Source organism: Paraburkholderia largidicola (assembly GCF_013426895.1).
In the GTDB taxonomy this organism is placed as follows: domain Bacteria; phylum Pseudomonadota; class Gammaproteobacteria; order Burkholderiales; family Burkholderiaceae; genus Paraburkholderia; species Paraburkholderia largidicola.
Genome location: NZ_AP023177.1, coordinates 508,062 through 562,943 on the forward strand (window position 1 = coordinate 508,062; position 54,882 = coordinate 562,943).

Genomic DNA, 54,882 nt, shown 5'->3' on the forward strand with positions numbered 1-54,882 from the left:
GCAGTCGGCAGGACCGTCCTCGTGCTTGCCCACGAACTCGGTATCCTGAACGCTGACGGAGAGCTGCGCCCGCGTTCCGTCGACCACAACGGGGTCGATGAATATCGCGAGCCCGACAAAGACGCTGTCGCTCGCGAGGCTGGTTGCGTTTCCGACTTTGGTGCACCTGCCGTAGCCGATCTCGGTGCCGCTGCGCATCGCGTAGGGCGCTTTTCCGACAATTTCATCCTTGATGATGGAGGTGCCCATCGCGATCTGATGACCGTCCTTGTACAGAGCGACGTCGAGCTGTTGTTGCACCGGCGTTGCTTCAGCGTGCGCACAGGTGATTGCCGCACCCGTGATGATGAGCGGGGAGAGAGCTTTGACCAAGCGGTTCATGAGACTCCTTGAGTGTCGTGTGGATGCAGATTTCGAGGGGTCAAACACTTGACGTCGTGCGCGATAGTTGCTGCACATTGCTGCCGGCGTTCTCGATGGTCAGGTCGCTCTTGCGTTTAACCTGGCCCTCGAGCGATGCACGCGGTCCGAGACGGATCGTCCCGTAGTAATAGACGTTTCCGATGACCCGGCCATTGATTTCAAGAACCCCCCGCGCGTGCACATCGCCCTCGACCGTGCCATCCACGCGAACGTGTTCGCCTTCCACCTGTCCTTTCACCATGCCGCCCTGTCCGATATGCAGGAGGCCAGCATTCGACACAATGTTGCCGTCCACGATGGCAAAGCTGCTGATCCCGTGATCGAGAAAGACGTCGCCATGAATTGAAAGACCTGCAGACAGGAGCGTGACATTAAGCGGTTGTGGCTTCATCAGAATGCCTCATCAAAAGAGCTGTACGTCGCCAGACCTGGCGGGCTGGGCTTTGGGTTGCGCGGGCGCGGCTGAATCAGGCGCTGCGTCGCTGCTTGCGGCTGCCGTCGCGTGATGGGTAGCCCGATGGAGCGGGCGCAATGCCGCACGCGGCTCTGGCTTGGGCGCTTCCGGCGCCGTGGTCGCCGATGACTTGATCGGTGTTGTCGATGGGGCCGCGCCGGTCGGCTGCGCTGGTAGGCTTCGCGGCTGTGGCTCTGCCGTGGCGGGCGGATTTGTCGGCGCGGCCGGCGAGGGCGTTGCAACAGCACTCACCGGTGCAACTGGCGTCGACTGTCGCGGCGCACGAATGGGGGACGCAGCAGCAGCCACGTTTTCGGTGGCGGGCCGACTTGTCGGCAGAGTCTGTGCGACTACCGGAGTGGAATTGGCTGCAACGAGCGAATGGGCGTCGACATTCGCGAGTGCCGATTGAGTGCCGGGCCTGTGCGTGTCGAAATCGCTCGACGTCAGCGGTCGTGCGGGGTTGGCGTCGATCGGCATCTCCCCATCCGGGCCACTCGCCGGAATCGAACCGGCTGCCTGCTTCGCAGCACTGGCGACAGCGGCGGTTGGAGCAACCACCGTCTCATGCATCGCGCGCCAGATACGCGCGACGCTCATACCGCCGCCCGCCGCTACGGCGGCTATGGCAAGCGCGATGAGGGCAGGCTTGCCTGCCTTGCGCACCCCCCAGCGAGATGGAGAACGCGAACACGCGCGCTCGGTCCGGCATCGGGAGCCGGTAGCGCGGGCATGGCCGCCGTATGACTTGCAATGTCGATGATCACCGGCTGCGCGGTGTACTGCGCGTGCAGTGCCTGAATTTCCCTTAGGTCCATCATTTCTCTCCTGTGGCAGAGTTCGAGCGTAGCCACCCCGCTGCGAAGTCAAGTTCGCGCAGGACGCTGTCCTGGTCTGCAAAGAAAAGCGAAGCGCTATTACCCGCGACGCTCGCCATCGGCGTCGTACTGATCGTTGTCCGGCATGCAGATCTGCACGATCTGTTTGAGCCTGCGCTCAGCGTTGTTGAGAATGCGCGCGCGGTCGTCGCCAGTGATCTTGCCTTGCGCGACGCGCTCGGTTGCACGCGCATATACCCGGTCGTATTGCGTGAGGCACCGGACGAGCAGTCCCGCGAGCGGGCGCGTGATCGTCAGCTCGATCAGATCGTGCGGCAGTTCGATCGGGCGCACGTTATGGCGCAGTAGCCACTGCTCGGTCTTGCGTAGCCACTCGGAGGTATCGCGCAGTGCCGCCTCAAGCGCCCGCACTTTTCCACCGCGCGCGACGGCAATCTTCGCAGCGCAGAAGTTGTAGTCTGAACGAATGTAGTTCCGGGCAAACAGCGACGAGTAGCGCAGAACCGTTTTGGCATCTGACTCCGGATTGATACGCGCGATCCGTGAATCGCTAGTCAGGCGTTCAATCGGTTTCAGGCCACTATTCGCCGCTACCGCGACGGGGGACTGCGAAGGTTGCGGAAGCGTGCCCGGCGCTCGTTGACCGGGTGCAAGGTCGGGGCGCGGGTCAGGCTCCGGCGTCTGTTCAAGAACTGCGGCCATGTGAATTCTTCGGGTGGTCTCTCTCACCGGCCATTTTGCGCGAGCACGTCAGACGATATACGGCCAAAAGCTGTGCTGTTTTCGTGATCTTTCGGGGCTTTGCAAGCTGAATTTTGCGCAATACTGACTCTACTTCTCGCGTCTCCGACGCATCGACATGACCCGGCTAGCCCGGAGTCCATCTTCTGTACAAGCCGTGCCTCGTGCATGCTCCGACCAGACGGCAACTGGTGTGGAATTTTCTTCTGATGAGCGCCTCGCCAGCGCTCCCCATTCATTCAGTCATAAGACTCGTCACCGGCCGCATTCATTTGCGCCGTGACATCGTTCGGACCCGGACATCGGGTGTTCTCTCTCCAGAGCCTGGTCTGGGTAGAACGATCGAAGTGGACTGAACCGTGATCCTGCGGCGGAATGAATTTTCCGAAAATGGGCTGTTGCGCAGCGTGACCATGCTGCGCGAGGGCGACTTACGCCCTCGTATATGAGCCTTACGGCTCCCTGAGCGCCACGACCCCGGAAGGGTTGTGGCGCTCGGGTCATTTCCATCGAATCCAGAAACGCGTTCCTCACACCGAGGGACGCGTTTTTTTTCGTCCGTTGTTTCTGTCCCGTTGGAGGTCTTCATTGCTTCCTGACCGTCTTGACCAGCGCATAGCCGAAGCGATCAGCCACACGATCGACGAGGAGCGCGCAAATGCCGATACCACGTCGCCGGCATGGCGACAGCGTTGCGAGGTTGCCCAGGTCGCGAAATACAGCGATCCGGAACGCCGCGTCTTTCTTTCCCATGTAGCCGAACGCCGCGGAGAGGCGGCAGCACACGAACTGGAGCGGTCAGCCGGTCAGTTGCGCACAACGGCCATTTTCTTTCTAGCGAGGAAACTCTCATGAACGCAGTAGTCAATCTGGTCAACGGCCCTGTTCGCAGCGTCGTTGAGGAGCGAGCTTTGCGTCCGCCCGTGATCGGGCACATTCGCCCGGGCATCAAGGTTCTCACGTCGAAGGCACGCGGTAATGCACGTGCAGTTGAGCTTTACGAGAACATGGTTTCAGCAGGAGAGTCTTTCGACGCGATCGCGATGGCGCTCGAATCGAAATGCAACCTGAAAAATGCGCTCGCACCGAAAAACACGCCGTATTTCACGTGTCGCCGGTCGGACTTCACCAATCCCGACGTTGCCGACGAGATCCTGAAACTCTACGGCGAAGATCGCGGCGAGGGGCTCAAGCTCTATCGCTTCCCCGTGCTGTTCGCGTTCAATGACTGGATGCAGAATCTGCCGAACCAGATGACCGTGTACGGTTCGAACGGTCGCAAGTTCTGGTCTCAGTATGAGCGCGACGGCATCCGGTACTGCATGACGTATGCGAAGGTCGCCCGTGACCAACGCGCGCAACGTGCCGTTCGGCACTTCGGTGGCCGCACCGTCATCCGCCGTCAGGACGAGGCGATTGCCGATGGCATCTGCGACCCCGAACAGTGTCCCCAGTATCAGGCGCGTCAATGCAACCTGTCGGCGAGTTTCATCTTCGCCGTGCCGGACATCAAGGGCCTAGGTCTCATCGAACTGCCGACCAACTCGATCTACGTGCTTCAGAAAGCTTACTCGGCGATGCAAACCGTACAGCTTGCGCGAGGCAAGCTAACCGGTACGCGATTCTGGATCACGAAGAGGGAGTTCGATATCACCCGGATCAACGAGCAAGGCGAGGCAGTACGCACGCCGCAGATGCTTACGGTGCTCGATGCCGATATTGATATCGGTGCTCTGCTCGACGCAGCCGAGGACGCGGCCCCGGCGCTCGACGCCGCAAATCAGGCGGTTGCCCTGATCGAAGCCAGCGGCAATGTGGTTCCGATCGGCAACGTCGATCGGGCGATTACCACGCTGACGCCAATGACCGAGGTCGCTGGAGCTGGAGGCGCATCGAGTCCGGTGGTTGCTTTGACAGAACCTGCGTCGTCGTCGGTACCTGCAACTGGGAATCCGACCGATGCGCAACCGGTTCCGGGGCCGCTCCTGCAGCACGTCCTCGCGGGACAATACCCGGGCGGCGCAGAGGCGCCTGAGTCGCTGTCCTGCAAGCGTGACCGCATGTCCGATCTGCTTCAACGACTTGGGTTGAGCGCGGATGACCGGAAGCAGGCTTTTCGTATCTACGCTCACACGACATTCGGGCGTGGCTGGGCTGAGCGTGCAACTGACGTTGACAGGATGAACGAAAGGCTGGCCAAAGCATTGACTGATCCCGCCGGGCTCGATCGCGAGATCGACGCAGCGACGCAGCCAACGCTTCTGGACTGACGACGTTCGCGACTTCTAACGCAATGCCGGCCCTTCGGGGCTGGTTTTCTTCTCCTCCCGATCGAGACCATTTCAGCAAGCCGGCGTTTGCTCAAATCGTTTCGACAGCGCATCCCGCGCATCGAAATGCCGCGCAAGTGGCCGTCCGTGCCGTAGAGGCACTACTTTCACAAGAGGAACCATGAAGAAGCTTGCAAAGACCCTGCTCGTCGCTGCTATTGCTGGTTTGTCGGCGGCGCCGGCGTTTTCCTGTTCGTTGCAGGACATCACGACGGAGCCGCTGCGCAACATCATCAACCAGCAAGGCGGCTACCCTATCAGCGACGAACAATGCGCCATGTTGAACGCGCACCATCTGCGCATTCGCGTCGACGGTGATGCGGTCGTCCTCGACGGCGTGAATATGGCGTGGGCGGACGTCTCGGTGATGAACGCGGACCACCGAACAGCGGAGTGAGCACCCGGGTCAACCGGAAGGCAACGCCCAGTCAGACCGTCGCAAACCAGTTGTTCTTCGAAGCGTTGCAGCACGCGGTGAGCTCGCTCGACTGGAACGCTGCCACCGGGCAGTTCTCGTCATCGGGCAAGTCGCTGCTGAACTGACGCTCTACTGTGTATAGCCAACCTTGGGGCTGGCTATACCCATCTACTACGAAAGCGCTTTAGCAAGCGAACCGTCGTTTGCTCAAACGCTTTCGACAGCGCATCCCACGCATCGAAAACCACGCCGTGATCACGGCCATCTCTTTTCAGGCGTCCTCCGGGACGTTATTTCCATTCAGGCTGCCCGCGGGCGGCCATTTTTTATTTCTGGAGGCGAAATTGCAACTCGCACATTTTTCTGACCTGCATTACGCGCCGGACAATCTGGTTGAATCGGATCGTTGTTTCAGCTTCGCAATCACCGACGCAATCGGGCGCGGCGCCGAAGTTGGCGTGATCTCGGGCGACTCGACCGATCATCGTCTCGATGCGCACGCGCCGTCGCTGAATGCGCTGGCCACGCAGGTTCACCGGTTGGCCAATGCAATGCCTGTTCTTATGCTTCAGGGCACGTTTTCGCACGAGCCTCCGGGCACGCTCGACAACTTCGCGCTGATGGGCGGCACGCATCAGATCTTCGTTGCGGATCGCGTTTCCCAGGTCGCCCTGATCGATGGTCGATTCTGGGCATCGAAAGGACCCGTGTTTTCCGATGACGAGTTGCGCCAGTTCATCGACCTGAACCCCGAAGTGGTGTTCACCTGCCTCCCCACGGTCAACAAGGGCCAGCTTGCCGCGAGCGTTGGCGCGCTCGAGGCAGGTACGGGACTGGGCGATGTGCTTGCCGCGTTTCTGGCGGCGGCAGGCCGGGTGAACAGACAGTTTCGTGCTTCGGGTATCCGGACGGTGGGCGTATCGCATGGCACGGTCAACGGCTGCACGACCGAGCACGGCGTTGTGATGGCTGGTTTCGACCACGAGTTCTCGCTGACGGCGCTGTTTGAAGCTGAATGCGATGGATTCATGCTCGGTCATATCCACAAGGAGCAGCAGTGGGAGCGCGATAGCAGGCTCGTCGCTTACCCGGGGTCGATCGGGCGGTTCCACTACGGCGAGGAAGGCGATAAGGGCTATCTCGCCTGGAATGTGGAGCCGGGCAACGCGACGGCAACGCTGGTTCCGACTCCATCGCGTCAGATGATCTGCGTCGATTTCGATGGGCCGCCCGACATGGCGCGGCTCCAAGAGATTGCTGCGGCCGCCGGCGACAAGTTCGTGCGGGTGCGCTGGCAGATCGACGAGGAACATCGGCAGGCGGTCGACCGCGAAGCCATTAAGGCGCTGTTTGCTGGTGCAGCGGATCTCAAGGTGCAAGCGCGGATTTTGCCCGTCGTGCGCAGCCGTGCCCAGGGCATCAGCCTGGAGACGACTGTCGAAGGCAAGCTCGCTCGCTGGTGTGATCTGGCCAATGTCGAAGCCGACCCGCTGCAGGAGCGATTGCAGCTGCTCGCCTCGGGCGACGCGGAAGCGATCGCTGCCAGTGTGCTGGAACGCATTGACTCGCTGGCGCAGTCGCCGTCCCTCGCCGTAGTGCTGCCTCATCCGGCGGCATCGACACCGGCACGGGAAGACGCTGCACCTGCGGCCGAGCCTCAACCTACAAAGTCGACACCAGCAGGATCGACGCTCGACTGGCTCAACGATGATCTGTTTGGGGCCTAGCCGCCATAGCGAGAGTGGCCATTACGGCACTCTCGCGCGGAACACAGCCGTGTTCCGGTAGCGCGCCGCGCCGTGCGCTACCGAAACAAGGTTCACCCGCGTCTTCGACGCATCGATCGCAGTTCGCTGCATCCATCTTTTTCTCTTAACCCTGGCGGGGATTCATCCCTTCCGGGATGCACTCCGCCCATCATCTGTGGAGTGTCATCATGTTTGGTCTTTATCCTGCTGGCGCCCAATGGGTCAGGCATTTCAGCGCAAACCGCGCGCCGCGCGATATCGGCAAGGTCCTCACGGTCCACGGCGGATTTAATGCTGGCATTTTTCACACCCCGTTTGGCGAGCATCGCGGTGCGGTGATTGCCCAGTCCGGGCGATTCCTGATCCTCGCTGCGGTTGTCAACGTTGCCAACGCCGAACTGGCCGTGGTGCCGGATGTCCAGATGCAGAACCTGCTCTGGTCGTTCGAGACGGGCTACGCCAATCAGTGGGGGCCGCGTGAGCTGCTCGCGCTGACGGGCGTCGACAACTGGGACGGTCTGATCCGGCGCACCAGTGCCGAATACGCTGCGGTCTGCAAGACCGTCGAAGGCGCCGTTGATGGCGCGCTTGAAAAGCGCGCGGTCGAGGCTGCGGCAGCGGCTGAAGTGGCTAAAGCGGAAGCTTTGACGCGCGCGGCAACGCCCGACCCCGTCGTTGGCAGGATGTTCCCCAGCGACGACGACGCGCCGTGGTTGCCCTCCGACTATCTGTTTGACGCGCCGGAGGTGCAGCCATGCGCCCACTGACGCTGACGCTTACCGGCTTTATCGGTGTCCGTGACGGGATGAAGCGTGACAGCGTCACGCTCGATCTCGAATCGCTGCCGAACGGTCTGATTGCGCTCACGGGTCCGAACGGGGCTGGGAAGTCTACCCTCATGGACAACCTCCATCCGTACCGGATCATGCCCTCACACGCAACGAAGCTGTCCGTGGATGGCTTCTCTTATTGGGATCACCTCTACGGTGCGCAGGCGCTCAAGGAGTTCGAATGGGAGCACGGCGGGGTTCGTTACCGGTCGTCGTTCGCTTTCCGCAAGCCGGGCAAGACTGGCAAGGCCGAGTATTTTCTCGCCTGGCGCGACGCGGACGGCAAATGGCAACCCATGCAGACGGGCGGCGGCAATGTCTCTGACGGCAAGGCTGAAACCTATGATCTGTGTGTGGAATCGGTGTGCGGATCGCTGGAGTCGTTTTTCACCAGCGTTTTTTCGGCGCAGAACCGACGTCCGCTTGCCTCCTATGGAGCGAGCGAGATCAAGGCGCTGCTGGCCGAACTCCTGCATATCGACGACCTTCGTACGCTGTCGGCGCAAGCCAGCGAGGTCGTGAAGGTGCTTGGCCGCACGCTGGACGCCACGCAACAGCAACTTGTTGCGCTCGGCGCGAAACGTGACCGGCTTGCACAGATCGATCAGGCAATCTCTTCCGATGTTCAGTCAGTCGCGTCAACTCGCGAGAGTCGCGAAGCGCTGAACGTCAAGGTTGTCGCCCTGACCGACCAGCGCGCATTGCTTGTGGCGAAACAGACAGCGAATGCGAGCGCACAGGCCCGGTTACGCGAACTGGCAACGCGGCGCAGTCAAATCGCCACGGCACTGCAAACGTTCGCTACTGACGCGACCGCCGACGATCGCCGTTTTGGTCAGCGGCGCACTTCGTTGCGCGCTGCGGTCACGGAGCACAACGCTGTGATCGCGCAGCGAGAAGCGATTCTCGGAGCCGCTGCGGCGCGCGACGCCGCACAGGCACGCATCGCTGCGGAGGAAGCCCGTGTTGCGCCGATTCAGGCGGTTATCGATGTGCTCGAAGCAAAGCAGCTTGAACTGACGTCGGCTTCATCCCGGTTGAAAGGGCTGGAGTCGGAAGGGTCATCACGGGCAACGCTTCTGAAAGCCCTTGAGCAGCAGGCGAGTGTGATCGGAACCGTGCCCTGTGCCGGCCACGAGATGCACAACACCTGCCCGCTGCTTGCGCAGGCGCGCGAGTCCGATACGAAAGTGCACGAGCAACGCATTTCGCTCACGAACCTTCGTACCGAGTTCCGCGCGAAACGCGAGTCTGTCGAAAAGCTCACGCCCGAGGTCCAGCAGCTTGCCGGAAAACGCGCCGAACTGAAGGCGGTCACCGAACAGATCGCGGCCGCGCGCCGTGATCTGCAGAAGGCGGTCGACCTCGCTGCGCGCAAGCCGCTGCTCGATGCCGCAACCGAGGGACTGAGCAAGGCCACAGCAGAACTGGCCGCGCTCGACTCTGAGGAAGCGACGGTGCGTGCTCGCCGGGAGGCGCAGCAATCGCAGTTGACGGCAGAGGCGAAGGAACTGGACACGGAAGTCGCACGCCTCGGCGTCGACGACGTGACCGGCGCCATCGCTGACATTGACCGGCAGGCAGCGCAGTGTCGCGAAGCCATCACCGCGGCCGAGGCACGGATCGAATCCCTGATCCGTTCCCAGGCCACACGTGAGGTCGAGCGGCAGACGATCTCAACTGAGCTTGGGGGCTTCGACGCAACGCAATCGCGTGCCCAGAGCATTTCGGATGAGATCGCGCGCTGGAAGCTGCTTGCCAAAGGACTCGGCAACGAAGGCGTGATCGCGTTGACGATTGACGATGCGGGACCTGCGTTGACGAAGATGGTGAACGACCTGCTGCTCGCATGCTACGGCATGCGCTTCACGGTCGAGATCCGGACTCAACGCGCGCTGGCCAGCGGCGAACTGCGTGAGGGGTTCGAAATCCTCGTGCACGACGCCGATCACGACAGCACCAAGGCAGTCACGGTGATGTCGGGTGGCCAGAAGGTCTGGATCAACGAGTGTCTGACGCGAGGTATCGCGCTGTACCTGGCCAGCAACGCGGGTCAGCCGTATCAGTCCCTGTTCAGCGACGAGTCCGATGGTCCCCTCGATCCGCAGCGCAAGCTGCAGTTCATGCGGATGAAGCGGGAAGTATTGCGGCAGGGCGGGTACGAGCGGGAGTTCTTCATCTCGCAAACGCCCGATCTTGTCGCAGAAGCCGATGCCGTGATTGATGTTGCCGCCCTGGCCGCTGCCTGAACCATGTTTTTTTCAACCCTGTGGGGATCGCTCCCCACGGGGCGTTCCCTCGCTTTTTATTAACGAGGAACGCCATGAAATCGAAGCAGGACATGTATGCACGTACCGAAGCCATCACGGTGTCGGTCCGCGCCTCAACGCCGCGTGCTGGCAACACCCACACCTACGTCCTGAACGGCACGCTCATGCGTGACGTTCTCGTCGACGGCAAGTGGGTGACGTTGCACGCGAGCATCCCCCTGGAATCGCGAGCCGCGTGAGCGGTCGCTTTACGAGGTTTCCCCAATGAACAACCTTTTGATGCTGCTCATTGCAGCAGGCAGTTCGTCGCTGTGCGCCTGCTCGTCCCAGCCCCAGGCGAGGGTCGAGACGGCGAAGCCTGTCCCCACAATTGTCGTCCACCAGACGAAAGGCGAGCCCGGCGACTTCGTTCTCTGCAAGGATGGCCGCGTGCTGGTATTCCCGGCAGCGCATCCGAAAACCTGCTCCTGAAGCTAATGTCTCAACCCTCGACAGGGCGTTGGAACTTTCGCTTAAACTTCGAGGCGATCATGAAAAAGCAGATTGCGACTGCGACTCTGATCGGAGCATTACTGGCTCTGGCCTGTCTGCTCTGGGAACAGCAGTCCGTTGCAGCACTTGGCAATCACGGCGCGGGCACGCGCGCTACACGCGCGAATCCGTCACCGTTCGACCGGCATTTGAGGTATAGCAATGTTTAAGGACCCGAAGCAGGGCTGGCGTCCTGATTTCGCGCGGCTGCGCGGGCGCGTCTATCTTGCGATTGCTGCCCAGATTGAAGAAGCAATCACCCTGGGCATTTTCGCTCCCGGCGATCGGCTGCCATCACAGCGGGCGATTGCCGAGGATCTTGGCTTCCACCTGAACACCGTGAATGCGGCCTTTCGCGAGGCTGCGCGCCGCGGTCTGATTCGAAGCAACGTCGGTCGCGGCGGAACGGTCGTCCTCGGCCAGCAGGCTGCTTAGCTGACCTGATTCCGCAGCACTATCCTTCTCCCTCAGTTACGTTCCCAACCGGGCAAATCGCCCGGTTGGTGCGGTTTGCTCAACCCACTTGCTGGAGGCAATCGATGACGTACTCATGCAGTGATTTTTTTGACGACGTGATGCGTTGCCTGGTCGAATCAAAGGCAATCGACAGTACGGACATTCCTGACGATGATCCCGGCGCCGGCGCAGATATCGCGGTCAACGCGATTGTGACCGTGCGTCGCGCAGACCTCTCGTCGCAGTTCGTGCGCGAACTGCTCGACGAAGTCGAATCGCTTGGGGCGGTTGCCGAAGTGCATGGACCAGACGATGTCGCATTCCTGTTTTATCTACAGGCGGCGATCCTGAACGGTTCCAGCGTTGAAGCACATGGCACCGAAGACTCGGAGCTGTTGGCCTCCTGCCATCAGCATCCGCATGGACGACACACATAGTCGTAGCCGAACCTGCATAGGCGGCTTTCGACAACCTGCAGCCGCACGTCGACGCTTCGCGGGCGTGCGAATTCGTGACGTGCACCTTCGACCACGCGTGGTACGCACGTGTTCAGGGCCATGCGGCAATCGAATCGGCGCGCTTCTGGCTCAACGAAACGATGCTGACGCTACCGAAGGGCGCGTCACAGCGCTATCAGGACATGGCGACGCGCGGGCAGTATTTCGCGCACCTCGCTGAGCGTCTGAATCTCACGCCTGCCGAGTTGGACCGGCATCTCATTGAAAACGCCATCAGCGATTCGCGGATGCGCGGGATCGAAGGACAACAGATGCATCTCTTCCCGTTGGCCGCGTAAGCGGTCGTCTTCCTCACCCATGCGGGGCGGCCCGCATGGGCTGCTCCGCGTTTGTCTTGGAGCAATGCTATGCAAATTAAATGGGAACGCGGCCGCATGCCGATGTCGCAACTCAATGCGCACGTCGATGATGGTCTTGTGATACGAGGCGGCATTCCTCATAGCGGCGGCAAGCTGGCGTTTCACGCTTTCAATGAAGGCTTCGCCGCAATGGTCTCCGCGTCTGCTTTCTGGAACCCGAAGAGGGGGCGTTTCCGCATCCCAGAAGCAACCGATCTGACGGAGATCGATTTCGCACTGGACAGCGCCGGGTTCACCGCCATGAAGCTGTTCCAGTCGAAGGGGCGGCAGCCGGGTATAGCCGGTGTTTATCCGTGGACAATGGAACAGTTTGTTGAACTGGCGTCATTTTCCGGAGCGGCATGGGTCGCGCAGCCCGACCTCTGCTGCGAGCCGGAGTTGGCCGTCGATCAACAGGCGATCGACTATAGGGTGAATGCGACGGCGACGCTGCTCGAAGGCATGCTTCGGGTGGTGTATGCGTGGCAGGATCAGCTAGCGCGGACGCTGAGCGCGAACGCGGTGCAGAACATGGTTCGCATTCCCGTACCCGTGGCGCAGGGCTGGTCGGTCGACGACTACCGCCGTAGCATCGACCTCATGATGCAGGTGTGGGAGCGCTGGATGCCGTGGATTGCGCCGCCGGCGCTGATAGGACTTGGTTCTGTTTGTAGGCGGCATCTTACAGATCCGCACCATGGCCTGTTCGCGATTCTCGAAGGCCTCGAAGGGCATCTTCCTCCCGGCACTCGCTGTCATCTCTTCGGAGTGAAAGGGCAGGCGTTGGATAGGGTGAAGATGTACGACTGGGTGGCAAGCGTTGACTCCATGGCGGCCGACTTTGCTGCGCGCGTGAAGGCCCGAAAGGCCGGGGTGTCAAATACGATCGCTCACCGTATCGCTGAGGTCGACCGTTGGATGGAGTCTGCGATTCGGCGCGTCGCGCCTGCCGCCGGCGACCAGTTTCGGCTTTCCTTTGTCGCCTGAAGGTATCAGATCTCCTGCCACAGCCCGCGCGTTCTTCGGAACCGCGGGCTTTTTTCTTTTCCGAGTTATCGAACAAACAAGCCGTGATACGCTTGAAAAAGACACTCAGCAAATCTCTCTCTGAATACGTCATTAACTGATCCCATTCAGAGGGGCGCATGGCTCAAGCTGCAACACTTCGACCGGCTCAAATCCGGCACCTACTCGTCGTTACGTCTGCGACATCGCGCCATCCCGAGCGCGATTGTCTCGTTCTCCTGCTAGGCATTACGTGCGGAATGCGCGTCAGCGAAATAGCTCAAATCGAGGTTCAAGACGTGATGTTCCCTCCGGGCGCGATCCGTTCAGAGGTCAGTCTTCGCGCTGCAATCACGAAGGGCTGTCGGCAGCGCTGCATCTATCTCACGCATCCGAAAACGGTTTCGGCTCTGGAGTGCTATCTGAGCCATCGCATTGCGCGAGGCATCGGAACCGAGCTAACCGCAGAGCGCTATCGCGGACTCGCTGCGTCAAGTTGCCTGGTCCTTGCTGGCAAGGGTCGTAAGTTTGCGATGAACACCAAGCGCCGCATCAACGAGGCCGGGGAACAGGTTGATTACTCTGCGTGTGACAGCTTGCAATCACACGTCACAAAGCTCTACAGAGATGCGGGGATACGCGATGGATCATCCCATTCGGGCCGACGCTCGTTTGCCAGTAACCTCGTTGAGCAAGGGCACGATCTTCAGACGGTGCAGCAGCTTCAAGGTCATGCGGAGCTGGAGCATGTTCGGCCCTATCTGGCCGTCTCCGATAAGAAGTTACGGCAGATGTTTTGCGAAGTGTTATGAGAGCCATTTGACGCTTGCCGGGCATTGATTTTCGGCGCGGGATGCCGATAAATCGGGTAGCCAGGCACGGTGCTAGACGTTCCGGTATGGCCGCTGCCGAGCCGTCCGAATCTGCCCGCATCGCCCGACTGGAAGCGAAACAATACGCTTGCATTAGTCCCAATATGGGACTATCATGTTTCTCATGAAAGTTATTGCGAAAAGAGTCCTCCTGGCATTCTGCGACAGGCACCCAACGGCTCGGCAGTCGCTGCTGGCATGGCATGAGGAAGCGGTAAGGGCCGTCTGGATGACGCCGCAGGACATCAAGGCCAGATACGCCTCCGCGAGCTTTGTCGGGCGAAACCGGGTGGTATTCAACATCAAGGGGAACGATTACCGGCTGATCGTCGCAGTGGCTTACCGCATCGGTGTCGTCTATATCAAGTTCATCGGAACGCATGGCGAGTACGACCGGATCGATGCTGAAACCGTTGAACTGGAGTAGCCAACATGGAAATTCGTCCAATCCACAACGAACGCGACTATAAGGAAGCGTTGCAAACCGTATCCCGTCTTGTTGACGTTGACCCGGAACCTGGCACACCGGACGGGGATCGTCTCGAAATCCTCGCTACGCTAGTGGAGCGTTACGAGACAGAGCATTTTCCGCTCGATCTTCCCGATCCTGTCGAAGCCATCAAATTCCGCATGGAACAGGCAGGACTGTCGGCCAGCGACATGCAACCGTATATCGGCAACTTGAATCGGGTGTACGAAGTCCTCAATCGAAAGCGCGGTCTTAGCCTCTCAATGATTCGCCGTTTGAACCGCGAATTGAAAATACCCGCTGAAGTGCTAATCGGATAATCAACGGAAAATTAGCGGAGGGTGACGATGGACAAGAGCAACCGGGATTTCAAGAGCATGCTCAACAAGATTACCGAGGTAGTGATCGACACAAGCAGTCCAGATTTCAAACACATGCTCAGCAAGGCGCGCGACGCCGCAGCCGGCGGCATCAATGCCATGTCTAAGGGCGAATCCCTCGCGGCCGCGCTCGTTCTCAACAGGCCTGACTGACTAGATGCGATGAACCACACGATTGCCGAGGCAATCGACAGCATTGGCCCGGAGTGGGCGATCCTCGTACCGGCCGTTGCGAAGGAGTTTGAACGCGACGCACAGACCGCCGCTTACGCGTCCGCCGAGCGCACGCGACTGGCGCGGCATGACGAGTTCGCCAATCGGCAGCAGGCCGATGACGAACTGGACTTCAGTGCCAAGCTCAAAACCTACGGCGACGCTCCCGGCTACCGTGACGTGACTTTCACGTTCGACCTTGAACCGGTAGGCGAAAACCAGCGGCCGACCGTTCGCGCGAGCATTCGCATCCGGCCTGAAGATGGTGAACGGATTGTCGAACACATCACAGGTGTTCATCGTTTGGCGTGGAATCGCAGCAACGGCGGCCGACCGATCGACGCGAAGCCCGACGAGAAACGCCCGCGCTGGATCGACAAGTCTTAACCACGCACGACCACGGAAAACAAAGAGGCGCCTAGGGCTAAAATCTGGGCCTTTTCCCATGTCTGTTGGCTAATAGAGGTTTGAATGATTAAACGGCTGATTCCATTGGTCGCAGTAGCTGGCGTTGCATACGTGCTGGGCTTATTCACGCCTGTATGGGTTTCGAAATATGAACAGCATCAATTCCTTGTGGAGACTGGTCGGCATTGTAGCGAGCTTGCGAAGCAGACGATCAAACCTGATACGGATAACAAGTTCTACCATGCGTGCTTTCGTGAGAACTTGGATGCCCATGTCGAAACTGCTGTGAGCCAAGCGCGCAGTAAAGCGCAAGAAGAAGCGGCCAAACTAGACTAGCGCCACAACAACCGAGATCGACCTCGACAAGAGCTGTACCGATAACATACTTGTTGATCACGGTTCATCATTCGGTAAAGGAAACACCATGATTAAGAAAACGATCATCGTAGACGAGTTTCACGAAGGCGCATCGGCGCAGGAATATCGCGATGGTGTGCAGCGGATGCGCGATGCCGTCTCTGATATCCACACGAAGGACGACGTTATCGCGCCGATTCGAGCTAACGGAATCGTGCTTCCGACCGGGCATACGGTTCATGTCCGCAGGACGGGCCAACCGACGAAAATCTACATGATTCACGGCAGCGACAAGTTCGAAGATTCGGCGGGCAACGTCTACAACCAGCAAGAAGTGTTTGGTGAGACTTGCGACAGCGTAGCGGTGGTCGATCCCGCAACCGGCGATATCACAACGTACTAGCGACGACGGAAAACATACATAGGACCGTTGATATGGACGACCTCGACTTGATTAAGGCCATTCCGACAGAGGTCGCCAAGGCGGCCTATGACGACACGATCTCACCTGCTTTGAAGGAAACGGGAAAAATAGGCCAGGACCTCGTCAAGACGCTTCGCCTGGTGCTTTTCCCGCTCCAGTACGCGGCAACCTTGCAAGACCGGTTGGCTGGGCATCTCCGCAAGTCCATTGAGCGAGTGCCTGAAGATCGAAGGATTGCGCCGGTGGAGTCGTTGGCATTGCCGATTGCCGAACAGCTAAGATTCCATGACGATAAGAGCGTGGTCGGCAATATGTTCGTGAGCCTCTTGTCTCGGGCGATTGACCGGGAACGAGTAGGCGAAGCGCATCCAGCATTTGTGCAGATTATTAGCCAGCTTGCTCCCGACGAAGCCGCATTGATACAGCAGATCGCCGCTGCCAAACCAGCAGCCTATATGCGCCCGCCAAAGAAAGATGTGGCGGTCTTGCTCAACGATCAACGAGAAGCGCTGATTAACACTTCTGGCATGGCCGACGAACAAAAGCGACACCTACAGCGCATTGCTGTTCGCCCGGAAGAACTAGCGCAACCCGAATTGGTGTACACGTACATTGAGCATCTAGTTTCGTTGGGTGTCGTCTCTTACTTTAACGCGCCCTGGAATGACGTATTCAAAGGTGCGAAGGGTGCGAGCTTCGATTTCTGGTTTGTCGGGCTCAACGGTCTCGGCGAATTGTTCCATCGTGCATGCCTTTCTGACGAATAGGAAAACGGTTTTTGCAGGCTGACGAACATGCCGATATCGAGCGCGGCAAGATCGTCGTGAAAAAACTCAACTGACACCGGAAGACATTTTGCATAGGGAAAGGACGATGCAGAAGCGATTAGGATTCGCACTTGGGGCGCTTTGCGGGATCATCGCTGTTCAGCCGGCGAGTGCAGAAACTCTCTACCAAAATAGTCGCGATGTCGACGGCCCGACAGGCCGAATGGCAGGGACGCTTCTGTTTTACGATATCCCGTCTGCAAAACCAGGGTGCGATGGAAGTGTAGCGGTTTCCGTGATCGCCTATCGCGACGGCGCTCACGTACATGTTGGCTGCTGGAAGAAGGATTCCCGAGGCATCACCCTTACATATAAAGATGAGGGAACGAATGTCCACATTCCGGCGAGTGAGGTTCGTATCCTTGAAGTCACTCGAAAGTAATGTGTCGCGATTCAGACCGGGTGCCATCCTAACCATAGTCTTCACGATTCGTCACGGAAAACGGGGAAAGAATGAAGGCAAGCGTAGGTGTGCATCCGCTGGATTCCAAGACGGGTCGATTCGTGAGAGGGAGTGTTTTAGCGCTCGGGTCGGTAATCATGATTGCTGGCTTGGTGATCGGCTTTTCGGGTGCGGCGCTTCGGGCGCATGGGGAGCTTGATCGGGCGAGCACGGCGTTACTTCTGGTCGTCGTCTGCGCGCTTGGAGCGGGCGGTTACGCGCTAGTCCGATTTGCAAGACCGTAGAAAGAAAAACGGAAAAGGCGATGAGATTCGTTCCTACGGTTTATTCAGCATCGGGCAGCTCCCTTCCGCGCACAGATCCTCGTGCGAAAGCCGACTTCATCGGCCAGCATCTAAAGCATGGGTGGACTGAAGCCGATGCTACGGCGCGATACGAAATGTGGATCGCGCACGCCATCGACACCAATCCGGAACTCGACACGAATTCGCACAGACACTTGGCCGATCAGGCGATCACGAAGGCCCGCAACTCGACGCGGGCGCAGGACTAGGAAAAAGGCGCTCGCGCCGGTCGCGCGGGCCACAGCGAGGAATCAGCTATGGTTACGTATCCAGTTCATGTTCGTCGCAACGGTTATCGCGGGTCCGACGCAAGAAAAAGGGCTAAGGCAAACAGTGAAAATCGGGATGCTTCGGTGCTTGAGGATTACGCGAACCAGTTACTTCTGGCGCAAACGCGACCTATACAGGCGTACTTTTGGATGGAGTTGGCTCAAGGCACCGGCCTGCCGTATGAAACCGTTGCTCGACTCGGCGCATCCATCGACGGGGGGAGCGGCGGGTTTACCGCGGGCGGCATGACATGACATACCAAGCGGCGATGGCCGCGAACAGTCAGGCGCGTACTGCTTCCGATAAAAGCGGTGACGATTCAAGGTCAAGGAAAACGTATGCCAGTGACCGTAGAACCAGCAGCCAGCATTAATTGGGTGACAGTTGTGGCGTCGAGCGCTCTTGTTAGCGCAGTCGTCAACGTTGGCTGGAATGCAATCTCGAAGTTACTAGACCGAAGGCACGAGAACGCAAAGGACAAACAGCGCATCGATCACGTCAAGCTGGAAATCATGGACCAACTCGAATCGTTCGCGAACCGCTGCGCCAGCTTGGTGTACGACATTCACGAAGGGCTGGCCGAGTATTACCGGCATGAACCGAATCCATTCTCTGATGCGCAACGCAGTGTCGAGCTGAAGTTCGACCCGGAGCCGCGGTGGGTGGAACTACCCATTCGGTTCGTCGCGCCGCTTCGCGCATTAATGCGCGAATATACGGACGCGGCTGAGTGGATCACCCGCAGCGGTGTATGGGCTGATACGGCGGATCAGTATGAATCCGAGCTGGAGCGCCTAGCCTTCTACGGTTTGGAAGTGCTCACCATCGCCGAGAAGATACGGACGGAAATCGACGCCGGAGAACGCGGAACCGCGCAGCTCGAAGCGTCGCGAGCGGAGTTCAACGGCCTGATTGAGCAACGAAGAGACGCTTATAAGAAAAGACCTTTGGACGTAACGTTCATACCCGAGCTGGAAGCGCAGTTCGAGCGGGAAATGCCCGATCACAAATCGCTCCATGCTCGCATCAGGAAAGCAGAGATTGAAAAGCGGAAGGCGGAAGAGAAGACGGTCGAGTGACCGGCTTGCGTGCCGCGGTTATGGATGCGTGCTGCCTCGACTATAAGCAATTGCGCGCGAAATTCGACGCGCAATGATCGGAAGCGATGAAATTGAACACTACCTACAGCGATGTTACAGAAGCGAGTGAAAACCTGATTCGTGGGCCTTTCGCAAATGATGTTCCGTTACCGGTAGCGGAGATCAAGATCCGTAGCGCGATAGCACAAGCTGCTTTGCAAGGATGGTATGAAAATGCTCGACCGCTAGCTGCGGAAGAAGACCACGAGGCAGAGTTCGCACGACTCAACGAACTTGCGTATGAGCTCCCAGCCGGTGCCCGGGCTATTCCATAGGAAAACGGGGAGAAGGATGACGAAATGCAAATACCCTTTAGTGCTTCAAAGCAGGGATCGGGAGACTTGAAAAGCCAGACGAATATGAAGGCGCTCATTCTTGAAGACGGAGTTCGGACCACAATTGCGAGAGAAGGACAGCGCATCCTCCACTCTGTCATCCATACGCTAGGCCCTAACGTGCGAATGCCCGCGCGTCTGCGGCCGGGGCAGATGCCTTCGAGCGATGACGCCTGGCATCGACTCGTAACGCAGGTCTGCGTTATGGGCTGGTCGGGAGGTATGGGAACCATCGCTGACAATGGCCCCATGCGAGATGACTTTCGCGCGGCAACATCCCTGCATGCCTGGCGGCGGCATCACTACGACAAGGCATATATGGCCGGGGTACTCGAGTCATACAGGGCCACCCGGTTTCCCAAGAAGGCGGCTGACACGCTTGGGAAGATGGCGGAGACACCAACTATTGTGCATATGGGCGAAGTCGTCCTGCCGAATGGACTATCAGCCAAAATGGCGCGCGACGAACTCCGTGACACGCTTATCGAGCGGCGCCGGTTCTTCAGAATGAAGAGTGCCTCGGACTTCATGATATCGACGGGGCTGTCTGACGACGTCATCGCGCTTGATGTCCGAATCGTTGGAGTGCTCTACAAGTACCTTGGTTACGAACGCACCGCCGCTCAGGTCCAGTCGAGTCGTAAGGATTATCTTTCTTTGGAGACAGCTCTTCGCGTTGTATGCCAAGAAGCGGAGATATCACTGGCTAAATTCGACCGCATCCTTTTCCAGTTCTCCGCCATGAGCGCCTTGGAATACGTCCTGCGTCACGCGAAAGCGGATTGAGGACGCCCATGTGCACGGACTGTTGGAGAAGTTCTTCGTACAATGAAAAACAACAGCAAGCAGGCGGGACGATGGAGTACAGAAATCGACGTGAACTGCATCGTCAGGGTGGAAAATTTGCAAAAGGCCCCTACGCTCGCGCAACAGGGTTACGCGACCAACACGCAGCGCCGCAAGTGCGCGCATTGCGGCAACGGTGGACGCCCATTGTTGCGACTGGCAAATGCCCCTCTTGCGGCACGGCTTTGGCCGCGACTGAATAACCATCGGAAACGGGCTCGGCGTGACAAACGGAGATGCCATGAAACGCGTGAAGCGGTTCGCGGAGTACGAAGGCTGGAAGATCGAGGCGTCGCCGACTATTCTGGCGAATCAAAGGCTTTTCGTTTCGGGCGTGATCGTCTCGCGTGGCGACGAGCGGTTCATTTTTACTGATCTCGGAAACCGCGTTTATCGGGCACAGGCCTACGAACGCGGAATCGAATGGGCGAGGCTGTGGATCGACAACAACTATCGACTCGCGGCGCGCAAGGCCCCGCGGGGATAACGGGAAACGACATGTTTGAAATTTGGGCGATCGAGGCGGACGGCAAGCGCGTCCTGGTACGCGACGACGTTGCAGAGGGCAGCCTGGCCCGTGCGCTGGTCAGCGAAGGCAACAACGGCGCGGCTATTCGCGGTGAGCCGCACCGGTATATCGCCGTTCCCGATCCGGATATGGTCGATACAGAAGCCAGAGTCAGGACGGAAAACGTATTGGTCGAGAGGGCGGTGGCCGAGGCCGATTTTCAGTGACCGGGGCTATTCAGGCTTGAGCCATCCGGTACCGCCGGATGAGTTCGCGGACTTCTTCGCGACGCAGATCCGGGGTGTCTTTCCGGCGTTCAGCTATGTACCTGATCAGGTCGGCGTCAGCATCGTCCGGCAGCAGCAACTGCATATCCGAAATTCTAAGGTACTCCCATGCGTCCGGCATTCCACCAAATTTCTCGTAGCAACGTGCATAGAGCTTGACGGAATCAAGAGATAGCCCAGTCGTTCGTTGCGCGAACTCGTAGGCTAGGCTTTTAGCCCGTTTGCGTACGGCCGGACTGTCCCCCGTCAACCTTACATACTCTCGCTCCAGATTTTGGATAAGCTCAACGATTGATCCTGCTTTCTTGAGATATTCTTCCGACGCCGCGCTCGTGTTGGGCCGCGCTCCGTTCTCACTCTTGATGTCGGCCGCGACGCGTCTCAGTAAAGCCTCCAGTTCGGCGACGCTTTGGACTGGTTTCCAGGTTTCCTCAAACATGTTTCCTCTCGCCAATTTTCTCGATGCTGACTGTGCCTCACTGCCTTTCGGCAGCGTCCTTGAAAACTTTAAGTAAATCGTTTCGAAGCTCGGAAACATCCATCTCGTTTCGTGCCCGCGTCAAACCCACGTAGAGCAGGCGCTTCTCTTCATCAGTTAGAGTCGTTCTTCCGTCATCGTCGGTCTTGAACCGAAAGTCGCCGCAGACCTTAACGCGGTTCCACTCGAGGCCCTTTGCGCGATGGATGGTCGAGACAACATAGTCGGCCTCGGCCTCGGGTGAAGCGCGCGACAGCATGTCGCGCAGGTATGCAATGCCCTCCCGGTCGATGATCTGAACGAGGGGTAGGAGGTCGCGGCCGGCGTAGCTGGCGGCATACTCCTGCACGTCACGCCACGTTTCGAACAGCGCCAGCGATGCGGGGCTGAACGTACGCTCGCCTCGCATCAGGCGGTCAGCGCCGTCTGCAAAGGCGAGAATCTCTTCGACGTTCGCCCTGATGGCTACCTTGTGCCCGGCCTGCAGCCCATTCGCGAGATTCCCGATTACAGTCACGTTTTTCCGACACAGGATGGCGTCGAACATCCTGGCCGGGTCTGGCTCTTCAAAGAATACGGAATCGATGTGCGACTGGCCACGGAGCGGGATTCGTTCGCCCAGGAGATTTAGCACGCGCGAAGCGAGGGCGGCAAAGTGGTGCCCGAAGCGGAAAGACTCGGTCAGCGTACATTCACGCGCCTTGATGTGTTCCATCGCATTGACCGCGCCGCGCCACTCGTAAATTTGCTGGTACGGATCGCCGACGTAGATGATCTGGGCGTGTTCCTGCCGACGCAATACCGACAGCATCAATCCGTCACTATCCTGCGCTTCGTCGAGAAGGATGAAGTCTGCACCAATCTGAGGGCGCGACCGCTCCCACGTTTTGAGGTAGACGTCGGGCGTGATCGCCGTTCTCCCGTTTGGGTCCGTGCTCTCATTCCAGTGGCGTACGACGTACGGAAGAAGCGTTGAGCGTAGTTCCTCGGCCGCGGCCTCGGTGATCATTTCATCGATAGGGATATGCCATAACTCAGGGTTGCCTTGCGCCGATCGGCAGAAGCGCGCCGCACCGTCCGCCACTAAACGCCCGACCTGAAACGCAGACAGTTCAATGGTCTTGCCAATGCTCGTCGGGACCCGAACGGGGCCAAGCCCATACCTGCTCGCAAGATGGTGAGGCGGCTCCTTCGGGAGATTGAGCCTCGCCGTCAGAGCTTTTTCCGTTGCTCCGTAAGCCGCAGAATGAACTGTTTTGCAAGTCACGTTGCGCGGGAATTTCTTTCTCGCATCGGTTGCGATGTCTTTGTTGAAGGAGAGGTACAGTCCGCGTTTTGAACTGAAGCGCTCGGCGATCATGCGCAGCTGTGACGTTTTTCCTGCGCCCGCGTACGCTTTCACTTTAACCGTTGCGCCGGACGCAACTGCATCTAGCGTGGAGAGCTGTTCATCGGTCGGCTTGATCTCTTTCATGGTGTTTCGATTGCCTATGGTTTAACCAGCTTACCTGGTGAGCCGTAAAGTCAAGCGACAACGAGTAGTGTCTCAACATTTGCGCCCCGTGGGCCGCGGAAAGAGTATGAATATCGTGTCTCTTTGTGCGGCTCGACCTTATCCGATCACCGTAGAGCGCGCGCAATATCCTTTGGCACTGCGACGGGTTTGCTGTGGCTGGTATGTACGCGCGTGAGCCCCGCGAGCACGAATTCTGATCGGATCTTCACTCGTTGTGTGAAGAGACCGCGCCGGGTCGCGACGGGTGTTGCTTCGTGTGGATTTCGGCGCTCGATGTAGTCATGGAAATCGACCTCGATGGGAAACATGGCTGTCTCGTCGCCATCCTCCACAACCAGCCTGACAGACTTGAGCGGCATTCCGCGTAAATGGCTGTCCAGTATCCGGTTGAGGATTCGATCACGAACGATGTACGAACTCATCGGGCTTTGAAACGCCGGATTGACGTGCCGCAAGTGAACGACTGCGAGCCGTTCCGACGAGGCGGTAATGGCGACGCGAAAAGTCAATGCGCAGGGCCGCCCGGACTCGTCCGGATACGCGATGTCGGCAAAATCCGTTTGATAAGGTATTCGAACTCCGATCGATGGGTTATGCCGATCTGGATAAACCGGCGTAACCCACCCTACGGAGCTGTGCGCAAAGTCAAGCGGAGCCCAACTTGCTGATCGTGGCACGCAGACGCGTGACCGTTCGTTGGCTGACAAGCCCGAGCATGCGGCTCGTGTCTTCGTTGCTTCGGCCGCCCAGCAACTGTCGGCGAGCGAAGGTGTTGCGCAGTATGCGTGGACTCATATCGGGTGCAACAAAGCCGATACCTTCGAGCGCGTCCTTCACAACGGCGCCGAGAAGGACGTCGTTCATCGCGCCACCCCGACCCGGTGCAGGGAAAAGCAGAGCGGCGTCCGAGCATGGTTGACCGTCCTTCCATCGCTGCAGAGCTGGCAATGCAAACTGAGGAAGCGTTACCCTCCGTTGATCGCGGGCACCGCGCTTGGGAACGTAGACGTTTGGCCTGGCGTCGTCGACGAAAATGTCACGCAGTCGCGCTTGACGCAATTCGGCCGCCGATATTCCCGTGCCGAGGAACAGTGCGACGATGGCGCGGTTTCGAAGTATTCGAGAATCATCCAGCCCTGACGGGGTAGTCCACGCCTGCAGCCGTTCGTCTGCGGCCTGATCGAGGTAAAGGGGTAACGGCTCGTCCTCGGGCCAGCGAGCAAACGCGCTTACTTCAGACGCCGGGTTGCTGGCACGCAGCCCGATGTCGACGAGATGGCGGCATAGCCGGTTCAGCATCTTGGCGTATCGCAAGCGCGTCGACGTCCCGGGCGTCGTGCGACTCTCGATCTCGTTGAAGAATGATTCGATCTGCGCGGCGTCGAAGGTGGCCACCGACGCGTGCCGCTCGTGAATATGGCGGAGAAAGCGGTCGAACATTGCGGCGTGCTGCAGACGCGATCGCGCAGAGAAAGGCCGTCGGTCTGCCCCGACGGCCTCCGTTTCCTGCCAGATTCGAAAGGCATCCGACGGGGCAGATAGCCACAAAGAATTCATGTCCATGTGCGCCTTATATACTGAATTTGCGTTGTCCGCACCCCCGACGAATCTGCGATTCGTCACAACCGTCTATAGCGGAATGGGGCATCAGTGAGCTGAGCGGCATGGACCCGACTTTATATCGGGTGCCCAACCTTTTGGCCGCAGAAAGAGAGGTGATTTTGTACGGCTTTTGATCCCGAGATAGACTTCGCTCCGAGCGCCGCGGACGCATCGCCGCGATCCTTGAGTCAAAGAGCCGTCGCTCTCGATTCCGCTCGCTGGACTATCATGGCGGCTCAAGGAGGGTCGCCATGTGCACCAGCTACGAAGCCAACCCAAACGACGCGCGTTGGGATACGTTCAGCCTGTTCCCACGTCCGGACTTCGAGTACAAGCCCGAAATCTACAAGGACTATTTCGCGCCCGTCTTTCGTCGCGGCCTTGGCGGTTTCGAGACCGTACCTGCGTCGTTCGGCATCGTTCCTCGTCGGCACATCCCGCCGGGTGTGAAGGTGTTCGACACGATGAATGCACGTACCGAAAGTGTCGAGCAGAAGCGCAGCTTCAGCGGCGCGTGGAAGAACATGCAGCTTTGCCTGATCCCATGCCTGACGTTCTTCGAGCCGAACTACGAGACGGGCAAAGCGGTGCGATGGAAGATCGGCATGGCGGACAGAGCCCCGCTCGCGATCGCGGGTCTCTGGCGCCAGTGGAAGGAGATCGACGGATCACAGTCGCTCGCCTTCACGATGCTAACCGTCAACTCGGACGAGCATCCGCTCATGAAGCGGTTCCACAAGCCAGGTGACGAGAAGCGCTCGGTGGTGATCGTGCCACCGACGGAGTACGGCGATTGGCTGTCGTGCCGAACGGTCGACGAGGCCCGCTCATTTCTTCAACTCTATCCCGTCGAAGCCATGCACGCCGAGCCGTTTCCGCTGCCGCGCAAACCAAGACCGGCGGCAGCGGAGCAGGATCAGCAGCAGCTGTTGTGACCGGGCCCTGCCTTCCTGAGCCGCCCCGGGAACGCAACTGCACAATCGCATAAGTGTTCCTGAACTGGTGTCGGCACGGGACAGCCGATATTGACTTCACCAGGGTGTGCCTCGTCGTACACCCAGGTTGCAGGAATGTCGCCGCGACTGCGCATGCCATACGCTTTTGGATCTTCAATGACCATGTCAATTTCGTCCATGATCACGTCCCTCACGTATCGGTCGTCCCATTTGCCGAATGGAATCCAGGACTCGTCGACGCGTTGGTGAAGGATCACGATCGCGCGCTCGTGAGCATTGATTGCCACACGGACGGGAAGGTGCGGGTCGCACGCCCACGGCGAAGGCCACTGTCCAACGATGAATTTGTACAATTTCGGCTGGCGACGCTGCTTGAAGAAGTCCCAGCGTACGCCGCACTCTGCGCGAGTCAAGCGCAGCCAACCTGACAATTCCAGCCAACGCGTCTTTAACACGTTGGTCGCGGGCACGAATCACGGATACGATTGCAGAGGATGGCCAGCAAGCCCAATACCCGACACAGACGTAACGTCAATCATCGCAATTTAAGGTCCGGTAGGCGTTGTAGTGCCTGATTGCATGTGTTTGCTCGCCCAGTTCCTCATGGATGCGCGCCGCATTGAAATGAGCGTCCGCGAAGTCGTGTTTCAGTTCGATACTGCGCCGGTACGCGATGAGCGCCTGTTCGAGGCGGCCTGAGTCTTCCAACGCAACGCCCAGATTGAAGTGAAGAAGATGATGCTCTGGGTTCTCCAGTAGGGCCTTGCGCCACACCTCCATCGCCTCGTCGTATCGACCGTGCTCAGAAAGCAGGCAGCCCAGGCTTAGGTAGGCGTCGAGATAGGTCCGATCCGATTCAATGGCGCGCCGGTATCCGGATTCGGCACCGTCCACATCGCCTTCTGCTTCCCTTGCAGCAGCGTTCGCAAATTCCTCGGGCGCGCGGCGCTTTTGAAGTTCCCTGACGTTGCCGGTACCGCCGCATGCGGGCGTCGGTTCAAAATCCAGCAGCAACTGACCAGTATGGGCGTCCCACGGCCCGTCGCGGTCCTGAACGGCCACGTTGGCGCCGACGGCTGTTATCCGAATCGTCGTGAGGTCCTTGTCAGGCGACCAGGTCGCGCGCAGGTTTTCCAGTGCGTGCACGATCTTGCGCGGCGCGATGCCCGCTTTTCTCAACGAATGGGCAGTGCGAAGCATGACGACGTCGCGAAAGGAGAACAGCGTCTCTCTGCCGTGACCGCGCGCCGGATGGACGAACCCGCCCGCGACAAGCTGGGTGATGACGGTTCGCGAAACGCCCAGCATCCGCTGCACGTCGCGCATGCGAAAGCGTTCCTCGCGGGCCATGCTATTTGCGGGTTCCCGTCTTTCTGGCCAGTGTTGCGGGCGCATCAGCTGTCACACTACGGCGTGCAGATTTACGTTGCTTGGGTGCCGTCGGCTCCCCGACCGGGGTGGCCTGGGCTTTTAGCCTGGTGGCCGCCGCGCCGCTGCCCTTCAGGCTGGCCCGCAGAGCTTCGACGAGGTCTATGATTTCTGCACCCTCGGGCTGCGCGGCGGGCTGCAGGGTGATCTTCTTGCCCGCGATCTTCTGGTCGATCGCAGCGAGCAGGCGTTCCTTTTCTTCATCCTTGAACTGGTCCGGGTCGTACGAGTCGACGCGGTACTGCTCGACAAGCTGCTCGGCGAGCTTCAGTTCGGCTGGCTGCACCTCAGGCTTGTCAATCCCGATCGCCGACTGCGGCCGCACTTCATCGGCGTACAGAAGCTGCTGCAGGATGAGCCCGTCCGGCCCAGCACGCACCTGTGCGACGTTCTGTTTGCCTTTCATCACGAACTTGGCGAGCGCGCAGGTGCCGGTTTCAATCATCGCTTGGGCGAGTAGCTGGTAGGGCTTCGCGCCGCGTTTGTCGGGCCCGAGATAATAAGCCTTGTCAAAATAGATCGGGTCGATTGCATTGGTCGGAAGGAAGGCCACTATATCGATGCTGTGGCTGGCGGTAGCCTCGAAGGCCTCGAGCTCGGACGGCTCAAAAACGACGTACTTGTCTTTCTCGAACTCGTATCCTTTGACAGTATCCGAACGCTCAATGACGGCCTGATGCGCGGGGCAGTAGAGTTGCTGACGCACCCGCGCGCCGCAATCCTTATGCAGCATGTTGAAGCTGACGGCAGACTTGGATTCCGTCGCCGAGAACATACGGCATGGAAACAAGCCCGAAGCTAATCGTCATCGAGGCAATCGAGCGCGGAGCGGCCATGACATTCTCCCGTTGGCAGGCGCTGCCGGTAGCATCAATTTCCCGGCCAGCGCGCCTAGCTGGAACAGTCAGTGCGACGCCGGTAGATTTTGGGAGGTGCAACAGGTGGCGCGTAGAACGAGAGTAGCCGATCAGGCGGGGGAGAGCCAAGGGGGCGGCCTGCCGGACATCATCCGGCCGCAACTTGCTACGCTAGTCGATCGATCGCCAGTCGGCCCAAATTGGTCTTACGAAATCAAGTTCGACGGCTATCGAATGCTTTGCCGCATCGACAACGGTGCTGTGACGTTATTCACACGCAACGGGCACGACCGGACCGACAGGATGCCTGCGCTCGCTGAGGCGTTTGCGGGATTGCCGGTCAGCCAAGCCTGGATCGATGGCGAGGTGGTTGCACTCAACAAGGCCGACATCCCTGACTTCTCGGCGCTGCAGAATGCGTTCGCCCGACGTCGCACGGCTGGGCTGACGTTTTTCGCTTTCGATCTGATGTTTCTAGACGGCCGGGACCTACGGCAGTTGCGACTCAGTGACCGGCAGGCCGCGCTGCGGCGTTTTCTCTGCGGCGTCGACGACGCACACATACGGCTTAGCAACACGTTCACAGACGGCGTCGAATCCTTGCTCGATTCCGCCTGCAGGATGGGACTTGAGGGGCTTATCGGCAAACGCGTCGACCGCCCTATACGGAAGGCCGCTCGCCCGACTGGATCAAGGTCAAGTGCCTCCAACGCCAGGAGTTCGTCATCGGCGGTATCAGCAGAAACGCGGGCGCGGCGGCAGGCACTCGATCGTTGCTGCTCAGCGTATATGAGCGCGACGGCGGCTTCCGGTACGCCGGCTCGGTCGAGGCTACGTTGCGACCCGCGCAGATGCGCGAGCTACACGGGCGCCTGGAACCAATGAGCGCGCCTCCGTTTTTTAACCCGCCGAAGCCTGAGGGGGGCCGCTCCCTCTTCTGGATGCGGCCACAAGTAGTTGTCGAAGTATCGTTCCTCGAATGGACATCGGCTGGGGAGATCCGTCACGGCGTCCTGAAGGCTCTTCGCGAGGACAAGGTCGCGGGCGAAGTCCATGAAGAGAGGCCGATTGCTCCACCAGCGACAAGCAACCGTCGTAGCGCGAGTTCAAGCGTGCGCGGCGGACCGACAATCACCAACGCTTCGCGTGTCGTTGATCCATCGACTGGCCTCACGAAAGCGGACGTCGTCCGGTACTTTGATGCTGTCGCCGACTGCCTCTTGCCTCACATCAAGGACAGGCCCCTCATGATCGTACGCGCGCCCGATGGTATCGAGGCCGAGATGTTCTTTCAGAAGCACGCGGAAGGGCAGCGGCTGAAGTCCGTCACGCAGCTGCCGCCGTCGATGCACCCGAATCACGCACCGCTACTGGTGGCGAACACGCGAGAAGCGCTACTGGAACTCGCGCAACTCAACACGATCGAGATTCACGCGTGGAACGCGACCGCGCCCGATCTCGACCATCCTGACCGTTTCATTCTTGATCTTGATCCCGATCCACAACTCGACTGGAGCGTGATGGTTGAGGCCGCGATGCTTACGCGGGTCGTGCTGGACGAACTCGGGCTGCAGTCGTATTGCAAAACCAGCGGAGGGAAGGGTGTGCACATGGCCAGGATCGGTCATTGGACAGCCTGTCCGAGATTGGTGACAATCAGGCGGTCTTTAAACCGATCGAAGTGTCTATGACCATTCAGCGTCCTGTGGCTCTTGTCACTGGTTCAACTTCCGGCATCGGCGCTGCCATCGCTCGGCGGCTCTCAAGTGACGGATTCGCAGTTGTCTTGCATTCGCGTAGTTCGACGGAAACAGGGCGAGCGATGGCCCGTGAACTCGGTTCCGCAATCTACGTACAGGCCGATTTAGCCGAAGACATGGACAGAGTGCGACTTATCCGCGAAGCTGTTGCGGCTTGGGGGCGACTCGACGTGCTCATCAACAATGCCGGGATCAGCCGTGTTATCCCCCATGCGAATCTGGCCGCAGCTACACCAGCTATTTGGCAAGAGCTACACGAGGTCAACGTAATCGCCCCGTTTCGTTTGATAGCTGAAGCGGAACCAGCCTTACGTGAAGCAGCTCGGCGAGGCCGCCCTGGTAGCGTGATCAACATCAGTTCCCATGCAGGTGTTCGGCCTAAGGGCGCGTCAATTCCGTACTCGGCCGCTAAGGCTGCCCTCAACCACATGACCCGTTTGCTGGCACTATCCCTTGGACCCGATATTCGAGTAAATGGTGTTGCTCCCGGATTGGTGGACACGCCATTGACCGCAGACTGGACGCAAGCGCGAGATCTGTGGAAAACACGGGCCCCGATGCGCCGCTCAGCGAGTCCCGAAGATATTGCTCAAGCCGTCGCGATGCTGGTCGCTTCGGACTACCTGACCGGAGAAATTCTGCTATCGGACGGCGGGTTGAATCTCACATAGCAAGCGCGAGATGAGCGACTGGTTGCTTTGGGGGGAATGGGAAGGGCCGCTCAGGGTCGTGCCCAGTCCACAGCGATGCCCGCGAGATCCGGGAACTCATGCTTTTTGAATAAAGCAAAGTTCGGTCAACCGGACCTTGATCCGGCGCTGCCGAATCAGCGACAATCCAGGCCCGCATCCGTTTATCAGATGGAGCCTCATGAGTGTCATTCAGATACGCCGCGTGATCCGCGCCGACGCCGCCGAGTTGATCGCCGCGAACCTGGCAAGTTAGGACTACCATTTGCCTTGGGTCACATCGTTCACCGATCAAACGGGATTCGATAACTGGTATGCGCGGGGACTCACCGGACCGAACGTCGGTCTCGTTGCGCGTGACGTAGCAACGAACCGAATCGTCGGCGTAGTAAATATTAACGAGATAGTCGCAGGCGCTTTCCAGAGTGCATATCTCGGGTATTACGGGATGGTGAACTTCGCCCGGTCCGGGTTCATGACCGAGGCACTGCGGGCGGCTGTTGGCTATGCCTCAGCGAACTTGGCTTGCATCGGCTGGAGGCAAACATTCAACCAGGAAATGCAGCATCAATTGCACTTGTGCGTCGGTTGGGTTTTAGACAGGAAGGCCTTTCGCCAAGTTATCTCCACATAAATGGCGAATGGCGAGACCACGAGCGATGGGCGTTGCTGGCCGATATGGCGGGTTAAACACAGCCGCCACTCAAAAAGGATGTGTTCACGCAGAAATTGTTTTTGTGTCAACATTGACAGCATGGAACTTCATAACGTCTCGAGCAAGGCTCACCACCATCATCACGGTCGCTATCCGTTGCGCCGTGGTTCGTTACGTCCATAGCAAGGAATTCGACCTCACGGTCCATTCCATGTGCAAACGACCAAGGCGCTTAAGGCGCCTTTTTTTATCGCTCCACCATCAAGAGCTGAATATGACCGACTCGATAAGCTATCGCCGCGCAACTATCGACGACATTTTTAAAATCTGCGAGCTGGGTCAAATCTTGAACGCGATTCACCACTTGGCACGCCCCGATATCTATGCCGATGCTACAACTGTGATGGCTCGGGACAAACCGCACTGGATCTCCAGCGTTCAGGAAGAAGATCGAGCTACGTTTCTTGCCGAGCTTGGCAGCAAGGCGATCGGCTTTATCACCGTTCAGGTGGTGGAGCCGATAAGCCCGTTATTGCAGCCGATGGCCGTTGGCCGCATCGGCTCAGTCGCTGTTTCCGAACAACTGCGGGGACGCGGAATCGGCAGCACACTGATGAAACTCGCAGAAGAGTGGGCGCGGAAACGCGGTGCTACCGACGTCAGGCTGGCCGTTTGGGCCTTTAACGAACAGGCGGTCGATTTGTACCGGGAGCTTGGCTACGAAATCCGTGCATTCGAGATGGGAAAGCGAATTCAGGCTCCTGCGGATTTGGCCGCCGATGGACAGGATGAGGCATCCCGTGCATGAGCACTATTTGAGTTGAACGCGACATCGATGCGACATAGTAGGTTCGTACGCGGGATCAACGAGCCAAGCCGTTGTCTGGTCGGCGACCGTCCGCTATCGAGAGAGTTGACGGTCCCTTCAGGGTCGGTTTATGCCGACCACGTCGGACAGCAATCGGCCATTGGACTAAACCGCTCGCGCGGTATGCACTCCGTTTGAACGCGGTGGTTCTTCATAGGAAACCCGCCCGGTTTCCTATGTTGAGCAATGAGGCACTCCGCCTCGTTGCTCAACAGGAGCCCAGCCATGACTACCCCCAGCCAAGGCATCAGTCCGCTACGCCAGCGCATGATGGACGACATGCGCATGCGCCGCCTCGCGCCAGCCACACAAGCCAACTATCTTCGTGTGGTTCGAGAGTTCACCGTCTTTCTCGGTCGCTCGCCTGACACCGCCACCGTCGAGGACTTGCGGCGCTATCAGCTACATCTGGTTGACCGCGGTGTGTCGCCGATTTCCCTCAACGCGGCGATCACCGGATTGAAGTTCTTCTTTGCCACCACGCTCGGTCAAGGGGAGTTGATGGCGAAGATGCGTCCGATTTATCTTCCGCGTACCTTGCCCGTCATACTCAGCCGCGACGAAGTGGGGCGGCTGATCGCGGCGGCCAGTAACCTCAAGCATCAGACAGCGCTCGCAGTAGCCTATGGCACAGGACTACGTGCCAGCGAGGTGGTGGCCCTGAAGGTCGGAGACATCGACAGCCAGCGCATGACGCTGCGCGTTGAACAGGGTAAAGGTCAGAAGGACCGCTACGCGATGCTGTCCCCGGTGCTGCTTGAGCGCCTGCGGGTCTGGTGGCGAGTGGCCCGGGCCCAGGGCAAGATGCTCGACGGCGGCTGGCTGTTTCCCGGGCTCAATCCGATTGAATCGCTCAGCACCCGTCAACTCAATCGGGTGGTCCATGCGGCCGCCGAGGCCGCTGGAATCGACAAGCGTGTGTCCATGCACACCTTGCGCCATAGCTTTGCCACCCACCTACTGGAACAGAAGGTCGATATCCGCGTGATTCAGGTCATGCTTGGGCACAAGAAGCTCGAGACCACAGCGCTTTATGCCCAGGTCGCCACCGATATTCTGCGTGAAGTGGTCAGCCCTCTCGATGGTCTGGATCCTGCGTAGATAGCCGTCGTGGCGCATTGCGCGCTCGAGGTAGCCGACGTCTTCCGCGCTCTTGGTCCAGCGTGGCGCCAATCCGCTCACCTGAACCTTGGGCAACTGAAGGTGATGTCAGCGATCGAACAGTGCCGCAGCGCGGCGCTGGGAGGGCACGTGCTGCGTTGCCAGGGATGCGCCAGGATCGAGATCGCCTACAACTCATGCCGCAACAGACATTGTCCGAGGTGTCAGGCTACCGCTGCGCGCCGGTGGCTCCAAGCGCGTGAGGCCGATCTTCTTCCCGTCGAGTACTACCACGTGGTCTTTACGCTGCCGGCTGCGATCAGCGCGATTGCGTACTACAACAAGGCCGTCATCTATGGGCTGCTGTTCGATATCGCGGCCGAAACATTGCGCAGCATCGCCGCCGATCCGAAGCATCTCGGGGCACAGATCGGTGCCACTCTCGTGCTGCATACCTGGGGCTCCGCGCTCACGCATCATCCCCATGTGCATGGCATCGTTCCCGGTGGTGGGCTGTCGCCGGACCGAAGCAGGTGGGTAGCGTGCAAGCCAGGCTTCTTCCTTCCGGTGCGCGTGCTCTCGCGCCTGTTCCGGCGACGCTTCCTCGAGGAGCTGGAAGCGATCTATCGCCGCGGCCAGTTGCGCTTCTTCGGCGAATACGCCGAGCTCAACGATATGGCAGCCTTTGCCGGGTGGCTTGCGCCAATGCGTACATGTGAGTGGGTGGTATACGCCAAACGCCCGTTTGCAGGGCCCAAAGCAGTGCTCGCCTATCTGTCACGCTATACCCACCGGGTGGCGATCTCCAACCAACGCCTGGTCGCGCTCGACGAACATGGCGTCACCTTCCGCTGGAAGGACTACCGCGTAGACGGACGCACACGCAACAAGACCATGACGCTCCAGGCAGATGAGTTCGTGCGCCGGTTCCTGCTGCACGTGCTGCCTGGCGGCTTCCACCGCATCCGCCACTACGGTCTGCTCGCGAACCCATCGCGGCGCGAGAATCTCGCGACGATACGCGAGTTGCTGGGCGCCGCGCCTAACAGTGTCGGCCTCAGTGCCAACGTCGTATCCACCGTGGAAGTACCGCCAAGCTTCGTTTGCCGGCACTGCGGTTCGCCAATGATCATCATCGACATACTCCAACGCAGCAGACCTATCCGGGCACCGCCTGTCGAGTGCGCCCACGCATGAACGCCATCGTGTCAGGATGCACAATTCGACTGTCGGCTCTTCGGCAACGAGAGCCAATAGCAGACGCCTGTGCCTATCGTTCCAAACAGGCAGTCTGGCGCTGGCCGAGTCGGCGCGATGACAACCCACCGCTGTGCCGTCGCCGCGATCATGCGTGTCTAACCGCAGATTTACCCGCGTTTATATCCACCATGCCTTCAATGGGATCGAACAAATCGCCATAGCGGTGAAACGTTCAGACCATGCCGGAGCACTCCGCGGTTTCCTCCCTTGGGGCTTGTAGGACGCCTGCCCGCTGGCGTCTGGGGGAGTTGACGTGTCGATGGATCAGGGCAGGCGTCCTACAACCCTAAACAAAAGCAGCCTTTCCCTCTTCATTTTCGAATGACCGCCCAGCTACCGCCTTCGGTCAGTCGTCGCTCGCTAAATGCATGGCGTGCATTATCGTGGCCGTACGCTGTGCCAGACCTCGTTGAGACCATCCCCGGCGCGATCACCCGGCTTTTTGTCCATCAGACCACGATGCAGGGGCTTTCCTCTGAAGGCCCATTGCGATCCGCCGTTCGGCGCCGGCTTCAACGTCAGATCGCCTGAAGGTTTGTCGCCTGGCGCGGCGAGCGCTGGCGGGAAGTTTCTGTCGCAATCGCCTTCGCAGGCTTTCGTATCTGGCGTTCCCTTTCCGTCGAATACATACAAGGTCATGCCGTGCTCGTCGACCAGCATCCCGTCGCTTGTGTGAGGCGCGGCAGCGAGCGCTGATGTTGCCGCGAAAAGTCCAATGAGCATCGTGAGCGCTTTCATATCTAACCTCCCCCTATGACTGGCTTTCCCCGGCGATGTCGAAACTCATCGCCGCGCCATGATACGAAGCACCGGACGTCCGTCGACGTTCTTCAACGGGAAATAGACGCGATGCGTCGATGGATCGACGCCAACCACATGCGCGTTCGGACCGATGCTGCCTTCACCGGTTTTCGACACGGCTGACGAGCCAACGGCGAACATCGAGACGACGCCCGCTTCACCTGCAACATAGAGCGTGCCCATGGCGGGATCGAATGCGAGTACGTCAGGATCGTCACCCACGTCGAACGCCTGAAACACCTGTTTCGTGAGCAGGTTCAACGCCAGCAGCTTCGCGTTGTCTTCACAGGCGATGAATGCCAGATGAAGTTGCGGAACGATATAGAGACCGTGATTGCCCTTCGCGCCCGGCAGATCAATTTGCGAGATGATCGCGTCGTTTGCGGGATCGATCTCGACGAGTTTTCGTTGGGACTGCGCGTTGACGAAGATGTGACGGGACGCGGCATCGTACTGCGTATTGCCGATGGTGCCGCCCAGCTTGATCGTGTTGGTGCGACGGTTAGTCTGGGTGTCGATCACCGTTTCAGTGCCACCCGTCTCGTCTGATACGTAAAGCTTTCGCGTGTCGGGTGCGTAGGCCATTCCATCCGGATAGACGCCGCCCGGTATGCGCGCGGTGATCTTCAGCGTAGTCTCGTCAATCGCAACGACTTCATTCGAACCCGTCGCCGACGCATAGACCCGCGAAAGTCCGGGCACAACGAGTACCCCATGCACTTTGGAGATGTCGCCAATCCGCGCGACGACGCGCGAAGTCTGCGTGTCGAAGACGATGACCTCGCTATCGCCCAGGTGCGCGATAAACAGCAGATGCCGATCCGGATCGAAGCTCTCATAGTCGAGCCGTGACGCACGGCCTGGTAGCGGTATGTCGGCGACGTGATTTAGCGGCAGGCCGGCCGCGGACGTGCCGGCAGCGTTCGAGTGGCGATGGACAACGAGTGCTGCAACGACGACGAGCACAACCAAGACAAACGACATCGCAGCGCGTCGCTGGCTGATGCCTATCTGAGTGTTCATGACGAACCTCCGTCGGGCTTAACGTGACGGAATGCGGCGAGTAGCGAGAGGTCGTACGCGATCTTCAGCGCGCCGCACGCCACAAGAGGCGCGCCGAGCCACCCCAGCCCAAGCAGTGCCCCTGAGAGCGTCGGCGCGAGCGCGGCTGCGAGGCTTCGTGGCACGGCTGTAAAGCTCGCTGCGGCAGGACGTTCGCCTGGCGTGACGACCGACATCACGTAGGCGCTGCGAGTCGGTACATCCATTTGCGACAGCGCGCTGCGCACGAGAAGCAGCGCGAGGGTCAACCCAAGGGACGGCGAAAACGCGGCGGCGATCAGGCATACGCTCGACGGGATGTGCGTAAACACCATGGTGTTGAGCAAACCGATGCGGCGCGACAGTGGTGGTGCAGCAAGCTGCGAACCCGCGCTGAGCAGTCCGGCCCAGAAAAAGAACTGGCCGGCAGCACCCAGTGACAGGTCAAATCGCTGGATCAGCCACAAGGTCAACAGCGAATTGACGAGCAGGCCGCCCGCGAAGGCATCGACGCTGAAAAGCAGCGCAAGGCGGATAACGATTCCACGCGAGGGGCCGAGAGGTGCGCGCGGCGCCTCAGTTGTCGAATGGCGTGCCGGGAGGCGACGGTAAAAAAACCAGAGAATGATTCCGGTTGTCGAGTAGACGATAAACATGCCGCGCATCGCCGTGAGCGATGAAACAGCCGAGTGGGCAGCGATCCAGTCAGGCAGTCCGGCCGCGAGTGCGCCGAGTGCTGCTGACAGCGCACCGACGAGGCTGTAGCGCGCAAACAGCGCCGTCCGTGCATCGCCCGTCGCCGATTCGGCGAGCTTCGCGTGTTCGAGCGGAAGGAACAGGCTGACATCGCCAGAACTTGGGTTTAGCGTGCCGACAAATGCAACGATAAGCAATGGCCACATCGACGACAGTCCGGCGAACGCCAAACCGGTGGCCATCATCAGCGCTGCTGCGAACCGCAACAGGCTGCGCGACGCGAAGCGAATTCCCGCGAGACCGACCAGTATGGTCGCGAAAGCGGACCCGAACAGGGTGGTCGTGCTGATCAGGCCGACGGCCAGTTGTCCAAACCTGAGCGCCAGCAGATAGCCGGGCAGTAACACTGCAATGAAGCCATCGCAGATACCGCGCAGCCCGCGAGCGACAAGCAGGATCAGCGCGTCATGACCAACGCCAGAGTGCCAGTTCAATCATCATCCTCATCATCGCCAGAGCGCTCGGCCACCAGCTTTCCGTCTTCGCCAATCGTCAGTTCCCGTTCTCGGCCATTCAGCGAGACAGGAACCTCGTACAGCGTTTTGCCGTTCGTGGTCCACTTTTCGATCGCGCTCACGCTGCCGCCATGCGATTGCTGGTCGATCGTTCTCTTGACCGCCTGCGGAACCTCATAGATCGCGACCGTTTGTGCGACACGCTGTTCGGATGAGATTCGTTCGCAACCGGTCAATCCGATGCACAGCGCGACGAAAAATGTGGCCGGGAGCAGTCCAGATACACGACGCATGGGAGGTCATGCCTGTCTATGCATGGGCATCGCGGCCTGAAGTCTCGAGGCCGCGTTGTCCCAGTTGATGATGCTGAAATGCTGGTTCACGTACTCGTTGCGACGGTTCTGGTACTTCAGGTAGTAGGCGTGTTCGAACACGTCGAGAATCAGGACGGGCTGGATGCCCCAGGCCGTGAGCTTCTGATGGTTCTCGCACTGCAGGATCATCAGCTTGCAGGTCGCGGGGTGATAACCAACGACACCCCATCCTGACGCCTCGACGGCGACGGTCGCGGCGATCAGCTGTGCCTTGAACTTCGCATAGGAACCGAAGTTCCGGTCGATGGCCCTCGAGAGATCGCCCTTCGGCTCTCCACCTTTGCCGGAAATGCTCGTCCAGTAGACGGTGTGCAGGATGTGGCTCGAAAGCTGGTAGGCGAGCTCTTTCTCGTGGAATTTCACGAGCGCAAAGTCATTCGAATCCCGCGCTTTCGCAAGTGCCTCTTCCGCCTTGTTGGCGGCGGCCACGGCAGGCTTGTGATGAAAGTTGTAGTGCAGTTCGACGGTGCGGGCATCGATCGCGGGTTCGAGCGCATCGTAGGCAAAAGGCAGCGGAGCGGCCACATATTTGCCGTCCGCATCGGTCAGCCTGTCAACGTAGCCAGACTCGTCAGCAGCGTGCGCGTTGTGCGCCTGTGCGAGCAGGACGCAGGCGCCGACGGCGGCAGTGTTGTGCAGGAATGTACGACGGGTTGCCATTAGTGTTGTCCTCGCAGGTATGCGCGCGCGACACAATCAGAAGGCGTGCGAGTGGATGAGCGGATACACGACAAGACCGATGAGTGCAGCGGCAATGACGATGACGGGCTCCTGCAGCTTTTTGAAACGCCACAGCAGCAGTGCGGTCGCGACTGCCAGCAGAACAGTCGGCCAGTCGATGACCGAGCGGCGTGCGATGACGATTACCGAGCCGGTGATCGCGCCAACGGCGGCGGCCGTGATGCCGTCGACGAACGCCTTGACGGCGGGCAATTTGGCGTATTTCTTGAAGTACGGCGCAGGCAGCACTGTGAACAGATAGCAAGCGAGGAAGGTGCCGAGCGCTGCCACGCAGGCGCCTGTGAAACCTACGACCAGATAGCCGATAAAGCCCACGGTGATCACGACGGGGCCTGGCGTAATCATCGCGACGGCGACGGCATCGACAAACTGTCTGTCGTTGAGCCAGTGATGTTCGGTGACGACACCGCCGTAAAGGAACGGCACGATCGCGAGCCCTGAGCCGAACACGAATGCGCCGGCTTTCGCGAAGAACAGCCCGATCTGGCCGAGTAGCGGCCAGTCGAAGCCGCTGAGCACGCCACTCGCGAGCGGTAACTGCGCTGCTGCCGCTGCATTCAGTCCGCCCTTGCTTAGCCACTTTGGCGGAGCCACGACGAACCAGTTAATCAGTCCGCCCGCAATGAAGAGCCAGGCGATTTCGGATTCGGTGATGACGGTTGTCGCGGCGAGCGTCAGATAGATCGCCCACAGAAGGCGGTCCCTTCCGAGTGTCCTCGTCGTGAGCTTGTATGCGCTCATCGCGATGATCCCCACCACGGCTGCACCCACGCCATAGAAGGCCGCCTGCATCCACGACAGCCCGCCGAAGTGGGCATAAGCCCAGCCGAGGCCCACCACCATCAAGAACGACGGAAACACGAACGCGATACCGGCAAGCGTCGCGCCGATGAGGTGATAGTGCACATGGCCCATATAGATGCCGAGCTGTGCCGCGAGCGGGCCTGGCATCATCTGCGCGAGTGCCAGCCCCTCGCGATAGTCTGATTCGCTGATCCAGCCGCGCTGCTCGACCAGATCGCGATGCATGTAGCCGACGAGTGCAACAGGGCCGCCGAATCCGAACGTGCCCAGCCGCAGCATGTGCAGGACGAGCTGGCCAAGCGTGTAGCCGGGCGCCGTCATGGTCGTCGTGCTCACGAGCGTCCCCCCGCGTCCCGGCTTTTTGCAGCCGACACGAAGTGCGTGTAGAGCGAGTCGAGCACACGCCCCATTTCGTCGAGCAGTTGATCGTCGTCAGTTGCGCGTTCCCTTGCACCGGCCATCACTGCTTCGAAGCCGATCGCCTCTGGCACAGGAGCGCCGCCGACATCGAGCGCGTGGACCATTTCGCCCAGTCGAAGCAACGCGGGATCCTTGTCAAGGCCGAAGCTCGCGACCAGCACCTCGAACGTCACGCGTTCACCGACGTGCGTGAAGGCCGCACCGTCAAAATCGAAGCCGAGCGCGTTGGCCGGGCACGCGCCGGGTGATGTGAGCCAGATGAAGCGCGCATCGCGATCGATGAAGCGCCGGATCAGCCAAGCGCTCGCGACACGATCGACCCACATGTGCTTGCGGGTCGCCCACGTGCGCCCTTGATAGTCACCGACCGACAGGCTGCGGATGGGCCGTTCAGCGGAATGAGGCTCGCCCGGTGACAGGACCGTGTCGACCAGCCCGATGAAGTCCTGCCATGCGGCCTCGGCGCGCGTCGCGGCGTCGCCCGGAAAGTAGTCGATCGCAACGACGCTCTCATAGTCCTTGCGCAGCTTCCTGAGAAGCTTTGTCAGTTCGGCGGCTGACTGGCCCGACACCGTCTTTCGCGCTTCCTTCAACGTGCGCATGAACTCCGCGTGATCGTCGCTGCGGTCGAAAAGCGTCCGGAATTCCTCGTCCTGCGCGGCGTCGATGCTCGGCGCACGAAGCAGATGTGCGGTGCCGCCGCTGTCCGCGATTGCGCCCGCCAGTTCGCGCAGCATCTGCTCGCGTTCTTCGGTGTGAGGTAGCAGGTAGATGCCGTCGCGGAGGACGGCGCATCCCTTCGCTTTCAGCGTTCGCCAGAAGCGCATGCGCGCGGTCGCATTTTCGGTCGGCAGGGTCAGCACAAGCAGCGACCAGATCGTTAGCGTATTCATGTAGCGTAAACTACACCAATGTAGCTGAATCTACAATTTGTGATTTGGTTTTGCGGTTCGGCGGTAGTTCGAAGGAGGCGTGGTAGGATACCCCCCCACCCTATAGCGGAGTTTCCCGTGAGCCATACCATTCGCGACAAGCAGAAGCTGCTCAATCGCGTGCGCCGCATCAAGGGGCAGGTCGAAGCCATCGAGCGCGCACTTGTGGACGAGCGCGGCTGCAATGACGTGCTGCAACTCATCACGAGTTGCCGCGGCGCGATGAATGGCTTGCTGGCCGTCGTGCTGGAAGACCATATACGCACGCATCTGGTCGATGCCGAACACGAGCATGCTCACGATGAATGGAGTGCGACCGAGCAACTGATCGAAGTAGTCCACAGCTACTTCAAGTGATACCGAATCTGTAAAGCGGAAGTTGAAATGAGTGACTGGAAAGATGTCGCGTTTGGCGCGGAGCATGAACACGTGTTCCTCGGCTCCGAACACGAACAGAACGAACGCAAAACGTGGGCAGTTATCGTACTGTGCGGCGTGATGATGGTGGCTGAGATTGTCGGCGGCAGCCTCTATGGCTCGCTTGCCCTTGTGGCCGACGGACTGCACATGTCGACGCACGCGGGTGCGATGCTGATTGCGGCGCTCGCCTACACCTATGCCCGAAAACATACGAGAGATTCGCGCTTTGTGTTCGGCACCGGTAAGCTGGGCGACCTTGCGGGCTTCACCAGCGCCATCGTGCTGGTCATGATTGCACTGTTGATCGGTTACGAGGCCGTATCGCGATTCCTCGCGCCTGTGCCCATCGACTTTGGTCAGGCGATTCCTGTCGCCGTGCTTGGACTGGTGGTCAATCTCGCGAGTGTCTGGCTGTTGAGCGGCAATCACCACGGCCACAGTCATGGTCACGGACATAGCCATGATGATGATCACGGTCATGAAGACGAACACGGTCACGAGGACGAGGTGCATCGCATCTCTGACCGCGCTGGCGAATTTGCCCTGTCAGTCTTCGAGGACGGTGTTCCGCCGGTCTTCCGCATCACACCCGAAACGGCTTACTCGAAAGTGGATGCCGATGCTGTTTCGATCACGACAGTTCGCTCCGACGGCACGCGCCAGATCTTCAGGTTTGCCGATCGCGATGACTATCTGGAGTCGGTGGACGAGATACCCGAGCCGCACGCATTCGTTGCAGTAGTCTGCCTGCCCAACGGAGAACATCAGATCGAATTCGAGGAACACAATCACGACGACGCGAATGCAAAATCTGCCGCAACTCGTGACCACAACATCCGCTCGGCCTACGTTCACGTCATTGCCGACGCCGCGGTTTCTGTTTTGGCGATTATCGGCCTCCTGCTGGCTCGCGCGTTTGGCTGGGTCTGGATGGACCCGCTCGCAGGGGTAATCGGCGCACTGGTGATTGCGAACTGGTCGTGGAGATTAATGCGCGATACAGGCGGCATTCTGCTCGACATGAATCTCGATAAGCGCATGGTCGAAAACGTCCGTCATGTCATTGAAGACAACGGCGACACCGTGCTCGACCTCCATGTCTGGCGTGTCGGTCCCGGGCACATGAGCGCGATCGTATCAGTGGCTACCCGTGAAACGCGACGCGACTCGCGCTTCTACCACGCGGCTTTCAAGCGTTTCAAGGATCTGTCACATGTGACGGTCGAAGTGAACCCGGCGCCATCCGGAGCTTGACCGATGACAGTCAAATCGCCTTGTATTGATGTGTGTGCGATCGATGGCAAGACCGGATTCTGCACCGGCTGCTTTCGGACGCGAGAGGAAATCCGGGACTGGAAGAAAATGACCGACCATCGGCGTCATGAGATTCTCAACGAGAAGTCCCGGCGACGGGCTAAAGTAAAACGCGAGCCGCAGATTGCAAAGTTGAAAAGCTGAAGAAGTAGGCCCGTTGTCCGCCGCCGCGCCGGACGTCGGACGTACAGCATATTGCAGCCGTTCACCGGGACGGCGAAAGGCAGCAATGGGTCGACACGAGGCTTTCAAGGTCAAGGCCCGCGCGAAACTCCATGCGTTGAAAATGCGGACGACCGTCCGTCCGATGTCACGTTCGCGCCTTGACGAGCCTTGTTTAAAATCACGTGGCAGTGACGCCGAATCATCGATTGACGGCAGCCGACGTCTATCGCCGTGAACGCATGGATGAAGTTCATTGGCTTTGGCTCGGCCGTGGCCGATTGTGGCAGACCGATTCGCAGTTTTGTGCCAAGTGACGACGTGTCCATGCATGCCACTTAACCAATATTTACCCTTTTCGAACACGCCTGCACTATATTAATTGCAGCCCGTTGGGCAAGAGTTCGAGCGCGCAAGCGGTCTTCAGCGCGCACAATTGGCTTGAAGGAGTTGTGCATGAATACGCGCGATGTCAGTGTCGATGATCCCTTGGAGGATTTCTCAACTTGGCAGTTCGAGTTTGGGGGCGAAAGTAAGAAAGTGTATCTGGCTGGTGCAGGACCTGCGGTTATCGTGATGCCGGAAGTGCCGGGCATTAGTCCCCCTGTCGCCCGTTTTGCCCGTTGGGTCAGGGATGCTGGGTTCCGCGTATATATGCCCTCATTGTTCGGCCGCGATGGGGCAGTGGTTGACGCTGAAGAAGGGGCAGCGGTGCTGCAACGCCTCTGCATTAGTGCCGAGTTCAGCGCTATGCAATCCGGGCGCTCAAGCAAGGTGACGCATTGGGTACGCGCGTTGGCCAGACACGCGCACGCAGAATGCGGCGGCCCGGGCGTTGGTGCGGTCGGCATGTGCTTCACGGGAAATTTTGCCTTGACGATGATGCTTGACTCAGCGCTGATTGCGCCCGTGTTGGCGCAGCCGGCCTTGCCGCTCAACGACCCAGGTGGTTTGGAAATTTCGCCTGAAGAATTGAGCCAGGTGCGTTCCAGACTGGATCGGGAAGGCCTGAAAGTAGTTGGGCTGCGCTTCCGTGACGACCCGCTGTGTACTGCTGCCAGGTTTACTGCCTACCAGAACGCATTGGGCGAGCATTTTGAAGGCATCGTGGTGCCGGACGAGGTGGCGAATAAGGATGTCGCGCCGTTCGTGGCCAAGTATGTGCCATCGCCTCATAGCGTACTCACGCAGAATTTGATTGACAAAGAAGGCGAGCCGACCCTCAAAGTCCGCGATCAGGTGCTTGAGTTTTTGAAACAGCGCCTTCAGGCGTGACCCCATATGTGGGCAATGCGCACAGTGCGCTTGCCGAGCATATGGCGCGCGGGATTTCGCAGGCCAACGGGGATTTGGCCGGTCAACCGCTGATCGACGCAGAAATCGTCGGTCGTTCGGCGGCGTAAATGGCGAACTCGCCTCTTGACGCGAATGCGCTTTTTCACACCGTCACGGCGACGAAATACCGTTTGTCGGGAGGGTGATGAGGCATCGCCTCAAGTGATTTCGGATGTAGACGCAATCATGATCGGGAGTTCGGGACGACCGATGGGTCAGTTCTCGCTGCAGTCGGACGAGTACCTGCGGCCAGTTGCGGCCGTGCGCCCATCACACAAAGCTGTCACTCAAACGGCAGGTCTACGTCCGAAACCTGCCCGATATCCGGGACGGACATCCCGGCCTTTGGCGACAAAGGGGCAGTCTGTGTTCTATGTCAGCCCCGCGCTCTGCGGCGAACTGTCAGCATCCTTTTTCAGCTCTGCGCCCCGTGGCAGTGATACTGAAAAGGTCGTCTCCGTTTCGCTGGACCGCGTTTCGATAGCCCCGCGATGGGCCTTGGCGATCTCGCTTGCGATATACAACCCCAGTCCGAGATTACCGATCCGCTCATCTTCACCCTGACGATCCGGTCCGCGCGTCAGGGGATTGAAGATGCTGGCCAGCGTCGTGGTTCCGATCCCCGCCCCGCGATTGCTGACATTAATGTGGACATGCGTGAGGTCGCCAGTCACCGTTACCCGCACAGGCGCGTCCTGTGCACCATATTTGATCGCATTGAGAACGAGATTGCCGAGCAATTGCTGCAGACGCGGACCATCCCAATCTCCCTGCGAGTCGCCACTGATCTCCAGGTCAATCTGCCTGTCGGGATGAATGGCGCGTAACTCATCCACCTCATCAGCAAGCACAGCCGCCAGATCGATATTCGTCGGCACGACGTTGATGCCAAGGCCCAGTCGGGTCCGGTTAAATTCGGTGAGGTCGTTGAGTAACGACTGCATCCGGGCTCCGCTACGTATCAGGCGGCCTGCGGCCTTTGATCTCGCGGCTGACAGCATCAGTAAGCTGTCCGACGCTGATTTCCCTGCCTGGTTGGGCTGGCAAAAGGTGGAAGAGTCGGACGGCGTGTTCGCCGACGACGGTGTCTGCGATATACCAAGCCTGCGCACTTTGCCTGGCTCCGCAGTCAAGGCCGACGACACCGGTGACGCAGCGAAGCAGGACTTCGCGGCTTTCGTCGCAGCGCCCGAGAATGCATCACTGCGCGAACGGCTGCAACATCTTGTATGCCGCTTCCCTACGGAATCGGACGGTGCTAACAACGAACAACGCTAAGCGCCTGAAGCAGAAGGACGGGCTTGGCCCCGGCGTCGATGGACCGTTCTATGGCAAGGATGACGATTGCAACCGTCAACTCGCGTTTTTCCGTCAACTTCAATTCTTATCGCAAACTTCCGATTGGGCCAGCACCGGACAGCGGCGGCTTTTACTGGGTGTCGAAGTCTCACGATCACGCATATGACATTAACAGCGTCTGCGATTGCGGCATCACGGATGCAAACCATTGGGCGCGTATCGGTGCTCGTCAACGGCGGCGGATTCGGCTTCTTCGAGCGCCAGGGCTATGCACGCTACATCGCACGTTTTCTGGGCGACGTTTGACGCCTCGTTTGAGGCAGCATTAACAGCAAAATCGGCGAGCCCAGAAGGCCTCGCCGTTTTTCGCTGTGAGGAGTTGTACGACACGCATCGATCACGTGACCCATCGCGGAAAGCACTACACGTCGATCAACTCCCGCAATCTGTCACCCGCCAGCGGCATGTCGCGCAATCGCTTGCCAGTTGCGTCGAACAACGCGTTGGCGAGCGCGCCAGCCGTCGGTCCCATCGACGCTTCTGCCGCGCCAAGGAATGGCGCACCCGGCCGGTCGATCAAATGCACGTTGATGCTGCGCGGCGCCGCTGAGTAGCGCAGGATCGGATAAGTGCCCCAGTCGAAGCTGCGAATTCGTGATGTGTCGAACTTGAGTTCCTCATAGAGCGTCCAGCTGGCCGCCTGCACTACGCCGCCTTCGATCTGATTGCGAATCCCGTTCGGATTGACGATCTGCCCAGAATCCACCGCGACTTCCGCGTGCTCAAGCACCACCTGGCCGGTCTCGGGCACGACGGATATCTCGATGGCCATGGCCACATACGCCATCAGATTCTTGTACTTGCCGAACGCAAATCCGACGCCGCGATTGCGCTTGCGCGCCTGTCCCGGCCAGCCGAATTTTCGCGCGGCTAGCTGGATGACATCACGCGCACGCGGGTCCTGCATATGCTTGAGCCGGAACGCAACCGGGTCGGCACCCGCGGCCGCTGCCAGTTCATCCATGATGGCCTCGATCGAGAACACGTTCATATGCGCGCCGAGAGAGCGCATTGCCGAGGTATGCAATGGCATCGTCGGCGAAAAATTGTTCATGATGTGCATGTTCGGAATCGAGTACAGCGGAATCGCGTTGCGGTCACCGCCGCCTTCCGGCTGCACCATCGGTACCGAGGGCGCGGGCACGAACGGCTTCTCCAGCATCCGGGCAGGAATCAGCCGCCCGGCGTTGACAATCCGCTCGTTGTGCGAACTGCTCCACAGCGCGTAGTTCCAGTCCACGATCGTGCCACTTGCGTCGAGCGAAGCACTGACTTCCGTGACCATCGCTGGCGTGTAGTGATCCCACGTATGCTCTGTCTCGCGCATCCATTGCACACGCACGGGCGCGCCTTCCATTTCGTGGGCGATCAGCGTGGCATGGGCGGCAACGTCGTCCGCGCCGTTGTGGCCGTAGCAGCCGGAGCCTTCGACGTGAATGCAGCGGATCTTGTCCTTAGGCATCGACATCATTTCGGCGAGCCCGTCGCGCAGCGGATACACGCCTTGCGAATGCGTCCAGACGGTCATTTCACCGTCCTTGTACAGCGCGACGGCGGCGGATGGGCCGATCGAGCCATGCATCATGTAGCGCTTCGTGTATTTCGCGCTCAACGTCTTCACCGCCGCACCAGCGGGCTGATGCGTGTTCGATATCTCGATGTGCTGGGTGGATATCTGCTTGAGGTCGCGGTGTACGGTGGCGGGATCGGGCAGTGCGCGGCCAGCCGTCCACTTGCAGCCCGCCGACAACGCCCGATGCGCCTGCACCGCCTGCCATTCACCCTTGGCGACCACGGCAAGCACGCTGCCGTTGCGGACCACCTTGACCACACCCGGCATTTTCAGCACGTCGGCCGCATTGGTGTCGAGCAGCCTCGCCTCGTAGACGGGGGGCATCACGACACGCGCGTGCAGCATGCCCGGCATCATCATGTCCTGAACATAGCTCGCGCCGCCCGTCACCTTGGCGGGAATATCGACGCGCGGCAACGAGGTGCCGATCATGTCGAAGCTTGCTGGGTTTTTCAGCGGAGAAGTCGGCGTGGCGACGCGATGCAGATCGACGAGCCCGACTGCTTCGCCATATGTCATGCTGCGGCCGTCCGGCGCCTTGATGACCGCGTCGTGCGCGACCAACTGCTTGCTGTCGATACCGAAGTGCTTCGCGGCCGCGTCGACCAGCAGGCCGCGCACCTGGGCGGCTGCATTGAGCAGCGCGCTGCCGCTATCGGCCATCGTGTGGCTGCCGGCCGTGAGCCCTTCATCGGGCGACGCGCCGGTGTCGGCCATCAGGAATGTGATGAGCGAAGGCGCCATGTCCAGTTCTTCCGCCGCGACTTGCAGCAGCGCGGTACGCACACCCGTGCCGAGTTCGACCTTGCCCGTGTAGACGGTCACTTTGCCCGCCGCATCGATCTTGATCCAGGCGTCGAGATACGGATTGGTTTTCAGGCTGCCCGCGAGCGCTTGAGTTGCCTTGCCGATGTGGACGGCGGCGCCTTCATCGGCGATCACTTCCTGCGCCATCGCGCTGACGCCGGGGAACATGCTGAAGCTCACGACCAGCGCGCCGGACAGCATGAAGCGGCGGCGTCCTTCGTTGATGTTGTCGTCCGCGTCACTCATTGCGCGCCTCCGAGGCTCGCCATCTCCATGGGTTCATTCGAGAGGGTGTCGCCAGCCGGCAGGTGCGCGACTTCACGAATCGCGGCGAGAATGCGCAGATGAGTGCCGCAACGGCAGAGGTTCGGTTCCATATGTTCGAGTACTTCGCGCTCCGTCGGCCGCGGGTTGCGGTCGAGCAGAGCCTGGGCGCGCATGATCATGCCGGCGATGCAGTAACCACACTGCGCCGCCTGGTGATCGATAAACGACTTCTGCAACGGGCTGGGATGCTCGACCGTGCCGAGGCCTTCGACCGTGCGCACCGCGCGTTTGCCGATCGACGACACGGGAATCAGGCACGAGAAGACGGCCTTGTCGCCCACGATCACCGTGCAGGCGCCGCATTGTCCGAGTCCACAGCCGAACTTCGCGCCATGTAGATGCAGGTCGTTACGCAGCGCATACAGCAGGGGAGTCGACGGATCGATATCGAGGTCGTGCTGCACGCCGTTGACGGTAAGAGTGATCATCGCGCGTCGTTCTCCTTTCTGACTGTTGCGACCGACTGCTCGACGTCTTTCCACGGAGCGCGCTGCGAATAAGCTGCGCGAATGTAAGACGTCAGATCGGCGATTTGCTGGTCGCTATAAACCTGGCTGAAGGCCGGCATGTAGTTAATCGAATCTTCGCCATGCCAGCTGATCCCGTTCAGAATCATCTGGATCGCGTTGCGCGGCGTCGCTGCGTTGACAGCTGTGCTGAACGCAAGCGTCGGGCGTTCACCAACCGCTTGCATGGGCGAGTGGGGACCATGGCATTGCGCGCATGAAGCGGCGAACAGCTCCGCTCCGCGCTTCGCCTCGGGCGGCAGCGCAGCGGTTGGCGCGGGCGCGTCTGCTGTCGGGGTAGACTGAGGCTTCTGGATCGACAGAATGTACGTGGCGATCGCCTGCACGTCCGCTTCCGGCACGGTGGCGAGATCGCGTGTAACGGGCAGCATCGGGCCCGCTGCGGCGCCGTGCTCGCTGGCGCGGCCGGTGCGCAGATAGGTGACGAGCTGCGCCTGAGTCCAGGGTTTGGGTGCGGCGTCGAGCGCATTGAGCGCGGGTGCTTCCCAGCCGTCCACGACACCGCCGTCGAACGCATGCCCGAGCTTTTCACCGCCGATCAGGTTGAGCGGCGAGTGACACGACGCGCAATGACCGAGGCCGTCGACCAGTAGCTTGCCGCGATTCCACTGCACGTCTTTTGAGGCGTCCGCGACCTCTGCGCCGGGATGCAGGAACAACACGTTCCAGAAGGCGAGCAAGGGTCTGAAATTCAGCGGAAAGATCAGTTCGTTCGCAGGCGCAGTTGCTTTGACGGGCTCCCGTGTCATCAGGTACGCGTAAGCCGCCGAGATCTCATTGTCCGACATGCGGGTGAAGTGGATATACGGAAACGCGGGATAGAGCAGGTGGCCATCGCGCGCCACGCCGTAACGTATCGCGCGTGTAAAGGCCTCGAGCGACCATTTGCCGATACCCGTGTCGACATCGGGCGTGATATTGGTCGCATAGATGGTGCCGAAGGGCGTGGCAAGCGGAAGACCTCCGGCGAAGGGCTGGCCGCCTTTGGCAGTGTGGCAGACAACGCAGTCGCCAAGCGCCACGACACGCGCGCCCGCGAGCCGAGTCTGCGCGTCGAACGACGACGCTGGCGGTGAACTGACCGGCGCGATGGCGGGCTTCCACATGAGCGCCACAGCGGCAACCAGCGCGACCACGACGAGCAGGCCTCCTCCCCATAGCAATCTGGGCTTGAGAGTCATTCACGCACCTTTCATCACACGTCTCGATTGATAATGTCGCGCGCGTACGCCGCGCGCGATGTTGTGCTCGCCATTACGCGGCGCGGGCATCGAACGGATAGTCGATATACCCGGCGCCGTCGCCGCCGTACCAGCCCGCTGCGTTTGGCGTCGCAAGCGGTGCCCCATTAGCGATCCGGTCGACCAGGTCGGGATTTGCGATATACGCGCGGCCAAACGCAACGAGATCGGCGTCGCCAGCGCGAAGCAATGCGTCGGCGTGGTCGACGGAAACGCCGCCGTTGACCATGAGCGTGCCGCCGAACACCTTGCGCATTCGTTCGATGATGCGCGGCAGATCCGGTGCGCCGCTCCAACCGTTTGTGTCGGCCGCATGGACGTACGCCACACCGAACTCGCCGAGCATCGCGCCGACGTAGTCATAGGTGCCGTCCGGGTCGGCGTCGCGGACGTTGTTGTAGTGCGCGTAAGGCGAGATGCGTACACCGACCTTGCCGAGCGGCACCGACGAGCCGATGGACGTCAGGATTTCGCGCAAAAAATTCGCACGGTTGGCAACCGATCCGCCGTAGTTGTCGTCGCGCGTGTTCGTGGTCGACGAGAGGAATTGGTGCGGCAGGTAACCATTGGCGGCGTGGACTTCGACGCCATCGAAGCCTGCGGCCATTGCGTTGATCGCGCCTTGCCTGAACGCATGAATGGTGAGCTTCACTTCATCGAGTGTCATGGCACGCGACGGTGTAGCGTGAATGCGCGTGTAGTTGCCATTCTGCAACTGCGCCCACACCTGCAACTTCTCGAGGTCGTCATTCACGCCGGATGGCGAGAGTGGGGCTTCGCCGCCAAGCAGCGTGAAAGAGCTGACACGTCCGCTATGCCAGAGCTGCATGAAGATCCGGCCACCGGCAGCGTGAACCCGGTCGGTGATGTGGCGCCAGCCGTCGATCTGTTCGGTCGTCATGATGCCAGGCGTCAGCTCGAAGGCCGCCGATGCCGGGCTCACATTCGTCGCCTCGGTGATGATCAGCCCGGCGGAAGAACGTTGTTCGTAGTACTGGGCCATCATCTCTGTCGGGCGGCCGCGCACGGGCGCGCGCGAGCGCGTCATCGGCGCCATCACGACGCGATTCGGCAGAACGAGGCCGTGCAGGTCGTACCCGCTGAGGAGGGGCGAAAGGGAGGACATATCTATTTCCTTAGGCAAGCGATCGAGCGCTGCTCAGGTCTGGGGACTGTGCTGGCCAGCCTATCGTCAGCGCCACTTAAATTCCTGAATCCACGCTAAAACTTTATTAAACCGGGCAGCATCGCTGTCCGGATGTCAGGGTCGACAGAGCGTGTCAGGCGTTACGCGCAGCGTGAGGACGGCCAATTGCCAGGTAGTGCAGCAGCGCGACAAGAGGGAAGACGGTAGCCACCGCCGCCACCAGCGGCCAGCCGCCGTGCTGATACAGCGGACTGGCAAGTGCCGAGCCAAAGGCGCCGCCAACGAAGATGCTCGTCATGTACAGCGCGTTCAGACGGTTTCTGCTCGCCGCGTGCAGCGCGTAGATTTCGCGTTGCCCGAGCACCATGTTCATCTGCACAGCGAAGTCGAGCACGATGCCCGTCACCACGAGGCCATATATGCCCCACGCCGGATGAATCAATGCAGGCGCGTAGGCGAGCGCGCCCACTACCAGCGCTATCAGCGTCGCGCGCACCGTATGCCCCGCGTCGGCGAGACGTCCTGCAACGGGTGCGGACGTTGCACCGATCGCCCCGACCAGCGCGAAGATGCCGATCGCCGTTTGCGACAGGCCGAACTGCCGCGTCAACTCGACGGGAATCGCCGTCCAGAACAGGCTGAACGACGCAAACATCAAGCCCTGATACAACGACCGGTGACGCAGGACGGGCATTGTCCGAAGCAGATGGCCGAGCGAGCCGATCAACTCGAAGTACGTGGCCTTGTGCTCTGGCTGCCGGCGCGGAATGGTCAACGCGAGCACCGTGGTCACGATTGCCATCAGCACGGCCGCGGAACCGAATACAGCGCGCCAGCCGAAGTGACCGGCCACCACGCTGGAGATAGGACGCGACAGCAGAATGCCGAGCAGCAGCCCGCTCATGATGGTGCCGACCACCTTGCCGCGCGACTCGTCCGGCGCGAGATGCGCGGCGAGAGGAATGAGGATCTGAACGGCAACCGAGCTGAAGCCCACCAACAGCGAGATTCCAAGGAACAGGCCGGGATGATGAACAAAGGCTGCGGCGGCAAGACTCACGATCGATACCAGAGCGGTCGTGATCATCAGCTTGCGGTTTTCGAGCAGGTCGCCGAGCGGCACGAGAAAAAACAGACCGAACGCGTAGCCGATCTGCGTGAGCGAGACGATCAGGCTGGCCGTGTCCGGGGACATGTGAATGTCCGGCGCAATCAACTCGGTGATGGGTTGCGCGTAATACAGGTTGGCGACGATTGCGCCGCAGCAGAAGGCAAATAGCGCGATCAGACTTCGCGTGAGTTTGACGGCGCTGCTGGTGCCAGTCGTCACTGATGCAGGGGTAGACATAACAACTCCTTGAACCATGAAACAGAAATTCGTGCCTCTAGCGAGCGATCTTCATTAGCCGGTTGCCGAGCGAGATGCCGAGTTCGGTCATGAGCTTGCCGCGTTGCAACTGCTGGCTTTCCCAATGCTTCAGCGCTGAATCGATTGGCTCGCCATTGCGTTGTGCCGACAGAAGTGCCAGCGCCAGCGCGTGAGCATTGGATGCGGCCTTTGCGGTACTGCCGGCTGTGTGCGGGCGCGGTACCGAAGCAGCGTCGCCGAGCAGCACGGCCCGGCCGAACACCATTTTCGGCGCGCGCAGATCGACGATAGGCTGCATGAATGGATCGTCGGTTGCATCGGCCAGTGCGCGGAAGGTCGGCCCCATCATGAGCTTCGCATCGGCGCGAAGCTGCGCGATGTCGGCGCTTTTGGTCGAACCCGGCGGCAGCGAGAACTGGCGCGCTACGCCGTTGCGGTCGATCAGCAACTGCGCGAGTTGCTCGCGGCTGTACTTGCGATACCACACCCAGTTCCAGCGCCGCTTGCCGACTTCCGTCGAATCATCGTCGCCTGGGATCATGTAGGAGAGGGCTGAATGGCCGTCCCCTTCCTGAAATGAAAAGCGCTCTCGCAACGTGTTCGCGGCATGCAATGGCAGATCGAGTTCTTGTACGAGTCCTCGCCACGCCACGTAACCTGCGTAGGCGGGCATCACCTCGGGTAGCAGCCGGCTGCGCAACGTCGAGCGGATGCCATCTGCGCCGATGAGAAGATCGGCTTCTTCGTTACGGCCGTTCTCGAATAGCGCGACGACCTTGTCGCCCTCTGCGCGAAAACCGACGAAGGTTTCGCCCGAATGCAGATGCTGCGCCGGCAAGGCGTCTTTCATTGCGCGGTACAACAGGCCCCAGGAGGTCTGCATCTGCGGCATGTTCAGTTGCTCGACACGGTTATCCCCGCGGTCAAGATAGATGCGCTCGCCCGAAGGCACGCCCGGCGGATTTGGCAGCTTCACGCCAGCGAACTGCAGCGCATCGAGAACGTCAGGCTGAAGCACTACGCCGCCACCGCGGCTATCGAGTTGGCCCGGCGACGTCTCGAACACGTCGACGTCCCAGCCCGCCGCGCGCAATGTAGAGGCCGTCAGCAGGCCACCAAGCGATCCGCCGATCACAACCGCCCGGCGTTTCCCGATCGAACTCATGCTGCGCTCCTGAGTGCCGCCGAGCGCAGCGCTTGCGTGAAGACGTCGGGCGGTTGAGCGCCGCTGATAATCTCCCCGTCGATCACAATAGTGGGCACGGCACGAACGCCGAGACTGTCCGCATGCTGGCGGGCGGCATCGATCTGGTCGTTACCTGCATTCGAAACCAGATAGGCCCGCACCGCATTCTCGTCGAAGCCCTGCGCGACTGCGATCGCCACAAGCGTCTCCAGGGCGCCGATGTCGAGGCCGTCGGAGAAATACGCCGCGTAAATGGATTCATACAGCGCCGCTGTCTTTTGCGGTTCGTTGCGCTCTTGAGCGAATTGCATGAGGCGATGCGCAAGATGCGTGTTCGGCGTGCGTTGCACGATGTTGTAGTTGAACCGCGCGCCAACGGCCAGGCCGGAGGCTGCGACCTGCCCGTCCATTATTTGCGAACGCGCCCAACTGCCGAATTTCTGCGTGCGATACACCCGCCGATCCATTCCGTCGATAGGCATTGACGGGTTCAACTCGAACGGCACATAACGAATTGACAGGGCTCCGCCTGCGCTACCTTGCGCTAGCGCCACGGAAAAATTGCGTTGCCCGATCCAGCACCACGGACAAATGAAGTCGTAATTGACCTCGACCTGAATGGTTTGCATGTTGCACCTTTAACCAGATAGTGCCTAGAGGATATAGCTAGCGTAACCGCCGCAGAATCCCGCCAAAACGCAATCTGGCGTTGCGTTGAACGCAACGTTCGATGGATCTAACGTGCAAAACTATTCGCTGCGACTGAATGCAGTGTAGAAACGGATCGGGCGCAAGTTTCCGCATAAAATATGAGAGGTTCTCTTTGGAAATAGATCGTCTGATAAACAGAATAAATACCCTGTCGCAGCATTCATTTTTTTCCGTTCAATCTTCGTGGTCGTGAAGCGTTCGCCCGGTATGTGTGAGACTACTTCTCGAACTTCCGTTCATGCGAACGTTACCGTTTGTTGATGCGGAATATATGCAATACGCGGCCAATCAGGTTGCCCGTTAAGAACGATTAACGGCTTTTCAGCTTCATACAGAGGACCCGCAACGAGGGTCCCCGCAGTACATGGAAACTTATTTATGTTTGCGAAAGCGTCTGCCGAAGTCGATGGAATCGCGTCAAACCTTTAGTAGCCTCGCTGCATTGCCAGCTAGCACCAGATGCTTCTGGTCGTGCGAGAGCGCAAGGCGATCGAGGAACGCAACAGGCTGCTCGTAGCCCATGTCGAAACAGTAGTCGCTACCTAGTACGAGCCTGTCGATGCCGACGTTCTGAATGAGAAAGTCCAGCACCGGGCCCGAATGAGAAACCGTGTCGTAGTTAAAGCGGCGCAGATAGCTGCTCGGCTTTTGCGCGAGGCGGCGCGTTTCCGGTCGCACGGTCCAACCCGCGTCGATGCGTCCCATCAGGATCGGCAGCGCGCCGCCCGCGTGAGGCAAGGTCACGCTGAGCGCCGGGTGACGATCCATCACCCCGCCCAAAATCAGATGCGAGCCCGCAATCGCGGTATCGAATGGATTGCCCAACAGGTTGCTGAGATAGAAGTCATTCAGCCTCGCGCCGCCAACCGTCTGCTGCGGATGGAGGAACACGGGCAAACCCAGCTGTTCGATACGTGCAAAGGTCGG

Annotated in this window: 66 protein-coding genes and 1 pseudogene (2 of these 67 running past the window's edge); 41 read left to right on the plus strand and 26 right to left on the minus strand. The window is 59.8% G+C overall.

Features of this window, described 5'->3' with window-relative positions; genetic code table 11:
* The 3 genes from PPGU16_RS41720 to PPGU16_RS41730 form a co-directional block, all read right to left on the minus strand.
* Positions 1-381: the 5' portion of a hypothetical protein gene (locus tag PPGU16_RS41720; protein ID WP_180727430.1), read on the minus strand. The gene continues 138 nt to the left of window position 1, outside the view; the window shows 381 of its 519 coding nt (coding positions 1-381); its start codon is at positions 379-381; its stop codon lies off the left edge, out of view.
* A 40-nt stretch (positions 382-421) separates the two neighbouring features.
* Positions 422-814 carry a bactofilin family protein gene (locus tag PPGU16_RS41725; protein ID WP_180727431.1) on the minus strand — a complete coding sequence of 131 codons (393 nt, stop codon included), beginning with the start codon at positions 812-814 and terminating at the stop codon, positions 422-424.
* A gap of 980 nt (positions 815-1,794) precedes the next feature.
* Positions 1,795-2,418: a DUF1845 domain-containing protein gene (locus PPGU16_RS41730; protein ID WP_180727432.1), complete on the minus strand. Its 624-nt coding sequence runs from the start codon at positions 2,416-2,418 to the stop codon at positions 1,795-1,797.
* 627 nt (positions 2,419-3,045) lie between these two features.
* Here PPGU16_RS41730 and PPGU16_RS41735 point away from each other — a divergent pair.
* The 28 genes from PPGU16_RS41735 to PPGU16_RS41870 all read left to right on the plus strand — a co-directional run bounded on the left by PPGU16_RS41735 (position 3,046) and on the right by PPGU16_RS41870 (position 20,923).
* Positions 3,046-3,312, plus strand: coding sequence for a DUF7696 family protein (locus tag PPGU16_RS41735; RefSeq protein ID WP_180727433.1), 267 nt, complete (start codon positions 3,046-3,048; stop codon positions 3,310-3,312).
* On the plus strand, positions 3,309-4,727 hold the full coding sequence (locus tag PPGU16_RS41740; protein ID WP_180727434.1) for a recombination directionality factor: 1,419 nt from the start codon (positions 3,309-3,311) through the stop codon (positions 4,725-4,727). The genes PPGU16_RS41735 and PPGU16_RS41740 overlap by 4 nt, the downstream gene beginning before the upstream one ends.
* Before the next feature lie 181 nt (positions 4,728-4,908).
* Positions 4,909-5,184 (plus strand): hypothetical protein, encoded by a 276-nt coding sequence (locus tag PPGU16_RS41745; RefSeq protein ID WP_180727435.1) that lies wholly within the window; start codon positions 4,909-4,911, stop codon positions 5,182-5,184.
* Positions 5,181-5,330, plus strand: a complete 150-nt coding sequence (locus tag PPGU16_RS41750) for a hypothetical protein (protein ID WP_180727436.1) — start codon at positions 5,181-5,183, stop codon at positions 5,328-5,330. Before PPGU16_RS41745 ends, PPGU16_RS41750 begins: the two co-directional genes overlap by 4 nt.
* A 219-nt stretch (positions 5,331-5,549) precedes the next feature.
* Positions 5,550-6,932 carry a metallophosphoesterase family protein gene (locus tag PPGU16_RS41755; RefSeq protein WP_180727747.1) on the plus strand — a complete coding sequence of 461 codons (1,383 nt, stop codon included), beginning with the start codon at positions 5,550-5,552 and terminating at the stop codon, positions 6,930-6,932.
* Positions 6,933-7,141: 209 nt separating this feature from the next.
* Positions 7,142-7,720, plus strand: a complete 579-nt coding sequence (locus PPGU16_RS41760; protein WP_180727437.1) for a hypothetical protein — start codon at positions 7,142-7,144, stop codon at positions 7,718-7,720.
* Entirely contained in the window at positions 7,708-10,032 is a 2,325-nt protein-coding gene (locus PPGU16_RS41765) for an AAA family ATPase (protein ID WP_180727438.1), read from the plus strand. The genes PPGU16_RS41760 and PPGU16_RS41765 overlap by 13 nt, the downstream gene beginning before the upstream one ends.
* Before the next feature lie 74 nt (positions 10,033-10,106).
* On the plus strand, positions 10,107-10,292 hold the full coding sequence (locus PPGU16_RS41770) for a hypothetical protein (RefSeq protein WP_180727439.1): 186 nt from the start codon (positions 10,107-10,109) through the stop codon (positions 10,290-10,292).
* A 25-nt stretch (positions 10,293-10,317) separates the two neighbouring features.
* Positions 10,318-10,524: a hypothetical protein gene (locus tag PPGU16_RS41775; protein ID WP_180727440.1), complete on the plus strand. Its 207-nt coding sequence runs from the start codon at positions 10,318-10,320 to the stop codon at positions 10,522-10,524.
* Positions 10,525-10,583: 59 nt separating this feature from the next.
* Positions 10,584-10,754 (plus strand): hypothetical protein, encoded by a 171-nt coding sequence (locus tag PPGU16_RS41780; RefSeq protein WP_180727441.1) that lies wholly within the window; start codon positions 10,584-10,586, stop codon positions 10,752-10,754.
* On the plus strand, positions 10,747-11,019 hold the full coding sequence (locus tag PPGU16_RS41785; protein ID WP_180727442.1) for a GntR family transcriptional regulator: 273 nt from the start codon (positions 10,747-10,749) through the stop codon (positions 11,017-11,019). The genes PPGU16_RS41780 and PPGU16_RS41785 overlap by 8 nt, the downstream gene beginning before the upstream one ends.
* Positions 11,020-11,123: 104 nt before the next feature.
* The gene (locus PPGU16_RS41790) at positions 11,124-11,477 is read left to right on the plus strand and encodes a hypothetical protein (protein ID WP_180727443.1); all 354 of its coding nucleotides are present in this window, start codon (positions 11,124-11,126) and stop codon (positions 11,475-11,477) included.
* Between the two features lie 74 nt (positions 11,478-11,551).
* On the plus strand, positions 11,552-11,836 hold the full coding sequence (locus tag PPGU16_RS41795) for a hypothetical protein (protein WP_180727238.1): 285 nt from the start codon (positions 11,552-11,554) through the stop codon (positions 11,834-11,836).
* Positions 11,837-11,905: 69 nt separating this feature from the next.
* Positions 11,906-12,883, plus strand: coding sequence for a deazapurine DNA modification protein DpdA family protein (locus PPGU16_RS41800; RefSeq protein ID WP_243460792.1), 978 nt, complete (start codon positions 11,906-11,908; stop codon positions 12,881-12,883).
* 158 nt (positions 12,884-13,041) lie between these two features.
* On the plus strand, positions 13,042-13,713 hold the full coding sequence (locus tag PPGU16_RS41805) for a tyrosine-type recombinase/integrase (RefSeq protein WP_180727444.1): 672 nt from the start codon (positions 13,042-13,044) through the stop codon (positions 13,711-13,713).
* Positions 13,714-13,897: 184 nt separating this feature from the next.
* Entirely contained in the window at positions 13,898-14,200 is a 303-nt protein-coding gene (locus PPGU16_RS41810) for a type II toxin-antitoxin system HigB family toxin (RefSeq protein WP_180727749.1), read from the plus strand.
* 5 nt (positions 14,201-14,205) lie between these two features.
* A complete protein-coding gene (locus PPGU16_RS41815) occupies positions 14,206-14,562 on the plus strand; it encodes a helix-turn-helix domain-containing protein (RefSeq protein ID WP_180727445.1) in 357 nt (118 codons plus the stop codon).
* A 27-nt stretch (positions 14,563-14,589) separates the two neighbouring features.
* A complete protein-coding gene (locus PPGU16_RS41820) occupies positions 14,590-14,775 on the plus strand; it encodes a hypothetical protein (protein WP_180727446.1) in 186 nt (61 codons plus the stop codon).
* Positions 14,776-14,784: 9 nt separating this feature from the next.
* The gene (locus PPGU16_RS41825; RefSeq protein ID WP_180727447.1) at positions 14,785-15,222 is read left to right on the plus strand and encodes a hypothetical protein; all 438 of its coding nucleotides are present in this window, start codon (positions 14,785-14,787) and stop codon (positions 15,220-15,222) included.
* Positions 15,223-15,306: 84 nt separating this feature from the next.
* The gene (locus tag PPGU16_RS41830; RefSeq protein WP_180727448.1) at positions 15,307-15,579 is read left to right on the plus strand and encodes a hypothetical protein; all 273 of its coding nucleotides are present in this window, start codon (positions 15,307-15,309) and stop codon (positions 15,577-15,579) included.
* A gap of 88 nt (positions 15,580-15,667) precedes the next feature.
* A complete protein-coding gene (locus PPGU16_RS41835; RefSeq protein ID WP_180727449.1) occupies positions 15,668-16,003 on the plus strand; it encodes a hypothetical protein in 336 nt (111 codons plus the stop codon).
* A 32-nt stretch (positions 16,004-16,035) separates the two neighbouring features.
* Positions 16,036-16,791, plus strand: coding sequence for an Abi-alpha family protein (locus tag PPGU16_RS41840; RefSeq protein WP_180727450.1), 756 nt, complete (start codon positions 16,036-16,038; stop codon positions 16,789-16,791).
* A gap of 1,064 nt (positions 16,792-17,855) precedes the next feature.
* Entirely contained in the window at positions 17,856-18,122 is a 267-nt protein-coding gene (locus PPGU16_RS41845) for a hypothetical protein (protein ID WP_180727451.1), read from the plus strand.
* Between the two features lie 84 nt (positions 18,123-18,206).
* The gene (locus PPGU16_RS41850) at positions 18,207-18,947 is read left to right on the plus strand and encodes a hypothetical protein (protein ID WP_180727452.1); all 741 of its coding nucleotides are present in this window, start codon (positions 18,207-18,209) and stop codon (positions 18,945-18,947) included.
* An 86-nt stretch (positions 18,948-19,033) separates the two neighbouring features.
* Positions 19,034-19,282 carry a hypothetical protein gene (locus PPGU16_RS41855; RefSeq protein ID WP_180727453.1) on the plus strand — a complete coding sequence of 83 codons (249 nt, stop codon included), beginning with the start codon at positions 19,034-19,036 and terminating at the stop codon, positions 19,280-19,282.
* 24 nt (positions 19,283-19,306) lie between these two features.
* On the plus strand, positions 19,307-20,128 hold the full coding sequence (locus PPGU16_RS41860) for an 8-oxoguanine DNA glycosylase (RefSeq protein ID WP_180727454.1): 822 nt from the start codon (positions 19,307-19,309) through the stop codon (positions 20,126-20,128).
* Between the two features lie 301 nt (positions 20,129-20,429).
* Entirely contained in the window at positions 20,430-20,675 is a 246-nt protein-coding gene (locus PPGU16_RS41865) for a hypothetical protein (RefSeq protein ID WP_180727455.1), read from the plus strand.
* An 11-nt stretch (positions 20,676-20,686) separates the two neighbouring features.
* Positions 20,687-20,923, plus strand: coding sequence for a hypothetical protein (locus tag PPGU16_RS41870; RefSeq protein WP_180727456.1), 237 nt, complete (start codon positions 20,687-20,689; stop codon positions 20,921-20,923).
* Between the two features lie 10 nt (positions 20,924-20,933).
* Here PPGU16_RS41870 and PPGU16_RS41875 read toward each other — a convergent pair whose 3' ends face one another.
* The 4 genes from PPGU16_RS41875 to PPGU16_RS41890 all read right to left on the minus strand — a co-directional run bounded on the left by PPGU16_RS41875 (position 20,934) and on the right by PPGU16_RS41890 (position 24,417).
* Positions 20,934-21,422, minus strand: a complete 489-nt coding sequence (locus PPGU16_RS41875; protein ID WP_180727457.1) for a hypothetical protein — start codon at positions 21,420-21,422, stop codon at positions 20,934-20,936.
* Positions 21,423-21,459: 37 nt separating this feature from the next.
* The gene (locus tag PPGU16_RS41880; RefSeq protein ID WP_180727458.1) at positions 21,460-22,935 is read right to left on the minus strand and encodes a 3'-5' exonuclease; all 1,476 of its coding nucleotides are present in this window, start codon (positions 22,933-22,935) and stop codon (positions 21,460-21,462) included.
* Positions 22,936-23,081: 146 nt separating this feature from the next.
* Positions 23,082-23,486, minus strand: a complete 405-nt coding sequence (locus PPGU16_RS41885; protein WP_243460793.1) for a hypothetical protein — start codon at positions 23,484-23,486, stop codon at positions 23,082-23,084.
* A 136-nt stretch (positions 23,487-23,622) separates the two neighbouring features.
* Positions 23,623-24,417 (minus strand): tyrosine-type recombinase/integrase, encoded by a 795-nt coding sequence (locus PPGU16_RS41890; protein ID WP_345961201.1) that lies wholly within the window; start codon positions 24,415-24,417, stop codon positions 23,623-23,625.
* Between the two features lie 413 nt (positions 24,418-24,830).
* Between PPGU16_RS41890 and PPGU16_RS41895 the strand changes: the two genes are divergently transcribed.
* Positions 24,831-25,514, plus strand: a complete 684-nt coding sequence (locus tag PPGU16_RS41895) for an SOS response-associated peptidase (RefSeq protein WP_180727460.1) — start codon at positions 24,831-24,833, stop codon at positions 25,512-25,514.
* On the opposite strand, the gene PPGU16_RS41900 is transcribed toward PPGU16_RS41895, so the two are convergent.
* From PPGU16_RS41900 to ku, 3 genes are all read right to left on the minus strand, one after another.
* A complete protein-coding gene (locus tag PPGU16_RS41900) occupies positions 25,496-26,005 on the minus strand; it encodes a hypothetical protein (RefSeq protein WP_180727461.1) in 510 nt (169 codons plus the stop codon). The genes PPGU16_RS41895 and PPGU16_RS41900 overlap by 19 nt on opposite strands.
* Positions 26,006-26,066: 61 nt before the next feature.
* A complete protein-coding gene (locus PPGU16_RS41905; RefSeq protein WP_180727462.1) occupies positions 26,067-26,885 on the minus strand; it encodes a tetratricopeptide repeat protein in 819 nt (272 codons plus the stop codon).
* A gap of 1 nt (position 26,886) precedes the next feature.
* A complete protein-coding gene (ku, locus tag PPGU16_RS41910) occupies positions 26,887-27,738 on the minus strand; it encodes a non-homologous end joining protein Ku (protein ID WP_345961202.1) in 852 nt (283 codons plus the stop codon).
* A gap of 316 nt (positions 27,739-28,054) precedes the next feature.
* Between ku and PPGU16_RS43335 the strand changes: the two genes are divergently transcribed.
* From PPGU16_RS43335 to PPGU16_RS41940, 7 genes and pseudogenes are all read left to right on the plus strand, one after another.
* Positions 28,055-28,705, plus strand: a complete 651-nt coding sequence (locus PPGU16_RS43335) for an ATP-dependent DNA ligase (protein ID WP_350341212.1) — start codon at positions 28,055-28,057, stop codon at positions 28,703-28,705.
* On the plus strand, positions 28,594-29,511 hold the full coding sequence (ligD, locus tag PPGU16_RS41920) for a non-homologous end-joining DNA ligase LigD (protein WP_180727464.1): 918 nt from the start codon (positions 28,594-28,596) through the stop codon (positions 29,509-29,511). Before PPGU16_RS43335 ends, ligD begins: the two co-directional genes overlap by 112 nt.
* Entirely contained in the window at positions 29,508-30,251 is a 744-nt protein-coding gene (locus tag PPGU16_RS41925; protein WP_180727751.1) for an SDR family NAD(P)-dependent oxidoreductase, read from the plus strand. The genes ligD and PPGU16_RS41925 overlap by 4 nt, the downstream gene beginning before the upstream one ends.
* Before the next feature lie 199 nt (positions 30,252-30,450).
* Positions 30,451-30,959, plus strand: a pseudogene (locus PPGU16_RS43000) (GNAT family N-acetyltransferase).
* A 239-nt stretch (positions 30,960-31,198) separates the two neighbouring features.
* Positions 31,199-31,732: a GNAT family N-acetyltransferase gene (locus tag PPGU16_RS41930; protein WP_180727465.1), complete on the plus strand. Its 534-nt coding sequence runs from the start codon at positions 31,199-31,201 to the stop codon at positions 31,730-31,732.
* Between the two features lie 285 nt (positions 31,733-32,017).
* The gene (locus PPGU16_RS41935) at positions 32,018-32,893 is read left to right on the plus strand and encodes a tyrosine-type recombinase/integrase (protein ID WP_180727466.1); all 876 of its coding nucleotides are present in this window, start codon (positions 32,018-32,020) and stop codon (positions 32,891-32,893) included.
* Positions 32,894-32,902: 9 nt separating this feature from the next.
* Positions 32,903-34,090, plus strand: a complete 1,188-nt coding sequence (locus tag PPGU16_RS41940) for an IS91 family transposase (protein ID WP_147235073.1) — start codon at positions 32,903-32,905, stop codon at positions 34,088-34,090.
* Positions 34,091-34,531: 441 nt separating this feature from the next.
* Here the strand turns inward: PPGU16_RS41940 and PPGU16_RS41945 are convergent, their stop codons facing one another.
* Genes PPGU16_RS41945 through PPGU16_RS41975 form a run of 7 tightly spaced genes read right to left on the minus strand, consistent with a single transcriptional unit; the run spans position 34,532 to position 40,438 of the window.
* Positions 34,532-34,891: a COG4315 family predicted lipoprotein gene (locus PPGU16_RS41945; protein ID WP_180727467.1), complete on the minus strand. Its 360-nt coding sequence runs from the start codon at positions 34,889-34,891 to the stop codon at positions 34,532-34,534.
* A gap of 45 nt (positions 34,892-34,936) precedes the next feature.
* Positions 34,937-35,977, minus strand: a complete 1,041-nt coding sequence (locus PPGU16_RS41950) for a YncE family protein (protein WP_180727468.1) — start codon at positions 35,975-35,977, stop codon at positions 34,937-34,939.
* Positions 35,974-37,185 carry an MFS transporter gene (locus tag PPGU16_RS41955; RefSeq protein ID WP_180727469.1) on the minus strand — a complete coding sequence of 404 codons (1,212 nt, stop codon included), beginning with the start codon at positions 37,183-37,185 and terminating at the stop codon, positions 35,974-35,976. Before PPGU16_RS41955 ends, PPGU16_RS41950 begins: the two co-directional genes overlap by 4 nt.
* Positions 37,182-37,499, minus strand: a complete 318-nt coding sequence (locus PPGU16_RS41960; protein ID WP_180727470.1) for a hypothetical protein — start codon at positions 37,497-37,499, stop codon at positions 37,182-37,184. The genes PPGU16_RS41955 and PPGU16_RS41960 overlap by 4 nt, the downstream gene beginning before the upstream one ends.
* A 6-nt stretch (positions 37,500-37,505) precedes the next feature.
* A complete protein-coding gene (locus tag PPGU16_RS41965) occupies positions 37,506-38,240 on the minus strand; it encodes a superoxide dismutase (RefSeq protein ID WP_243460794.1) in 735 nt (244 codons plus the stop codon).
* 36 nt (positions 38,241-38,276) lie between these two features.
* Positions 38,277-39,446, minus strand: coding sequence for a chromate transporter (locus PPGU16_RS41970; protein WP_180727753.1), 1,170 nt, complete (start codon positions 39,444-39,446; stop codon positions 38,277-38,279).
* A gap of 11 nt (positions 39,447-39,457) precedes the next feature.
* Positions 39,458-40,438, minus strand: a complete 981-nt coding sequence (locus tag PPGU16_RS41975; protein WP_180727471.1) for a chromate resistance protein ChrB domain-containing protein — start codon at positions 40,436-40,438, stop codon at positions 39,458-39,460.
* Between the two features lie 117 nt (positions 40,439-40,555).
* Between PPGU16_RS41975 and PPGU16_RS41980 the strand changes: the two genes are divergently transcribed.
* From PPGU16_RS41980 to PPGU16_RS41995, 4 genes are all read left to right on the plus strand, one after another.
* Positions 40,556-40,834 carry a metal/formaldehyde-sensitive transcriptional repressor gene (locus tag PPGU16_RS41980; protein ID WP_180727472.1) on the plus strand — a complete coding sequence of 93 codons (279 nt, stop codon included), beginning with the start codon at positions 40,556-40,558 and terminating at the stop codon, positions 40,832-40,834.
* A gap of 27 nt (positions 40,835-40,861) precedes the next feature.
* A complete protein-coding gene (gene dmeF / locus PPGU16_RS41985) occupies positions 40,862-42,151 on the plus strand; it encodes a CDF family Co(II)/Ni(II) efflux transporter DmeF (RefSeq protein ID WP_180727473.1) in 1,290 nt (429 codons plus the stop codon).
* A gap of 3 nt (positions 42,152-42,154) precedes the next feature.
* Positions 42,155-42,355, plus strand: coding sequence for a DUF1289 domain-containing protein (locus tag PPGU16_RS41990; protein WP_180727474.1), 201 nt, complete (start codon positions 42,155-42,157; stop codon positions 42,353-42,355).
* A 474-nt stretch (positions 42,356-42,829) separates the two neighbouring features.
* Complete coding sequence (locus PPGU16_RS41995) at positions 42,830-43,648, plus strand: dienelactone hydrolase family protein (RefSeq protein WP_180727475.1); 819 nt, start codon at positions 42,830-42,832, stop codon at positions 43,646-43,648.
* Positions 43,649-44,079: 431 nt separating this feature from the next.
* On the opposite strand, the gene PPGU16_RS42000 is transcribed toward PPGU16_RS41995, so the two are convergent.
* The gene (locus PPGU16_RS42000) at positions 44,080-44,652 is read right to left on the minus strand and encodes a sensor histidine kinase (protein WP_434064459.1); all 573 of its coding nucleotides are present in this window, start codon (positions 44,650-44,652) and stop codon (positions 44,080-44,082) included.
* Between PPGU16_RS42000 and PPGU16_RS42005 the strand changes: the two genes are divergently transcribed.
* Entirely contained in the window at positions 44,636-44,986 is a 351-nt protein-coding gene (locus tag PPGU16_RS42005; protein ID WP_180727239.1) for a hypothetical protein, read from the plus strand. The genes PPGU16_RS42000 and PPGU16_RS42005 overlap by 17 nt on opposite strands.
* 442 nt (positions 44,987-45,428) lie before the next feature.
* Here the strand turns inward: PPGU16_RS42005 and PPGU16_RS42010 are convergent, their stop codons facing one another.
* The 8 genes from PPGU16_RS42010 to PPGU16_RS42045 all read right to left on the minus strand — a co-directional run.
* Complete coding sequence (locus PPGU16_RS42010) at positions 45,429-47,693, minus strand: xanthine dehydrogenase family protein molybdopterin-binding subunit (RefSeq protein WP_180727476.1); 2,265 nt, start codon at positions 47,691-47,693, stop codon at positions 45,429-45,431.
* A complete protein-coding gene (locus PPGU16_RS42015; protein ID WP_180727477.1) occupies positions 47,690-48,202 on the minus strand; it encodes a (2Fe-2S)-binding protein in 513 nt (170 codons plus the stop codon). Before PPGU16_RS42015 ends, PPGU16_RS42010 begins: the two co-directional genes overlap by 4 nt.
* The gene (locus PPGU16_RS42020; protein WP_180727478.1) at positions 48,199-49,482 is read right to left on the minus strand and encodes a cytochrome c; all 1,284 of its coding nucleotides are present in this window, start codon (positions 49,480-49,482) and stop codon (positions 48,199-48,201) included. Before PPGU16_RS42020 ends, PPGU16_RS42015 begins: the two co-directional genes overlap by 4 nt.
* Before the next feature lie 73 nt (positions 49,483-49,555).
* A complete protein-coding gene (locus tag PPGU16_RS42025; protein WP_180727479.1) occupies positions 49,556-50,668 on the minus strand; it encodes an alkene reductase in 1,113 nt (370 codons plus the stop codon).
* A 154-nt stretch (positions 50,669-50,822) separates the two neighbouring features.
* Positions 50,823-52,037 carry an MFS transporter gene (locus PPGU16_RS42030; protein ID WP_180727480.1) on the minus strand — a complete coding sequence of 405 codons (1,215 nt, stop codon included), beginning with the start codon at positions 52,035-52,037 and terminating at the stop codon, positions 50,823-50,825.
* Between the two features lie 37 nt (positions 52,038-52,074).
* A complete protein-coding gene (locus PPGU16_RS42035; protein WP_180727481.1) occupies positions 52,075-53,223 on the minus strand; it encodes an FAD binding domain-containing protein in 1,149 nt (382 codons plus the stop codon).
* Entirely contained in the window at positions 53,220-53,873 is a 654-nt protein-coding gene (locus PPGU16_RS42040; protein ID WP_180727482.1) for a DsbA family oxidoreductase, read from the minus strand. Before PPGU16_RS42040 ends, PPGU16_RS42035 begins: the two co-directional genes overlap by 4 nt.
* Positions 53,874-54,372: 499 nt before the next feature.
* Positions 54,373-54,882: the 3' end of an amidohydrolase family protein gene (locus tag PPGU16_RS42045; RefSeq protein WP_180727483.1), read on the minus strand. 630 nt of this gene lie beyond the right edge of the window; the window shows 510 of its 1,140 coding nt (coding positions 631-1,140); the start codon falls outside the window, past its right edge; its stop codon occupies positions 54,373-54,375.

Excerpts from the sequence above, each read along its gene's own strand:
- PPGU16_RS41725 (WP_180727431.1), bottom strand. The coding sequence starts at position 814 with ATGAAGCCACAACCGCTTAATGTCACGCTCCTGTCTGCAGGTCTTTCA.
- PPGU16_RS41730 (WP_180727432.1), bottom strand. The coding sequence starts at position 2,418 with ATGGCCGCAGTTCTTGAACAGACGCCGGAGCCTGACCCGCGCCCCGAC.
- PPGU16_RS41740 (WP_180727434.1), top strand. The coding sequence starts at position 3,309 with ATGAACGCAGTAGTCAATCTGGTCAACGGCCCTGTTCGCAGCGTCGTT.
- PPGU16_RS41745 (WP_180727435.1), top strand. The coding sequence starts at position 4,909 with ATGAAGAAGCTTGCAAAGACCCTGCTCGTCGCTGCTATTGCTGGTTTG.
- PPGU16_RS41760 (WP_180727437.1), top strand. The coding sequence starts at position 7,142 with ATGTTTGGTCTTTATCCTGCTGGCGCCCAATGGGTCAGGCATTTCAGC.
- PPGU16_RS41765 (WP_180727438.1), top strand. The coding sequence starts at position 7,708 with ATGCGCCCACTGACGCTGACGCTTACCGGCTTTATCGGTGTCCGTGAC.
- PPGU16_RS41770 (WP_180727439.1), top strand. The coding sequence starts at position 10,107 with ATGAAATCGAAGCAGGACATGTATGCACGTACCGAAGCCATCACGGTG.
- PPGU16_RS41775 (WP_180727440.1), top strand. The coding sequence starts at position 10,318 with ATGAACAACCTTTTGATGCTGCTCATTGCAGCAGGCAGTTCGTCGCTG.
- PPGU16_RS41780 (WP_180727441.1), top strand. The coding sequence starts at position 10,584 with ATGAAAAAGCAGATTGCGACTGCGACTCTGATCGGAGCATTACTGGCT.
- PPGU16_RS41785 (WP_180727442.1), top strand. The coding sequence starts at position 10,747 with ATGTTTAAGGACCCGAAGCAGGGCTGGCGTCCTGATTTCGCGCGGCTG.
- PPGU16_RS41790 (WP_180727443.1), top strand. The coding sequence starts at position 11,124 with ATGACGTACTCATGCAGTGATTTTTTTGACGACGTGATGCGTTGCCTG.
- PPGU16_RS41800 (WP_243460792.1), top strand. The coding sequence starts at position 11,906 with ATGCAAATTAAATGGGAACGCGGCCGCATGCCGATGTCGCAACTCAAT.
- PPGU16_RS41805 (WP_180727444.1), top strand. The coding sequence starts at position 13,042 with ATGGCTCAAGCTGCAACACTTCGACCGGCTCAAATCCGGCACCTACTC.
- PPGU16_RS41810 (WP_180727749.1), top strand. The coding sequence starts at position 13,898 with ATGAAAGTTATTGCGAAAAGAGTCCTCCTGGCATTCTGCGACAGGCAC.
- PPGU16_RS41815 (WP_180727445.1), top strand. The coding sequence starts at position 14,206 with ATGGAAATTCGTCCAATCCACAACGAACGCGACTATAAGGAAGCGTTG.
- PPGU16_RS41820 (WP_180727446.1), top strand. The coding sequence starts at position 14,590 with ATGGACAAGAGCAACCGGGATTTCAAGAGCATGCTCAACAAGATTACC.
- PPGU16_RS41825 (WP_180727447.1), top strand. The coding sequence starts at position 14,785 with ATGAACCACACGATTGCCGAGGCAATCGACAGCATTGGCCCGGAGTGG.
- PPGU16_RS41830 (WP_180727448.1), top strand. The coding sequence starts at position 15,307 with ATGATTAAACGGCTGATTCCATTGGTCGCAGTAGCTGGCGTTGCATAC.
- PPGU16_RS41835 (WP_180727449.1), top strand. The coding sequence starts at position 15,668 with ATGATTAAGAAAACGATCATCGTAGACGAGTTTCACGAAGGCGCATCG.
- PPGU16_RS41840 (WP_180727450.1), top strand. The coding sequence starts at position 16,036 with ATGGACGACCTCGACTTGATTAAGGCCATTCCGACAGAGGTCGCCAAG.
- PPGU16_RS41845 (WP_180727451.1), top strand. The coding sequence starts at position 17,856 with ATGGTTACGTATCCAGTTCATGTTCGTCGCAACGGTTATCGCGGGTCC.
- PPGU16_RS41850 (WP_180727452.1), top strand. The coding sequence starts at position 18,207 with ATGCCAGTGACCGTAGAACCAGCAGCCAGCATTAATTGGGTGACAGTT.
- PPGU16_RS41855 (WP_180727453.1), top strand. The coding sequence starts at position 19,034 with ATGAAATTGAACACTACCTACAGCGATGTTACAGAAGCGAGTGAAAAC.
- PPGU16_RS41860 (WP_180727454.1), top strand. The coding sequence starts at position 19,307 with ATGCAAATACCCTTTAGTGCTTCAAAGCAGGGATCGGGAGACTTGAAA.
- PPGU16_RS41865 (WP_180727455.1), top strand. The coding sequence starts at position 20,430 with ATGAAACGCGTGAAGCGGTTCGCGGAGTACGAAGGCTGGAAGATCGAG.
- PPGU16_RS41870 (WP_180727456.1), top strand. The coding sequence starts at position 20,687 with ATGTTTGAAATTTGGGCGATCGAGGCGGACGGCAAGCGCGTCCTGGTA.
- PPGU16_RS41875 (WP_180727457.1), bottom strand. The coding sequence starts at position 21,422 with ATGTTTGAGGAAACCTGGAAACCAGTCCAAAGCGTCGCCGAACTGGAG.
- PPGU16_RS41880 (WP_180727458.1), bottom strand. The coding sequence starts at position 22,935 with ATGAAAGAGATCAAGCCGACCGATGAACAGCTCTCCACGCTAGATGCA.
- PPGU16_RS41890 (WP_345961201.1), bottom strand. The coding sequence starts at position 24,417 with ATGTTCGACCGCTTTCTCCGCCATATTCACGAGCGGCACGCGTCGGTG.
- PPGU16_RS41895 (WP_180727460.1), top strand. The coding sequence starts at position 24,831 with ATGTGCACCAGCTACGAAGCCAACCCAAACGACGCGCGTTGGGATACG.
- PPGU16_RS41905 (WP_180727462.1), bottom strand. The coding sequence starts at position 26,885 with ATGGCCCGCGAGGAACGCTTTCGCATGCGCGACGTGCAGCGGATGCTG.
- ku (WP_345961202.1), bottom strand. The coding sequence starts at position 27,738 with ATGTTCTCGGCGACGGAATCCAAGTCTGCCGTCAGCTTCAACATGCTG.
- PPGU16_RS43335 (WP_350341212.1), top strand. The coding sequence starts at position 28,055 with ATGCTTTGCCGCATCGACAACGGTGCTGTGACGTTATTCACACGCAAC.
- PPGU16_RS41925 (WP_180727751.1), top strand. The coding sequence starts at position 29,508 with ATGACCATTCAGCGTCCTGTGGCTCTTGTCACTGGTTCAACTTCCGGC.
- PPGU16_RS41930 (WP_180727465.1), top strand. The coding sequence starts at position 31,199 with ATGACCGACTCGATAAGCTATCGCCGCGCAACTATCGACGACATTTTT.
- PPGU16_RS41935 (WP_180727466.1), top strand. The coding sequence starts at position 32,018 with ATGACTACCCCCAGCCAAGGCATCAGTCCGCTACGCCAGCGCATGATG.
- PPGU16_RS41945 (WP_180727467.1), bottom strand. The coding sequence starts at position 34,891 with ATGAAAGCGCTCACGATGCTCATTGGACTTTTCGCGGCAACATCAGCG.
- PPGU16_RS41950 (WP_180727468.1), bottom strand. The coding sequence starts at position 35,977 with ATGAACACTCAGATAGGCATCAGCCAGCGACGCGCTGCGATGTCGTTT.
- PPGU16_RS41960 (WP_180727470.1), bottom strand. The coding sequence starts at position 37,499 with ATGCGTCGTGTATCTGGACTGCTCCCGGCCACATTTTTCGTCGCGCTG.
- PPGU16_RS41965 (WP_243460794.1), bottom strand. The coding sequence starts at position 38,240 with ATGGCAACCCGTCGTACATTCCTGCACAACACTGCCGCCGTCGGCGCC.
- PPGU16_RS41970 (WP_180727753.1), bottom strand. The coding sequence starts at position 39,446 with ATGACGGCGCCCGGCTACACGCTTGGCCAGCTCGTCCTGCACATGCTG.
- PPGU16_RS41975 (WP_180727471.1), bottom strand. The coding sequence starts at position 40,438 with ATGAATACGCTAACGATCTGGTCGCTGCTTGTGCTGACCCTGCCGACC.
- dmeF (WP_180727473.1), top strand. The coding sequence starts at position 40,862 with ATGAGTGACTGGAAAGATGTCGCGTTTGGCGCGGAGCATGAACACGTG.
- PPGU16_RS41990 (WP_180727474.1), top strand. The coding sequence starts at position 42,155 with ATGACAGTCAAATCGCCTTGTATTGATGTGTGTGCGATCGATGGCAAG.
- PPGU16_RS41995 (WP_180727475.1), top strand. The coding sequence starts at position 42,830 with ATGAATACGCGCGATGTCAGTGTCGATGATCCCTTGGAGGATTTCTCA.
- PPGU16_RS42000 (WP_434064459.1), bottom strand. The coding sequence starts at position 44,652 with ATGCAGTCGTTACTCAACGACCTCACCGAATTTAACCGGACCCGACTG.
- PPGU16_RS42010 (WP_180727476.1), bottom strand. The coding sequence starts at position 47,693 with ATGAGTGACGCGGACGACAACATCAACGAAGGACGCCGCCGCTTCATG.
- PPGU16_RS42015 (WP_180727477.1), bottom strand. The coding sequence starts at position 48,202 with ATGATCACTCTTACCGTCAACGGCGTGCAGCACGACCTCGATATCGAT.
- PPGU16_RS42020 (WP_180727478.1), bottom strand. The coding sequence starts at position 49,482 with ATGACTCTCAAGCCCAGATTGCTATGGGGAGGAGGCCTGCTCGTCGTG.
- PPGU16_RS42025 (WP_180727479.1), bottom strand. The coding sequence starts at position 50,668 with ATGTCCTCCCTTTCGCCCCTCCTCAGCGGGTACGACCTGCACGGCCTC.
- PPGU16_RS42030 (WP_180727480.1), bottom strand. The coding sequence starts at position 52,037 with ATGTCTACCCCTGCATCAGTGACGACTGGCACCAGCAGCGCCGTCAAA.
- PPGU16_RS42035 (WP_180727481.1), bottom strand. The coding sequence starts at position 53,223 with ATGAGTTCGATCGGGAAACGCCGGGCGGTTGTGATCGGCGGATCGCTT.
- PPGU16_RS42040 (WP_180727482.1), bottom strand. The coding sequence starts at position 53,873 with ATGCAAACCATTCAGGTCGAGGTCAATTACGACTTCATTTGTCCGTGG.